A 46,587-nucleotide genomic window follows, 5' to 3' on the forward strand; every position below is an offset into this window, starting at 1 on the left:
TCCCACTTGCCCTCGCTCGCGGTCGCGAAGACCTCGGCGCCCAGATGGTTCGCCACCTGGATCGCCGCCATGCCGACACCACCCGCACCGGCGTGGATCAGCACCTTCTCCCCGTGCCGCAGCCCGCCCAGCTCCACCAGCGCGTAGTAGGCCGTCAGGAACACCAGCGGCATCGAGGCCGCCGTCTCCCACGACCAGCCGTCGGGCAGCCGGGTGAGCAGCCGCGCGTCGCCGACCACCAGCGAGCCGAAGCCGCCGGACACCAGGCCGGTGACCGGGTCGCCGGGCCGCAGGCCGGTCACGTCGGGACCCACTTCGGTCACCACGCCCGCGGCCTCGCGCCCCATGCGTCCGGCGTCGCCGGGGTACATGTCGAGGGCCTTGAGGACATCGCGGAAGTTGACACCGGCGGCCCGTACGTCGATACGGACCTCGCTGCCGGTCAGCGGAGCGAGAACCTCCGGGAACGGGGCCAGGGTCAGCCCGTCCAGACTGCCCTGCGTCTCACTGTCGAGCCGCCACGGCACTCCGGCCGGCGGCACCAGCCCCGTACCCGACTCCAGCCGCGCGAGCCGGCCCGCCAGGATCGCGCCGTCACGGATCGCCACCTGGGGCTCGTCCGTGCTGAGGGACCGCGCGAGTGGCGCGGCGCCGTCGTCCGTGAGGCCGAGGTCCACCAGGCCGAAGCAGCCGGGGTTCTCCGTCTGCGCGGAGCGCACCAGGCCCCATACCGAGGCCGCCGCGATATCGGTGGCCTCCTCGTCACCGGCCGCCATCGCGCCCCTGGTGACGAACACCAGCCGCGAGCCGGCGAACCGCTCCTCGGCCGCCCACCCCTGCGCGAGCGCCAGTACGTCGGTGGTCAGTACGTGGGCGGACTCCGCCACCCCGTCCCGGTCCCCGGACACGGCGACCAGCACCACGTCCGGCACCGGGGACTCCCCCGCCGCCAGCGAGGCGAGATCGGCGTACGTCTCGACGCGCGCCCCGGAGGCCGCCAGTCCGTCGGCGAGCCCGAACGCGTCGGGCCCCACCAGCGCGACCGCCTCGGGCACATCCGTACCGGACTCCACCGGCACCGGAACCCAGTCGAGGCCGAACAGCGCGTCCCTGGCCAGCGCGGTGTCTTCGCTCAGCTCCTCGCTCGACACCGCCCGTACGAGAAGCGAATCGACCGAGGCGACCGGCGCTCCGGAGAGATCGGCGACCGCGATCGACACCGCGTCCCGGCCGTTGTCGGCCTGGGCGATGCGGACCCGCAGCGCGGAGGCGCCCGTCGCGTGGAGCGACACGCCCTCCCATGAGAACGGCAGTCCTCCGTTGCCCTGCTCGCCGTCGCCCGCGAGGAGCGAGGCGTGCAGCGCGGAATCGAGCAGCGCGGGGTGCAGACCGAACGCGGCGGCGTCGCTCTCCGCGCTCTCGGGAAGGCTCACCTCGGCGAAGATCTCACCGTCACGCCGCCAGGCGGCGCGCAGGCCCTGGAACACCGGGCCGTAGGCGAAGCCCAGCTCGGCGAACCGCTCGTAGCAGCCCTCGGCTTCCAGCGCCTCGGCACCCTCCGGCGGCCATACCGTCGCGTCGAGCCCGTCGGCCGGCGTCCGGCCTCCGACCGTCAGCACACCCATGGCGTGCTGTGTCCACGACCGCTCGTCGGCACCGTCGAGCCGCGAGTGCACCGTGATCGAGCGCCGGTCCGCGTCGTCCGCGACCCCGACACGCACCTGCACCTGGACCGCGCCGCCCTCCGGCAGCACCAGCGGCGCCGCGAGCGTCAGCTCCTCGACCCGGTCGCAGCCGACCTCGTCACCGGCGCGGAACGCCAGCTCAAGCAGGGCGGTTCCCGGCAGCAGGATCCGGCCCATGACCGCGTGGTCCGCGAGCCAGGGATGGGACTGGACGGACAGCCGACCGGTGAACAACGCGCCTTCACCCTCGGCGAGTTCGACCGCCGCGCCCAGCAACGGGTGTTCGGCGGAGCCGAGTCCGGCGGCGCGCACATCACCGGCGGCACCGGCCTGTGAGCCGGCCGGCCAGATCCACTGATGCTGGAAGGGGTACGTGGGCACATCGACCCACGCCGCGCCGGTTCCGGCGAACACCGCCGCCCAGTCCACGGGAACGCCCCGTACGTACAGCTGTGCCAGAGCGGTCAGCGCGGCGGGCTCGCCCGCCCGGTTCTTACGGAGCAGGGGTACGGTCACGGCGCCGTCCGGTACGGACTCCTGGGCCATAGCCGACAGCACACCGTCCGGGCCCAGCTCCAGGAACGTGCTCACGCCCTGCTCACCGAGCGTCCGTACGCCATCCGCGAAGCGGACCGCCTCGCGGACATGCCGTACCCAGTACTCGGCCGAGCACAGCTCCTCCGCCGACGCCAGACCACCCGTCAGGTTCGACACCACCGGGATACGCGGCGCCAATCACCACGGACGTCGGGCCGTTGACGGCCGCGATGGACACTTCGCCGGACAGCAGCGGCAGGACCTCGTCCTCCATCGCCTGCACCGCGACCATCGCACCACCGGTCGGCAGCGCCCCCATCAGCCGCGCCCGCGCCACCACCAATGTGCAGGCATCCTCCAGTGAGAACACGCCCGCCACATGTGCCGCCGCGATCTCACCGATCGAATGACCGGCGACGAAGTCCGGGACCACACCCCACGACTCCACCAACCGGAACAGCGCCACCTCGACGGCGAACAACGCCGGCTGGGTGAACCCCGTGTCGTTCAGCAGCTCCGCGTCCTCGCCCCACATCACCCCACGCAGCGAACGCCCCAACTCGGCGTCCAGCGCGGTCAGTACGGAGTCCAGCGCCTCCGCGAAGACCGGGAACCGGCCGTACGGACAGCAGCCGCCGCGCCTGATCCGCCAGCGCCTCGGGCGTCCGGCCCGAGAGCACCCACGGCACCACGCCCGGCTCGACAGCCGGGACTTCGGACCCGGCGAGCACCGTTCCCCGGATGACGGTGGGCGGCTGCTCCAGGATGACGTGGGCGTTCGTACCGCTGATGCCGAACGACGAGACACCCGCCCGACGCGGGCGACCGGCCTCGGGCCATTCCACCGGCTCCGTCAGCAGCTCCACCGCGCCCGCCGACCAGTCGACATGGGTCGACGGCTCGGTCACATGGAGCGTCCGCGGCAGCACCCCGTGCCGCATCGCCATCACCATCTTGATCACACCGGCGACACCGGCCGCGGCCTGCGTGTGACCGATGTTCGACTTCACCGAACCGAGCAGCAGCGGACGCTCGGGGTCGCGGTCGCGCCCGTACGTGGCCAGCAGCGCCTGCGCCTCGATCGGGTCGCCGAGCGTCGTCCCCGTACCGTGCGCCTCCACCACGTCGACATCGTCGGCCGAGAGCCCGCCGCTGGCGAGCGCCTGGCGGATCACGCGTTGCTGTGAAGGCCCGTTCGGGGCGGTGAGGCCGTTCGACGCGCCGTCCTGGTTGATCGCGCTGCCGCGCAGCAGGGCGAGCACCTGATGGCCGTTGCGCCGCGCGTCCGAGAGGCGTTCAAGCACGAGCATGCCGACGCCCTCGGACCAGGCGACGCCGTCGGCCGACTCGGAGAACGCCTTGGACCGGCCGTCGGGGGCCAGGCCGCGCGCCCGGGAGAACTCGACGAAGGTGCTCGGGGTGGACATGACGGTGACACCGCCGGCCAGCGCCAGCGAGCACTCACCGCCACGCAGCGCCTGCGCGGCGAGATGCATGCCGACCAGGGAGGAGGAGCAGGCGGTGTCCACGGTCACCGCCGGGCCTTCGAGCCCCAGAGTGTAGGAGACACGGCCGGAGGCCACGCTCGGCGCGCTGCCGTTGCCGCGGAAGGCCTCGTACTCCTCGCCCGTGAGCAGCGGGCCGTAGTCGTTGTACATGACACCGGCGAAGACACCGGTCCGGCTGTCGCGCAGTGAGACGGGGTCGATGCCGGCCCGCTCGACGGCTTCCCACGAGAGTTCGAGCAGCAGGCGCTGCTGGGAGTCGGTGGCCATCGCCTCGCGGGGCGACATCCCGAAGAAGTCCGGGTCGAACTCGCCGGCCGTGTGCAGGAATCCGCCCTCGCGGACATGGGTCCTGCCGGGGTGGTCGGGGTCCGGGTCGTAGAGCCCGTCGAGGTCCCAGCCGCGGTTGGTGGGGAAGCCTGAGATGGCGTCGCCGTCCTCCGTGACGAGCCGCCAGAGGTCTTCCGGCGAGGTCACCCCGCCCGGGTAACGGCAGGCCATGCCGACGATCGCGATGGGGTCGTCGGCGACCGGCGGCAGCGCGGCCACGGGCGCGGCGGGTGCTTCGGCCTCGGTGCCGAGCAGTTCGTCGCGCATGTGGTCGGCGAGGGCGCTCGGGGTCGGGTAGTCGAAGACCATGGTCGCGGGCAGCCGCAGGCCGGTCACGGTGTTGAGTCCGTTGCGCAGCTCGACCGCCGTCAGCGAGTCGAAGCCGAGGTCCTGGAACTGGCGGGATGCCTCGACCTCCGCGGCGTCGGCATGGCCGAGCACCTGCGCGACCTGGCCGCGTACGAGGTCGAGGAGGATCTCACGGCGTTCGGCGGCGTTCAGTCCGGTGAGCCGCTGGGCGAGGCCGCCCGCCGTCTCCGAGACCTGTGCGGCGGCGCGCCGGCCGGGGGTGCGGATGAGGCCGCGCAGCAGGGGCGGGATCTCGCCCTGGGTACGGAGGACGGGCAGGTCGAGGCGTACGGGCGCGACGGCCGGCGCGTCGGTGGCGAGGGCGGCGTCGAAGAGCGCCACGCCCTGGTCGACGGAGAGCGGCGGCATACCCGAGCGCGCGATGCGCTCCACGTCGATGTCGGTGAGTGTGCTGGTCATGCCGACGCTCTGGGTCCAGGGGCCCCAGGCGAGGGCGAGGCCGGGCAGTCCGCCGGCGCGCCGGTGGGTGGCGAGCGCGTCCAGGAAGGCGTTTCCGGCCGCATAGTTGGCCTGGCCGGGGCTGCCGAGGGTGGCGGCGACGGAGGAGAAGAGCACGAACGCGGCCAGGTCGAGTCCGCGGGTCAGTTCATGGAGGTTCCAGGCGGCGTCGGCCTTGGGGCGCAGCACGCTGTCGAGCCGCGCCGGGGTGAGTGAGCCGATCACGCCGTCGTCGACGACACCGGCGGTGTGGATGACGGCGGTGAGCGGGTGTGCGGCGGGGACGGCCGCCAGCAGTTCCGCGAGGGCGGTCCGGTCGGTGACATCGCAGGGGGCGACGGTCACCTGGGCGCCCTGTGCGGTGAGTTCGGCCTTGAGCGTCTCGGCGCCGTCGGCGGCGAGGCCGCGGCGGCTGACGAGCAGCAGGTGCCGTACGCCGCGCTCGGCGACCAGGTGCCGGGCGAGGACGCCGCCGAGTCCGCCCGTACCGCCGGTGATGAGGACGGTTCCCTCGGCGTCCCAGGCGGCCCGCTCCTCGGGGACGGGGACGCGGGTCAGACGGGCGGCGAGCAGTTCCCCGCCGCGCACCGCGAGGTCGGGCTCGTCGGCCGCGGCCGCGAGGGCGGAGACGAGGATGGCCGGCACGGCCTCCGGGGGGAGTGAGGCCGTGCCGGGGTCGATGTCCAGGAGGCCGAGGCGTCCCGGATTCTCGGTCCTGGCCGTGCGTACGAGGCCGTGGACCGAGGCGGCGGCGAGGTCGTCGCCCGTCAGCGCGCCGTGGGTGACGAACACCAGGCGCGCGTCGGCGAACCGGTCCTCGTCCAGCCACCGCTGTACGTCTCCGAGGACGCGGGCGCCGAGGGCGTGGGTCGCCGCCACGACGCCCTCGTCCGCGTCGGCGGGTGCGCCGACGGCGGCGATCAGGACCACGCCGGGGGCCGGGCCGTCCGCGGCCGCGAGCGCGGTCAGGTCGGGGTGGACCGTCACCGGGGCGCCCGCCGTACGCAGCGCGCCGGCCAGGCCGAGCGGGTCGGCGCCGATCACGGCCACCGCGTCGGGTCCGGCCGGGGCCGGGCCCTTCACCGCGGTCCACTCCACGCGGAACAGCGAGTCCCGGTGCACCGCGCCGGCCTCGTCGAGGCTCTCTGTGGGGACCGTGCGCGAGACGAGGGAGTCCACGGAGAGGACCGGGCCGCCCGCCGCGTCGTACACCGCGATGGAGACGGTGTCGTCGCCCGCCGGGGACAGCCGGGCGCGTACCGCCGTGGCGCCGGAGGCGATCAGTGACACGCCCTCCCAGGCGAACGGCAGTCCGCCCCGGCTGATGGCGCCGAGGTCGGTGAAGGCCGCCGCGTGCTGGGCCGCGTCGAGCAGCGCCGGGTGGAGACCGAAGGCGCTCGCGTCGGTGTCCGCGCCCTCCGGGAGGGTGACGTCGGCGTACACCTCGTCGCCGCGCCGCCAGGCGGCGCGCAGGCCCTGGAAGACGGGGCCGTAGTCGAAGCCGAGTCCGGCGAGCCGTTCGTAGCAGCCGTCGAGGTCGACGGGTTCGGCGCCGGCGGGCGGCCATACGGTGGCGTCGAAGCCGGGGTCGGGGGCGCCTGTGCCGGGGGCGACGAATCCGGTGGCGTGCTGCGACCAGGGGAGGTCGAAGCCGTCCTCGACGCGCGAGTAGATGCCCAGCGGGCGGCGTCCCGAGGCGTCGGCGGCGCCGACGCGCACCTGAAGCTGTACGGCGCCGTGCTCGGGCAGTGCGAGCGGCGCGGCGAGGGCCAGTTCCTCGACGCGGCCGCAGTCGACCTCGTCACCGGCGCGGATGGCGAGCTCGACGAAGGCCGTCCCGGGCAGCAGGGCACGGCCGCGTACGCCGTGGTCGGCGAGCCAGGGGTGGGACTGCGTGGACAGCCGGCTGGTGAACAGCGCGCCCTCGCCGTCGGCGAGTTCGACGGCCGCGCCGAGCAGCGGGTGCCCGGCGGAGCCGAGTCCGGCGGCGCGCATGTCGCCGGCCTTGTTGAGGGTGACGGCGGGCCAGAAGCGCTGGCGCTGGAACGGGTAGGTGGGCAGGTCGACGCGGCGGGCGCCGGTGCCGTCGTAGAGCCCGGCCCAGCGCACGGTGGCGCCGCGGACGTGCACCCGCGCGAGGGCGGTGACGGCGGCCAGTTCCTCCGGGCGGTCCTTGCGCAGCAGCGGCACCATCGCCGCCCGCTCCGTCAGCGAGTCCTGGGCCATGGCGGAGAGCACGCCGTCGGGGCCCAGCTCCAGCAGGGTGGTGACGCCGCGTCCGGTGAGGGTGCGGACGCCGTCGGCGAACCGTACGGCTTCGCGTACGTGCCGTACCCAGTAGGCGGCGGAGCACAGCTCCGCGACGTCGGCGATCCGGCCGGTCACGTTCGACACGACGGGGATCGTGGGTTCCTCGTACGTCAGGCTCTCCGCGACGGCGCGGAACTCCGTCAGCATCGGTTCCATGAGCGGCGAGTGGAAGGCGTGCGAGACGCGCAGCCGGCTGGTCTTGCGGTCCCGTGCCTCGAAGTGCGCGGCGATGTCCTGTACGGCGCTCTCGTCACCGGCGATGACGACGGACGTGGGTCCGTTGACGGCGGCGATCGACACCCGTTCGGTGAGCCCGGTGAGCAGCGGGGCGACCTCGTCCTCGGTGGCCCGTACGGCGACCATGACGCCGCCGGCGGGCAGGGCCGCCATCAGCGAGGCGCGGGCGGCGACGAGGCGGCAGGCGTCCTCCAGCGAGAACACGCCCGCCACATGGGCGGCCGCTATTTCACCGATGGAGTGGCCGCCGACGAAGTCGGGGGTGACGCCGAGCGAGGCGACGAGGCGGTAGAGCGCGACCTCGACGGCGAAGAGGGCGGGCTGTGTCCAGCGGGTCTCGTTGAGCGGATCGGGGTCGGTGCCCCAGACGATGTCGCGCAGCGGGCGGTCGAGGTGGGTGTCGAGCGCGTCGGCGACGGCGTCGAAGGCTTGCGCGAACACCGGGAATCCGGCGTGGAGTTCGCGTCCCATGCCGAGGCGCTGGGAGCCCTGGCCGGAGAAGAGTACGGCGAGCAGGCCCTCGTCGGCGACGCCGTCGGCGAGCACGGTGGGTTCTGTGTCGGCGGTGGCGCCGGCGAGCAGGACCGACCGGTACTCGAAGACCGAGCGGCCCGCGGCGAGGGAGTGGCCGATATCGGCGGGCCGGGTCCCGGGGTTGCGCTCGATGAAGGAGAGCAGCCGGGCGCGCTGGTCGGCCAGGGCGGCGGCGGACCGGCCGGAGAGGGCCCAGGGGATGACACCGGGCAGCGCGGAGTCCTCGGCGGGGGCGTCCTCGGTGGCCGCCGGGGCCTGTTCGAGGATCACATGCGCGTTGGTGCCGCTGACACCGAAGGAGGAGACGGCGGCGCGCCGGGCGCGGCCCGTCTCGGGCCAGGCGAGGGGCTGGTCGAGCAGTTCGATGGAGCCGGTGGTCCAGTCCACGTCGTGGGAGGGCTCGCCCACGTGCAGGCTGCGCGGCATCAGTCCGTGCCGCATCGCCATGATCATCTTGATGACACCGGCGGCGCCCGAGGCCGCCTGGGTGTGCCCGATGTTCGACTTCACCGACCCGAGCCGCAGCGGCTGTTCGCGGTCCTGGCCGTAGGTGGCCAGCAGCGCCTGCGCCTCGATCGGGTCGCCGAGGGTCGTGCCCGTACCGTGCGCCTCGACGATGTCCACCTCGGCGGGTGCCAGCCGGGCGTTCTCCAGGGCGGCGCGGATGACGCGCCGCTGTGAGGGGCCGTGGGGCGCGGACAGGCCGTTGGAGGCGCCGTCCTGGTTGATCGCGCTGCCGCGCAGGACGGCCAGGACCGGGTGGCCGGCCCGCTGGGCGTCCGAGAGGCGTTCCAGTACGAGGACGGCGGCGCCCTCGCCCCAGCCGGTGCCGTCGGCGTCCTGGGAGAACGACTTGCAGCGGCCGTCGGCGGCCATACCGCTCTGGGCGGTGAAGGAGACGAAGGGTCCGGGCGTCGCCATCACGGACGCGCCGCCCGCAAGGGCCATGTGGCACTCGCCGTTGCGCAGGGACTGCGCGGCCCAGTGCAGCGCCACCAGTGAGGAGGAGCAGGCGGTGTCGACGGTGACGGCGGGGCCCTCGGCGCCGAGCGTGTAGGAGAGCCGGCCCGAGATGACGCTCGCGGCGTGCCCGGTGGTCGAGTACAGCTCGGCGTCCTCGTCGGACGCCTTGATGACCGTGGCGTAGTCCTGCCCGGCCGTGCCGACGAACACCCCGGCCCGGCTGCCGCGCAGTGTGGCCGGGTCGATACCGGCGCGCTCCAGGGCCTCCCAGGCGACTTCCAGCAGCAGCCGCTGCTGGGGGTCCATGGCGACGGCCTCACGGGGGGAGATCCCGAAGAACCCGGGGTCGAAATCCGCCATGTCGTAGAGGAACCCGCCCTCTTGGGCGAGGCTGCGGCCGGGGCCGTCCCCGGCGAGGCGCTCCAGGTCCCAGCCGCGGTCGGCGGGGAAGCCCGCCATGACGTCGCGGCCTTCGGTGACCAGCTCCCACAGGTCCTCGGGGGAGGTGACCCCGCCGGGGTAGCGGCAGCCGATGCCGACGACGGCGATGGGCTCCTCGGCAGCCGCCACCAGCTGCTGGTTCTGCTGACGGAGCCGCTCGATCTCCTTCAGGGAGGACCGCAGCGCCTCGACGTACTTGTTGGTGGACGTGCTCATCGGACTCTCCAGATCTCTTTCAGTTCGCAGGTGCCGCGGCGACCGGCGACGTCTGCCCGGCGCGACGGGGCGGACGTCGCCGGTTGGGAGCTAGGGCGTGTTGCGGAAGTAGCGCCGTCCGCCCTCAGGGCGTCGCGGGCCAGGCGGGACTTTCGCGACACGCCCTACATCTCGGTGGCGAGCCGCAAGAGGCTTTCGGCGTCCATGTCGTCGAGTGAGTCCTCGCCTTCGGCGGCCGGGGCGGTCGCCTCGGCGGCGTCGGCGGTGGCGAGTTTGAGCACCATGTCGAGAAGTCCCGCTTTACGGAGTCGGCTGATGGGAACGGAGGCGAGGGCGTCGCGGATCTCCGCGTCGGGATCGTCGGCGCGGTGCTCGTCGGTCCGCCCGGGGGCGGTGCCGAAGAGCAGCGAGCCGATGTGCTGGGCGAGGGCGGCCGGGGTCGGGTGATCGAAGACCAGGGCCGCCGGCAGCGGCAGGCCCAGGGCCGTCCGCAGCCGGTTGCGCAGTTCGACCGCGGTGACGGAGTCGAAGCCGACGTCGCGGAAGGCGCGGGTGGCGGGGATGGCGTCGGCCGCGTCGTGGCCGAGCGTCGCGGACGCCTCCGCGCGTACCGCTTCGAGCAGCGCGCGGTCGCGTTCGGCCGTCGGCAGGGTGTCGAGCCGCTGCCTGAGCGGCGGGACGGCCGGTCCGCCGTCGCCGGCGGGCAGTTCGTCGGAGGCCAGCGCCCTGCCCGCCTCCGGGATCCCGGAGAGCAGCGGGCTGGGCCGGGTCGCGGTGAAGCTGGGCGTGAACCGCTCCCAGTCCATCAGCGTCACGGTGAGCGCCGTGTCGTCGTCCTCCAGCATCCGCTGGAGCGCGGCGAGCGCGAGCGGCGGTTCCATGGGCATGACGCCCTGGCGGCGCAGCCGCTCGTGGACCTCGTCGACCGTGGCCATGCCGACCTCGGCCCAGGTGCCCCAGGCGACGGACGCGGCGGTCAGGCCCTCGGCCCTGCGGTGCTCGGCGAGGGCGTCGAGGAACGCGTTGGCCGCCGCGTAGCCGGGCTGGCCGCCGCTGCCCCAGGTCGCCGCGCCCGAGGAGAACAGGACGAAGGCGTCCAGGTCGAGGCCGCGGGTCAGTTCGTGCAGATGCAGGGCGGCGGTCAGCTTGGACCGCATCAGCGCGTCGAGCTGGTCCAGCGTCAGCGACTCCACGGTGGCGTCGCCGTCGGCCACGCCCGCCGCGTGGAACACGGAGGCGAGCGGGAACTCGTCGGGGATCGCGGCCAGTACGCCGGCCAGCGCGTCGCGGTCGGCGGCGTCGCAGGCGGCGATGGTGACGCGGGCGCCCAGGTCCTCCAGCTCGGCGCGGAGGGCTGCCGCGCCGGGCGCGTCCTCGCCGCGACGGCTGGTCAGCACCACATGCCCGGCGCCGCGTTCGACCATCCAGCGGGCGACCCGGCCGCCGATGCCGCCGGTGCCGCCGGTGATCAGTGCCGTACCCCGGCCGCGCCAGCGGCGCTCGGGGTTGTCGGCGGTGGGCGCCGCGTGCGTCATGCGGCGGCCGTAGACCCCGGACGGGCGGATCGCGATCTGGTCCTCCCCGTCCAGGCCGGCCAGGACGGCGGTCAGCCGGGCCGTGGCGCGCGCGTCCGGCGTCTCGGGGAGGTCGACGAGACCTCCCCAGCGGTCCGGGTGCTCCAGCGCGACCACCCGGCCGAGGCCCCACAGGGCGCCCTGCACGGGCCGGGTGAGCCGGTCGTCCCGGCCCACCGACACGGCGCCCCGGGTGGCGCACCACAGCGGGGCGCGCAGCCCGGCGTCGCCCAGTGCCTGGACGAGGGTGAGTGTCAGAGCCAGCCCCGCGGGTACGGAGGCGTGGTCCGGGTGGCGCTCCTCGACGGGCGCAAGCAGGGACAGTACGCCGGTGAACTCCGGTCCCTCGGCGGTCAGTTCGGCGAGCCGCTTGGCCCAGGCCGCGCGGTCGGTGCCGCTCCCGGCCCCGCCCTCCGCCTCGAACCGGACCGTGTCCGGGCCGAGCGCGGCCAGTACGGCGGAGATCCAGGCGTCGTCGGCGTGGCCGGCCGGGACCACCGCGAGCCAGCGGCCCGTGGGGGCGGTGGCGCCCGGTTCGTTCAGCCGGGTCCAGTCGACGCGGTAGCGCCAGGCGTTGACGGCGGAGCGCTCACGCGACTTGGCCCGCCACGCCGACAGCGTGGGCAGTACGGCGCCGAGCGAGGAGCGCGCGCCGTTGGCGCCGACGCCGAGTTCGTCGGCCAGCGACTCCAGGTCCTCGCTCTCGACGAGATCCCAGAACGCCGCGTCCGCGTCCGTGCCACCGCCGCCGATGCCGGTCCCGACGACGGGCCGGGGCTCCGGCCAGTACCGGCGGCGCTGGAAGGCGTACGTGGGCAGCTCGACCGGGACGGCCCCGTCGGCGGGGAACGCCGCGCGCCAGTCCACCGCCGTACCGTGCGTGTGCGCCTCGGCGAGGGAGGCCAGGAAGCGCCTGAGGTCGCCCTCGTCCCGGCGCAGGGTGCCGAGCACCACCGCGGAGTCGGCGACGGCCTCCGCCACGGTCTCCTGGGTCTCCTGGATGGGGGCGGCCAGCACCGGGTGCGGGCTCATCTCGATGAAGACGCGGTGCCCGTCGGCCAGCAGCGCCCGGGTCGCCTCCTCCATCCGTACGGTCCTGCGCAGGTTCGTGTACCAGTACTCGCCGTCGAACGCGGCTTCCGTCAGCCGGGCGCCGGTCACCGTCGAGTAGAACGGCACGCGCGGGGCCTCGGAGCGGACCGGTGCGAGCACGCGGGACAGCTCGTCGCGTACGGCCTCGACGTGCGCGCCGTGCGAGGCGTAGTCCACCGACACCTTGCGGGCGCGCACGCCCTGCTCTTCGCAGGCGGCGAGCAGTTCGTCCAGCGCCCCGGCGTCGCCGGAGACGATGACCGAGGAGGGGCCGTTGACGGCCGCGACCGAGAGCTGTTCGCCCCACGGTTCCAGCAGCGCGGTCACCCGCTCGACGGGCGCGGCCACCGACATCATGCCGCCGAGGCCGGAGAGCCGGGGCAGCGCCTGGCTGCGCAGGGCCACGACGGCGGCGGCGTCCTCCAGGGTCAGCGCGCCCGCCACATGGGCGGCGGCGATCTCGCCCTGCGAGTGGCCGACGACCGCCGAGGGCTCGACTCCGTACGAGCGCCAGAGCGCGGTGAGGGCGACCATCATCGAGAACAGCGCGGGCTGGACGACATCCACGCGTTCGAGCAGCGCGGGGTCTCCGTCACCGGCCAGGACGTCGTGCAGTGACCAGTCGATGTACGGGGCGAGCGCGTCGGCGCAGGCGTCCACGGCCTCCCGGAACACCTCGGAGTGCGTGAGCAGTTCACGGCCCATGCCCCACCACTGGGAGCCCTGGCCCGGGAAGACGAACACGGGTCCGGTCGAGCCCTCGCCCACGGTGCCGTGGACGACGCCCGCCGCGCTCCGCTCGGTGGACAGCGCTTCGAGGGAGCGCAGGAAGTCGCTCCGGGTGCGGCCGAGCAGCACCGCGCGGTGGGTGAAGGCGGAGCGGGTGGTCGCCAGCGACCAGCCCACCCGGGTGGGCGAGAGGCCGGGGTCGGCGTCGGCGAGGGCGAGCAGCCGGGCGGCCTGGTCGCGCAGCGCCGCCTCGGACTTGGCCGAGACGAGCCAGGGCACGACGCGCTCGTCCTCGGCTCCGGTCGAATCGCCGGACGCCGAAGCCTCGTCAGCCGTTACGGCCTCGGCCGGCGGCGCCTGTTCCAGGATCAGATGCGCGTTGGTGCCGCTGATCCCGAAGGACGACACGCCCGCGCGCCGCGGCCGGTCGGCGTCCGGCCACGCGGTCTGCTCGGTCAGCAGCTCCACAGCGCCGGAGGACCAGTCGACATGCGACGACGGGATGTCGGCGTGCAGCGTCCCGGGGAGGACGCCCTCGCGCATGGCCATCACCATCTTGAGGACACCGGCGACTCCGGCGGCGGCCTGCGTGTGACCGATGTTCGACTTGAGCGAGCCGAGCCACAGCGGACGCTCGGGGTCGCGCTCCTGGCCGTAGGTGGCCAGCAGCGCCTGCGCCTCGATCGGGTCACCGAGCTTCGTCCCCGTACCGTGCGCCTCCACCGCGTCGACCTCGGCGCCGGTCAGTCCGGCGTTGGCGAGTGCCTGGCGGATGACGCGCTGCTGGGAGGGGCCGTTGGGGGCGGTGAGCCCGTTGGAGGCGCCGTCCTGGTTGATCGCGGAGCCGCGTACGACCGCGAGGACACGGTGGCCGTTGCGCCGGGCATCCGACAGCCGCTCCATCAGGACGACACCGACGCCCTCCGCCAGGGTCATACCGTCGGCGGCCTCGGAGAACGGCTTGCAGCGGCCGTCGAGCGCGAGCGCCCGCTGCCTGCTGAAGCCCACGAAGGCGTGGGGGGTGGCCATCACGGCCGCGCCGCCGGCCAGCGCGAGGGAGCTCTCGCCGCTGCGCAGCGACTGGCAGGCCAGATGGATCGCGACGAGCGAGGACGAGCAGGCGGTGTCGACGGTGACGGCCGGGCCCTCGAACCCGTACAGATAGGACACCCGGCCGGACAGCACGCTGGCCGCCGTGCCGGTGACCATGTGTACCTCGGAGCCCTCGGTGCCGTTCTGCACGCTGGTCGAGTAGTCCTGGTAGCTGGCGCCGATGAAGGTGCCGGCGGCGCTGCCGCGCAGCGACTCCAGGTCGATCCCGGCGCGCTCGAAGGCCTCCCAGGAGGTCTCCAGCAGCAGGCGCTGCTGGGGGTCCATCGACACGGCCTCACGCGGGGAGATGCCGAAGAAGCCGGGGTCGAACTCCGCCGCCTCGTGCAGGAATCCGCCCTGGGTGGAGTAGGTCCTGCCCTGCCGGTCGGGGTCGGGGTCGTAGAGCCCCTGGGCGTCCCAGCCGCGGTCGGCGGGGAACTCGGAGATCACGTCCGCGCCGTCCAGCGCGAGCCGGATCAGCTCCTCCGGCGATCCCGCGCCGCCGGGGTAGCGGCAGCTCATGCCGATGATGGCGATGGGGTCGTCGTCCGTGCCGGCTCCCCCGGCTCCGGCGGAGGCGGTGCGCGCCGCCACGGCCGTCTCCTGGCCGCCGCCGAGGGCGGAGGACTTCAGGAAGCCCGCGAGCGCGACCGCGTTCGGGTAGTCGAAGACCATGGTCGACGGCAGGGTGAGTCCGGTGGCCGCGACGATGCGGTTGCGCAGATCCACGGCGGTGACCGAGTCGAAGCCGATGTCGCGGAAGGCGCGCCGCTCGGGGAAGGACTCGGCGGAGGCGTGGCCCAGGACGGCGGCGGCTTCCGCACGGACCAGGGTGAGCAGCAGTCGTTCCTGCTCGGGGCCCGGCAGATCGTGCAGCCGCGCCGCGAGATCGCTCATCTCCGGCCGTCCGCCGGTCTGTTCGGCGTTCCGGGTGAGCTGACGGGCGACCTCGGGCACCTCGTCGAAGAGACGGGTGGGACGGCCGGCGGTGAAGACCGGGTAGTACGTGTCCCAGTCGATGTCCGTGAGCCCGATGACGGTCTCGTCGTCGTCCAGGACCGTGCCCAGCCCGCTCAGCGCCAACTGCGGGTCCAGATATTCGAGACCGCTGCGGCGGATGTGGTGCGGGTCGGCCAGCTCGCGCTCGATGTCGTCGGGCCACTTGCCCCAGTGCACCGAGGTGGTACGCAGACCACGGGCGCGGCGGCTGACGGCGAGCGCGGAGAGATAGGCGTTGCCCGCGACATAGGCCGCGTGGTGCCCGCTCCCCCACATGCCGGCGGTGGACGAGTAGAGGACGAAGTCGTCGAGTTCCTCGTCGTCGAGCAGTTCGTCCAGGTGCTGGGCGCCGGTGACCTTGGCGTGCACGACATCGGAGAAGGACTCCATCGTCGTCTCGGCCAGGGTGTACAGCTCGATGACGGCGGCGGTGTGGATGACCGTGCGTACGGTACGGCCCTCGGCCTTGAGGTCCGCGAGCAGCGCGGCGACGGCGTCGCGGTCGGTCACATCGCAGGCGACGGCGGCGGCTTCGGTGCCCGACGCGGCCAGTTCCGCGACCAGTTCGGCCGCGCCGGGGGCGTCGATGCCCCGGCGGCTGGCGAGCACCACATGCTCCGCGCCCCGGTCCGCGAGCCAGCGGGCGAGATCGGGGGCGAGGGTGCCCGAGCCGCCGGTGACCAGTGTCGTACCGCGTGGCGTCCAGGTGCGGGACGGGCCCTGTCCGCCGGCCCCGGCGCGGACGATACGGCGGGTGAAGACACCGGAGGGGCGGACGGCGAGCTGGTCCTCGTCGCCCAGCGCGCCCGCGAGGGCGGAGACCACACGCCCGGCCGCGCGCTGGTCCAGAATCGGCGGCAGATCGATGACGCCGCCCCACCGCCGGGGGTGTTCCAGTGCGGCGGTCCAGCCGACACCGGCGACCTGGGCCTGCACCGGGTGCGTGAGCGCGTCGGAGCGGCCGGTGGAGACCGCGCCCCGGGTGAGGAACCAGAGGGGGGCGTTCACCTCGGCGTCGCCGAGTGCCTGGACGAGCGAGACGGTCAGCGCGAGTCCGAGGGTGAGGCCCGGGTAGCGCTCGCCGCGCTCCTCGGCGGCGGCGAGCGTGGAGACGATCCCGGTGAACTCGCCGATTCCGGCCAGCCGTTCGGCGAGTACGGCGCGGTCCACGTACGACTCGTCCAGGACCAGCCGGGTCACCTCGGCGCCCGCGCCCTCCAGCAGGCCGACGGTCTCGCTGTCGTCGGTGCCGGCGGCTGAGACGACGAGCCAGCTGCCCGTCAGCGATCGCTGCGGGGCGGTACTCACCGGCGACCAGGTCACCCGGTAGCGCCAGGAGTCGACGGTGGAGCGGTCGTTGCGGGACCTGCGCCAGGAGGAGAGCGCCGGCAGCACGGCGGCCACGGAGTTCTCGTCCGTACGCAGCGCCGAGGTCAGCGCGGAGAGGTCTTCCCGCTCCACGGCCGCCCAGAACTCCGCGTCCAGCGGGTCGATGGCGTCGACGCGGTCGAGCACGGCGGGGATGTTCCAGAAGCGCTCGTGCTGGAAGGCGTAGGTGGGCAGATCGACCCGGCGGACGTCCGTGCCCGCGAAGAGTCCGGCCCAGTCGACCTCGACCCCGCGGACGAAGACCTCGGAGGCGGAGAGCAGGAAGCGCGAGAGCCCGCCCCGGTCGCGTCGCAACGTGCCGGTGGCGACGGCCGGTTCGCCGTACGCCTCGGTCATGTCCTGTACGGACATGGTCAGTACGGGGTGCGAGCTGACCTCGATGAAGACGCGGTGTTCGTCGGCCAGCAGATCGCCGACCGCTTCCGCGAACCGCACTCTCTGCCGCAGATTGCGGAACCAGTACCCCGCGTCCATCCGCTCGGTGTCCAGCCAGTCACCGGTCACCGTGGAGAAGAAGGGGACGTCGGAGACGCGCGGGGTGACCGGCGCCAGGACTTCCAGGAGTTCGTCGTGCAGATTCTCCACCTGCGCGGAGTGCGAGGCGTAGTCCACGGCGACCCGGCGGACCCGTACCTCCTGGGCCGTCAGCTCGGCCGACAGCTCGTCCAGCGCCTCCGGCTCACCCGAAACGACCACCGAGCGCGGCCCGTTGACGGCGGCCACCGACACCCGGCCCGACCAGGCCTCCAGCCGGCTCTCCACCTCGTCGGGCGGCAGCGGGACGGACATCATCCCGCCATGGCCGGCCAGCGTGCGGCCGATCGCCTGGCTGCGCAGCGCGACCACCCGCGCGCCGTCCTCCAGCGAGAGCGCACCGGCGACCACGGCCGCCGCGATCTCGCCCTGCGAGTGGCCCACGACCGCCGCGGGCTCCACACCGTGGGAGCGCCAGAGGGCGGCGAGGGAGACCATCACGGCGAAGGACGCGGGCTGCACCACATCGACCCGCTCCAGCGACGGGGCGTCCGGCGCCCCGCGCAGCACGTCCTCCAGCGACCAGTCCACGAACTCGCCCAGAGCGGCGGCGCATTCCGCGACGCGCTCGGCGAATACCCGTGACTCCGCGAGCAGTTGGGCGCCCATCCCGGCCCATTGCGAACCCTGCCCGGGGAAGACGAAGACCGTCTTGCCCTCGACATCGGCCATGCCCGTGACGAGATCCGTCCAGGACTGGCCGGTCCCCAGCGCCCGTGCTCCGGCGAGGAGTTCGTCGCGGTCCGCGCCGACGACGACCGCGCGGTTCTCGAAGACCGAGCGCGACGAGAGAAGGGAGTGGCCGACATCGGCGGGCCGCACCGACGGGTCGGTCTCCAGCCGGGCCACGAGCGCGCTCGCCTGGTCACGTACCGCCGCCTCACCGCGCCCGGACACGACCCAGGGCACAGCGGGGCCCGCGAACGGCGCCGGGGCGTCCGCTTCGTCCTCGGCCTCCGCCGGGACCGGAGCCTGCTCCAGCAAGGCGTGCGCGTTGGTGCCGCTGATACCGAACGACGACACCGCGCACCGGCGCGGCCGTCCCGTCTCCGGCCACTCCACGGCCTCCGTCAGCAGCCGTACCGCGCCGGAGGACCAGTCGACATGCGACGAGGGGGTCTCGGCGTGGAGTGTTCTGGGCAGCACGCCGTTGCGCAGCGCCATCACCATCTTGATGACGCCCGCGACCCCGGCGGCGGCCTGCGTGTGACCGATGTTCGACTTGAGCGAGCCGAGCCACAGCGGACGCTCGGGGTCCCGGTCCTGGCCGTAGGTGGCCAGCAGCGCCTGCGCCTCGATCGGGTCACCGAGCCTAGTACCCGTGCCGTGCGCCTCCACCGCGTCCACGTCGGACGGGGACAGCCCCGCACTGGTGAGGACCTGACGGACCACCCGTTCCTGGGAGGGGCCGTTGGGGGCGGTCAGCCCGTTGGACGCGCCGTCCTGGTTGACCGCGGAGCCGCGCAGCACGGCGAGGACCTGGTGCCCGTTGCGCAGGGCGTCCGAGAGGCGTTCCGCGACGAGTACGCCGACGCCCTCGCCCCAGCCCGTCCCGTCCGCGCCGTCGGAGAATGCCTTGCACCGTCCGTCGGGGGCCAGTCCGCCCTGCTTGCTGAACTCCACGAAGACCGAGGGCTCCGTGAGTACGGTGACGCCGCCGATGACGGCGAGCGAGGACTCTCCGTTGCGCAGCGACTGCGCCGCCACGTGCAGGGCGACGAGCGAGGACGAGCAGGCGGTGTCGACCGTGATGGCGGGACCTTCGAGGCCCAGGGTGTAGGCGAGCCGTCCCGACAGCACACTGGCGGCGGTGCCGGTCAGCGCGTGTCCCTGGAGTTCACCGGCCGCGGCGGCCGAGGGCGCTCCCCAGTGGTAGGCGCCCACGAACACGCCTGCCTGGCTGCCGCGCAGCGCGGTCGGGGCGATCCCGGCCCGCTCCAGGGCCTCCCAGGTCACCTCCAGCAGCAGCCGCTGCTGGGGGTCCATGGCGATCGCCTCGCGCGGGGAGATACCGAAGAAGCCCGCGTCGAATTCGGCCGCCTCGTAGAGAAAGCCGCCTTCGTGGGTGGCACTGCTTCCTTCGCCGGTCCCGGTGAGCTGGTCGATATTCCAGCCGCGGTCGGCGGGGAATCCCGATATGGCGTCGCCACCGGACTCGACGAGTTCCCACAGGGCTTCCGGGGAACGTACGCCTCCCGGCAGCCGGCAGCTCATTCCGACAAGGGCGATGGGCTCGTTGTTCTTGAGCTCCAGTTCGCCGATGCGCTGCCGCGCGCGGCGGAGATCGGAAGTAACCCGCCTCAAGTAGTCGACGACTTTGTCCTGCTGATCTTCTGGCACCGGTCCGTCCTCATCATCGGGTCGCGAACGAAAGCAACAATTCTCTATGTGGTTTCGAACTCTTCATCGATGATGTCGAGCAGTCTGTCGACCGACACCGTCTCGATGTCCTCGCCGGGAGTGCGCAGTGCGGAGGGCGTGGATTGTCGAAGGGTGGAGATGATTTTCTCCAGGCGGTCAGCGATCACCTGGCGTTCAAAACCGTCCGACGACACCGAGTGGATGACGGCCTCGAACCTGGTGAGTTCGTCGTCCGCCGATCCCGTCGCCGGGGCGGCGGGTGCGGTGAGGATCGCCGCGAGATGGTCGGCGATCCGTACGGGCGTCGGGAAGTTGAAGACGAGCGTGCTGGGCAGCGCCCGGCCGGTGAGTACGCCGAGCCGGTCGCAGAGTTCGACGCCCGCGAGCGAGTCGAAGCCCATTTCCTTGAAGGCGTGCCGGGCGCCGATGGCGTCCGCGCTGCCGTGGCCGAGCACCGCGGCGGCCTCGGTCCGTACGAGGTCGAGCAGATACCGCGTCCGCTTGGCCTCGGGCATCTCTTCCAGCTGCTTGACCAGCGTGGGGACGTCTCCGTCCCGTACGCCCGGCTTGGCGGCCGGCGGCCGGGTGGTGCGGGCTCCGGCGGACTCCGTACGGGCGCCGTTCCGGGGCGCCGCCGGGGCGGGCAGCAACTCCTGTGCGGTCAGCGGGCGTACGCGCAGCGCCTCGACCGTGAGCACCGGGGTCCCGGAGAAGTCGGCGGCCGTCAGCTCCATCACACGGCCGTCGCTCTTGTCACCGCCGTCACCGGCGTCACCGCACGGGGCGAGCCGTACGCGCAGCGCGGAGGCTCCGAAGGCGTGCAGGGACACGCCTCGCCAGCGGTCGGGCAGGCTGCCGTCGTCCGTCATGGCGGCGTGCCGCGCCGCGTCCAGCAGGGCGGGGTGGAGTCCGTACGCCTCCGCGTCGGCCACCTCGGCGGGCAGGGCGATCTCGGCGAAGGTCTCGGCGCCGCGCCGCCATAGCGCCCGCAGGCCCTGGAAGACCGGGCCGTAGTCGAAGCCGTGGTCGGCGAGGCGTTCGTAGTGGTCTTCCAGGTCCACCTGTTCGGCGCCCTCCGGCGGCCAGACGCCCGTGCCGAAGCCGAGGTCCGCGGCGGTGCGCGGCTCGCCGGGGACCGGGGTCAGGACGCCGGCCGCGTGCTGGGTCCAGAGCTCGTGGACGGCGCCTTCCGGCCGGGAGTGGACGGTGACGGTGCGCCAGCCGATGCCGTCCGCCGTGCTGAGGCGTACTTGCAGCCGTACGGAGCCGTGCTCGGGCAGGACGAGCGGTTCGGTGAGGGTCAGTTCCTCTATCCGGTCGCAGCCCGCCTCGTCGCCGGCCCGGATCGCCAGCTCCAGCAGGGCGGTTCCCGGCAGGGTGATCCGTCCGGCGATCGCGTGCTGGGCCAGCCAGGGGTGGGTGCGGGTGGAGAGCCGGCCGGTGAACACCAGGCCCTCGCCGCCGGCGAGTTCCAGGGTGACGCCGAGCAGGGGGTGTCCGGTGGCGCCCGCGCCACCGTTGCCCGCGCCGGCCGACGGCGGGGCGGGCCAGAAGCGCTCGTGCTGGAAGGCGTAGGTCGGCAGATCGACGCGCCGGGCGGCCGTGTCCGCGTAGAAGGCCCGCCAGTCGACCGGGACTCCCGCGGTGTGCAGCTGGCCCAGCGTGGCGACCAGGGCTGCTTCCTCCGTACGGTCCTTGCGCAGCGCGGGTACGACGGTCATGCGCCGGGCGGCCTCGCCGAGGCTGTCCTTGGCCATCGCGGAGAGCACGCTTCCGGGGCCCAGTTCGAGCAGGACGTCCACGTTCTCGTCGCGCAGTGCCGTGACGCCGTCGGAGAAGCGCACGGCCTGGCGTACGTGCCGCACCCAGTAGTCGGGGGTGGCCGGCCGCGCGCCGGCCAGGTCGCCGGTGAGGTTCGAGACGACGGGCACGGCCGGCTCATGGAAGGTGAGCGATTCCACGACGCGCCGGAAGTCCGCGAGCATCGGGTCCATCAGCGGGGAGTGGAAAGCGTGCGACACCGACAGGCGGTTCGTCTTGCGGCCCTGTCCGGTGAAGTGCGCGGCGATCTCCAGGACCGCGCTCTCCTCGCCCGCGACGACCACGGACGCGGGCCCGTTGACGGCGGCGATGGAGACCTGGTCCGCGCGGCCCGCGAGCAGCGGAAGGATCTCGTCCTCGGCGGCCTGTACGGCGACCATCGCGCCGCCCGTGGGCAGCTCCTGCATCAGGGCGGCGCGCGCGGCGACCAGCCGGCAGGCGTCGGCCAGCGAGAACACGCCCGCGACATGGGCCGCCGCGATCTCGCCGATCGAGTGGCCGCCGACCACGGCGGGGCGTACCCCCAGGGACTCCACCAGCCGGAACAGCGCCGTCTCGATGGCGAACAGCGCGGGCTGGGTCCAGCCGGTGAGGTTCAGCGTCTCCGGGTCGCCGCCCCACATCACCTCACGCAGCGGCCGGCCGAGATGTCCGTCCAGCTCGGTCAGCACCTCGTCGAGGGCGCGGGCGAAGACCGGGAAGCGCGCGTACAGTTCGCGCCCCATGCCCAGGCGCTGGCTGCCCTGGCCGGGGAAGAGGATCGCGGTGGTGCCGTCGCCCGCCTCGCCGCGGGCGGCTTCGGTGATGTCCCGGCCGTTCGCGAGCAGTACGGCGCGGTGCCGCAGCGCGGCCCGGCCGGTCGCCAGGGAGTAGCCGATGTCGACCGGCGCGAGGCCGGGGGCGCCGGCCACGAAGTCCGTGAGCCGGGCCAGTTGGTCCTGCAGCGCGGCTTCGGTCCTGGCCGAGACGGGCCAGGGCACCACGGCGGGCGTGGTGGCCGGTACGGGAGCGGCCGGGGCCGGTTCGCCCGTGTCCGGGGCCTGTTCGACGATCAGATGCGCGTTGGTGCCGCTGATACCGAAGGACGACACGCCCGCGCGCCGGGGCCGGCCGTCGGCGTGCCACGGGACCGGCTCGGTCAGCAGCTCGATGGCGCCGCCCGACCAGTCCACATGGGAGGTCCGCTTGTTCACATGCAGGGTGCGCGGCATCAGCCCGTGCCGCAGGGCCATCACGGTCTTGATGAAGCCCGCGACCCCGGCCGCCGCCTGGGCGTGCCCGATGTTCGACTTGAGGGAGCCGAGCCGCAGCGGGCTCCCGGAGGTACGGTCGCGTCCGTAGGTGGCGAGCAGCGCCTGCGCCTCGATCGGGTCACCCAGCTTCGTACCGGTGCCGTGTGCCTCGACCAGATCGATATCGGCTCCGGTGAGGCCCGCGTCGGCCAGCGCCTGACGGATCACGTTCTCCTGCGCCCGGCCGCTCGGGGAGGTCAGACCGTTGGAGGCGCCGTCCTGGTTGGTGGCGCTGCCGCGGATGACGGCGAGTACGGAGTGGCCATGGGCGCGGGCGTCGGAGAGGCGTTCCAGTACGACGATGCCGACGCCCTCGGCCCAGGCGGTGCCGTCGGCGTCGTCGGAGAACACCTTGCAGCGCCCGTCGGGGGCCAGCCCGCCCTGGCGGGAGTAGCCGACGAACCCCACGGGGGTGGACATCACGGTGACGCCCCCGGCCAGCGCCATCGAGCACTCCCCCGCGCGCAGCGAGCGCGCCGCCCAGTGCAGGGCGACCAGCGAGGAGGACGACGCGGTGTCGACGGTGACCGCCGGTCCTTCGAGACCGAGGGTGTAGGCGAGCCGGCCGGACGCGACGCTGGGCGAGAGTCCGGTCATGGCGTGGCCCGCCAGGTCTTCCCCGGACTGCTGGGTGACGGTGGCGTAGTCCTGCCCGTTGGTGCCGACGAACACGCCGGTGCGGCTGCCGTTCAGCGCGTAGGGGTCGATCCCGGCCCGTTCGACGGCCTCCCAGGAGGTTTCGAGCACCAGCCGCTGCTGCGGGTCCGTGGACACCGCCTCGCGGGGTGACATGCCGAAGAATCCGGCGTCGAAGTCCGCCGCGTCGTGCAGGAATCCGCCGTGGCGGGTCACACTGCGGCCCGGTCCTTCACCGGCCAGCGCGTCCAGGTCCCAGCCGCGGTCCGCCGGGAAGCCGGAGATCGCGTCACGGCCCGTCAGGACCAGCTCCCACAGCTCCTCGGGGGAGCGCACTCCTCCCGGATAGCGGCATGCCATCCCGACGACCACTACCGGGTCTTCGTCGGCTCCGATCGTCATGACGTTGCACACCCCTAGGGAAAGTCGGGCCTCGGACACCTCTCCGTGCCGGATCGTATGGGCGCCAACGCTGTACTTTTCCCTAAGGAATTCAGCGGCCCCCGGCGGAAGACTAGGGATTCTCCGGAGCGTGGTGTGAGACCAAGTAACTGTTCCGCTTCATCGCGCGGCGCGGCCACCCGGCGACCGGCCGTGTGGGTACCTGTGGCACCGATCGCTCCGGCTGCCACTTCCGAAGGGTGTTGTCCATGGGCTCGATTCGGCGGCCGATCCTGTTCGTCAGTTATGCCGAAAGCGGTCTTCTCAACCCGCTGCTCGTACTGGCGGAGGAATTGTCCCGTCGCGGGGTGGAGGATCTGTGGTTCGCGACCGACGAAAAGGGGCGCTCCGATATCGGGGCGGCCAAAGTGGGAACGCCCGTGGAGTTCGCGTCACTGGGTGATGTGGTGTCGCAGATGTCGGCCGTCACCTGGGACGACGAGACCTATCGGGAGGTGACCCAGCGTTCGCGGTTCAAGGCGCATCGCGCGGTCATCAAGCATTCCTTCGCGCCGGAGTCGCGGGTGGAGAAATACAAGCGCCTCGAAGCCATTGTCGACGAGGTGAAGCCGGCGCTGATGGTGATCGAGTCGATGTGCCAGCACGGGTACGAGGTGGCCATCACGAAGAAGATTCCGTTCGTGCTGGGCGTGCCGTTCGTGCCCAGCAATGTGCTCACCTCGCATGTGCCGTTCGCCAAGTCGTACACCCCGGGCGGCTTCCCGGTGCCGCACTCCGGGCTGCCGCTGGACATGACGTTCGCGCAGCGGGTGCAGAACCAGCTCTTCCGGCTGCGGACGCTGGGGATGTTCATGACGTCCTCGATGCGCAAGGTGGTCGAGGAGGACAACCGGATCCGCACGGAGCTGGGGATCGCGCCCGAGGCGCGCCAGATGATGGCCAGGATCGACCATGCCGAGATGGTGCTCTGCTACTCGGTGCCCGAGTTGGACTATCCGTTCCCGATGCCGGAGAAGATGCGGCTGGTCGGCGCGATGGTGCCGCCGCTGCCGCAGGCCCCGGACGACGACGGGCTCTCCGAGTGGCTCGACGCCCAGGAGTCCGTGGTCTACATGGGGTTCGGCACGATCACCCGGCTGACCCGGGAACAGGTCGGCGCGCTGGTGGATGTGACACGGCGACTGGCGGGCAAGCACGCGGTCCTGTGGAAACTCCCCAAGGAGCAGCAGGAGTTGCTGCCTCCCCAGAACGAACTGCCGGACAATCTGCGGATCGAGAACTGGGTCCCGTCCCAGCTCGATGTGCTGGCCCATCCGAACGTCAAGGTGTTCTTCACCCACGCCGGCGGCAACGGCTACCACGAGGGGCTGTACTTCGGTAAGCCGCTGGTGGTGCGTCCGCTCTGGGTCGACTGCGACGACCAGGCCATCCGCGGCCAGGACTTCGGGGTCAGCCTGACCCTCGACCGTCCGGAGACCGTCGATCCGGACGACGTGTTCGACAAGCTCACCAGGGTGCTTGAGGACAGCGCGTTCCGTGAGCGCGCCGAGCACTTCGCGGAGCTGCTGCGCGCCGCGGGCGGGCGCGCCGCCGCCGCGGATCTGCTTCTGGGCCTTCCGGCCCTCACCGACCCGGCTTCCGCCACCGACTGATCGAGGCCTTCCATGTCATACACCCATCCTGTGTCCAAGCCCTGGCTCGGCGGGCGTGAGCTCGAATATGTGACGGAGGCCGTCAGCGACGGCTGGATCTCCTCGCAGGGGCCGTACGTCCGCAAGTTCGAGAGCGAGTTCGCCGACTACAACGGGATCGCGCACGGCGTCGCCTGCTCGTCCGGTACGACGGCGCTCACGCTGGCCCTGCGCGCCCTCGGTGTCGGCCCCGGCGACGAGGTGATCGTCCCCGAGTTCACGATGATCGCGTCGGCGTGGGCGGTGACGTACACCGGTGCCACGCCCGTCTTCGTGGACTGCGGGGACGATCTCAATATCGATGTCTCGCTCATCGAGGAGAAGATCACCCCCCGCACCAAGGTGATCATGCCGGTGCATATCTACGGCCGCCGCTGCGACATGACCGCGATCATGGATCTGGCCCATGAGTACAACCTGCGGGTCGTGGAGGACTCCGCCGAGGCCCACGGCGTGCGGCCGGTGGCCGACATCGCCTGCTTCTCGCTCTTCGCCAACAAGATCATCACCGCCGGTGAGGGCGGTATCTGTCTCACCAATGACCAGCACCTCGCCGATCAGATGGCGCATCTGCGGGCGATGGCCTTCACCAAGGACCACAGCTTCCTGCACAAGAAGCTGGCCTACAACTTCCGTATGACGAGCATGCAGGCGGCCGTCGCCCTGGCGCAGACCGAGCAGCTCGACACGATCCTGGAGACCCGCCGGGAGATCGAGCGGCGGTACGACGAGGGTCTGAGCGGGATCGACGGGATCACGCTGATGCCGCCGCGCGATGTGCTGTGGATGTACGACCTGCGTGCCGAACGCCGGGAGGAGCTGCGGGACTTCCTCGCCGACGAGGGCATCGAGACCCGGCTCTTCTTCAAGCCGATGAGCCGGCAGCCCGGTTACCTCCACCCCGACTGGCCCTCGCTGAAGGCCAGCCGCTTCAGCGAGGACGGCTTCTACCTCCCGACCCACACCGGGCTGACCGCGGAGGACCAGGAGTTCATCACGGGCAAGGTCCGCAAGTTCTACGGCGCCTAAGGGCTGTCCCGGCAATGTTTGCCCGGTCGCGGCACTAGACGTAGGACCTCGTGAGTTCCGATCCCCAGGGGAATTGAGAAGATGACAACTACCGACAGGTGCCCGGTCGCCTTCCCGCTGCGGCGGCCCGGCCAGTCCTTTCCGCCGCCGGAGTACCAGGACTTCCGCAAGCAGGACGGACTGGTGCGCACGACGCTGCCGTCCGGGGTCCATGTGTGGCTCGTGACCCGGCACGAAGACGTACGTACGGTCCTCACCGATCCGCGGATCAGCTCCAACCCCTCGCACCCGGGCTTCCCCCGGGCGGCGAAGACCGGCGGTGTCCCGTCCCAGGACGAGGTGCCCGGCTGGTTCGTGGCGCTGGACCCGCCGGAGCACGGGCGGTTCCGCAAGACGCTGATTCCCGAGTTCACGGTCCGCAAGGTCAGGGAGATGCGGCCGGCCATCCAGCAGATCGTCGACGAGCGGATCGACGCGATGCTCGCGGCGGGCAACACAGCCGATCTGATCGCGGACTTCGCGCTGTCCGTACCGTCCCTGGTGATCTCCAGTCTGCTCGGCGTGCCCAACGCCGACCGGGACTTCTTCGAGACCAAGACCCGGGTGCTGGTGACGCTCACCTCCACGGACGAGCAGCGGCAGGCGGCGTCCATGGCGCTGCTGCGCTATCTCAACCGGCTGATCACCATCAAGCAGAAGCGGCCGGGCGACGATCTGATCAGTCAGCTGCTGGCCGAGGGAACGCTGAGCAAGCAGGAACTGTCCGGCGTCTCGATGCTGCTGCTGATCGCCGGCCACGAGACGACGGCGAACAACATCGGGCTCGGTGTGGTCACACTGCTGTCCAACCCGCGGTGGATCGGCGACGAGCGGGCGGTGGAGGAGCTGCTGCGCTACTACTCGGTCGCCGACCTGGTCGCCTTCCGGGTGGCCGTCGAGGACGTGGAGATCGGCGGCCAGCTCATCAAGGCGGGCGAGGGCATCATCCCGTTGGTCGCCGCGGCCAACCACGACGGGACCGTCTTCGACCGCCCCGACGAGTTCGACCCGAGCAGGTCCGCCCGTTCGCATGTGGCGTTCGGGTACGGCGTGCACCAGTGCCTCGGCCAGAACCTGGTCAGGGTCGAGATGGACATCGCCTACCGGACGCTGTTCGAGCGGATCCCGACACTGGAACTGGCCGTGCCGGTCGAGGAGTTGCCGCTCAAGTACGACGGAGTGCTGTACGGGCTGCACGCCCTGCCCGTCCGGTGGTAGACCGGGCGCAGGTGAGGGAAGACGCACGACCGCAGGTAACCGACGGAGGAATGATGGTTCACATCAGCGTGGACACCGAACGCTGTGTGGGAGCGGGGCAGTGCGTGCTGTCGGCTCCCGATGTCTTCGACCAGGACGACTCCGGGATCGTCCTGGTCCTGGAGGAGCCGGCGGACGAGCCGGGGCGGGAGGCAGCGCGGCAGGCGGGGCTGATCTGCCCGTCCCAGGCGATCACCGTGAAGGAGAGCTGAGCGGCGGCCTCGTCGCTCTCACAACGGGCTCTGCCCCCACCGGTGGTGGGGGCAGAGCCCGTCGCGCCGTCCCGCCGGGACCGGGGCCGTACTACCAGGTGACCGGCAGTTCGGTGAGACCGGCCGAGAGCTGGCCGCCCAGCACCTGAAGCTCCTCGACCGGGAGGCCGAGGCGCAGTCCGGGCAGGCGTGTGAAGAGCAGGGTGTACGCCGTCTTCAGCTGCATCCGGGCCAGCGGGGCGCCGATGCAGTGCCACATCCCGTGACCGAACGTCAGATGCGGGTTGGGCGAGCGGGTGATGTCGAACAGCTCGGGGTCGTCGAAGACCTGGGTGTCGAAGTTGGAGAGGGTGAAGTCGAGCAGGACCAGGTCGCCGAAACCTATGGTGGCCCCGCCGATCTCGACGTCCTCGGTGGCGTACCGCGGCAGCACCGACCCGCCCGCCTTCGCCGCGCGCAGGATCTCCTCCACGGCGCCCGACATCAGCTTCGGGTCCCCCAGCGCCGCGTCGCGCTGCTCAGGGTAGAGGGTGAACAGCACGACGCCGAGGTCGATATGGCTGGCGACGGCCTCCAGGCCGGCGAAGAGCACGCCGGCGGCTATCGGCCCGATGCGCTCGTCCGAGGGCTCGTTCACGCACAGCCGGGAGATCACGTCGTCGCCGGGGTCGGCCCTCTTGCGGCCGGCCAGCTCCACCAGATAGCCGAAGAGGTTCTGCTGTCCGTCCTGCACGGTGTTCGGGTCGTCCAGACCGCCCATACGGGACAGCAGGGTGACGAGCAGACCCCGGTCCTCGGCGGGCACCCCGATGAGTTCACCGAGCACGGACAGTGAGAACGGCAGGGAGAACCCGCCGTGCAGATCGGCGGGCGGCCCCTGGGCGATGAAGCTCTCCAGCAGACCTTCCGCGATGGCCTCGACCTTCGGCATCAGATTGAGCACGCGCCGGGCCGAGAAGTTCGGGGTGAGCATCGCGCGGGTCTCGGTGTGCAGCTTCCGCGCCAGCTCGGCGTCGTCGGTGACGAGCATGTCCAGGAAGGGGTTCTGGACATAGCGCGGGGCGTTCGCCGGGTCGGGGTGCGCGCGGGCCAGCCGCTCGTCACGGAGCAGTTCCTTGAGTTCGGCGTGGCGGGTCACCAGCCATCCCTCGTCGCCGGCGGGGGTGCGCACCTTGCAGACGGGGCTCCGGGTCTGGAGATCGCGCAGCAGCGGGCTCAGCCGCAGCACGGTGGGCGGCACGCCCCTGAGCGACGGCAGCTCGTGGGATGTGGTCATGGGGGGTCTCTCCTCTGGACGGTCGGACGGTAATGGGGCCGGGCGGGGCGGCGTCGTACGATCGCCGCCCCGCCCGGCCCGGGGGTTACGCCTCGCCGGCGGGCAGGCCGCCGAGCCACTCCTCGATCGTCCGCGCCGTCAGCGCGGAGTGCTCCTTGGCGAGGGACAGATGGTTGGCCCGGATCTCACGGATGTCGTCCGCGGGAACGCCCGCGGTGTCGAACAGGAAGCCGTCCAGCGACTCCACGCACCGCACGAGCATCGTCGGCGCGGTGGTGGGCACCGTCTCGATGTCGGTCATCGCCATGAACCAGTGCGCCATCGCGGAGAGCCTGGCGCTGTTGAGCGTCACCGACGGCGAGTCGATGTCGGCGAGGTAGTACCGGGTGGTCCTGTCGAGGTCCTTGCCCTCGCCCGGCTGGTACCGGATGCTCGCGGTGTCCAGCAGGATCACCGCTTCGGGGCGGATGCCCCAGGTCTCCTCCAGCACGCCCGCGGCCAGATAGGCGAGCGAGCCGCCGGTCGAGTGGCCCACCAGCACGAAGGGTTCGCCGTCGCTGGCGTGCAGGGCGCTCTCCGCGACGATACGGGCCGCGGCCTCGCTCGTGGCCGGCAGCAGCTCACCGGGGGCGAACCCCATGAGCGGCAGCGCCGAGACATGCCGCTTGCCGCGGAAGTGCGCCGCGATACGGGCGTACTGATGCACGCCGCCGGTGGCGCCGGGGGCGCTGACGAAGACCAGCCGGGGGCTGCTCGGACCGTCCGCCAGGACGACGGGCGCCGACAGCTCCTCCAGGTCGGCGGGGGTCTCGAAGGTCGGCCGGGTGTTGGCCACGGCCTTCAGCATGCGCATGCCCTCGACCATCTTTCCGGCCTGCACCGCCGCGTAGAACAGACCCTCCAGCGTCTCGTCCGGGTTCTGGGTGCCGCGCGCGACGGCGGGGGCCCCGGCGGTGGTGCTCGGGGTGCCGGGAGCCAACTGCCCGGCCAGCTCCCCGTGGAGCCAGCGGGCGAGCTTCACGGGGGTCGCGTTGTCGAAGACCACCGAGCTCGGCAGCCGCAGCCCCAGCGCCTCGGCGAGCTGGTTGCGCAGCCCGACGGAGACCAGCGAGTCGAACCCCAGCTCCAGGAAGCCGCGTTCGGGGTCGACATCGCTCGGGTCGGGGTGGCCGAGGAGCGCGGCGGAGTAGCCCACCACCAGCTCGATGAGCAGGCTCTCCTGCTCGGCCGGCGCCAGGTGCCGCAGCCGCTCGCGCAGGGTGACCGGCGAGCGGTCGGCCGCGGCGGCGGAGCGGCGGATACGGGGTACCAGCTCGCGCCACAGCGCCGGCAGGGCCTGCTGCTCCTGGAGCCCGGCGACATTGATCCGGGTCGGGACCACCGTGGCCCGGTCCCGGACGAGCGCGGCGTCGAAGAGCGCCAGGCCCTGGTCGATGGCCAGCGGCGGCATGCCGCCCCGGGCCATCCGCTCCAGGTCGGCGGCGCTGACATGGCTGGTCATACCGCTGCCCCGGCCCCAGGGACCCCAGGCGAGGGAGACCGCGGGCAGATCCTGGCTCCTGCGGTGCTGGGCCAGGGCGTCCAGGTAGGCGTTGGCCGCGGCGTAGTTGCCCTGGCCGGGGCCGCCCAGCACACCGGAGACGGAGGAGTACAGCACGAAGGCGGCCAGATCGAGAGCGCGGGTCGCCTCGTGCAGATACCAGGCGGCGTCCACCTTCGGCCGCAGTACGCGCTCCAGCAGCTCCGGCGTCAGCGAGCCGGTGAGCGCGTCGCCCAGCACACCGGCGGTGTGGATGACGGCGGTCAGCGGGCGTTCCTCGGGCACACCGGCGATCAGCGCGGTCACCGACTCCCGGTCGCCCAGGTCGCAGGAGACCACGGAGGCTTCGGCGCCCCGCTCGGCCAGGGCGGCGAGCAGTTCCGGCACGCCCGGGGCGTCCTGGCCGCTCCTGCTGGCCAGCAGGAGATGCCGTACGCCGTGCTCGGCGACCAGATGGCGCGCCAGTTCCTTGCCGAGGCCACCGGTTCCGCCGGTGATCAGTACGGTGCCCTCGGGGTCCCAGGGGCGCGCGGCGCCGCCGGCCGAGGGGGTCTCGTCGTTCTCGGGCAGCCGGGTGAGGCGTCCGGCCCTGACCGTGTGGGAGCGCACGACCAGCTGCTGTTCGTCCAGGCCGAGCAGACCGGGCAGGACCCCCGCGGACAGGAACGCGTCGTCCATGTCGACCAGCAGGAAGCTGCCGGGGTTCTCGGTCTGCGCGGACCGTACCAGGCCCCAGACCGCGGCGGCGGCCACGTCCCTGACCTCCTCGCCGTCGACCGCGATGGCGCCGCGGGTGACGAAGACCAGCCGTGAGCGCGCCAGGACCGGTTCGTTCAGCCACTCCTGGAGCAGGCCGAGCGCGAAGGTGGTGAGGGTGCGCACCGACTCGGGTCCGGCCGCCGCCGGGTCGCCGACCACGGGCACCAGGAAGACATCGGGGGCGACACCGCTGTCGCCGACCGCGCCGGTCAGGGACTCCGCGTACGCGCTGACGGTCTCGTCGGCGCGGTGCATCGCGTATCCCAGGTCGAGTTCGTCGACGCCGACGACCGCCCAGCGGGTGCCGGTGGCGGGCACCGGCTCGGGGACGGGCACCCAGTCGAGCGTGAGGAACGAGCCCTGCTCGGTGCCGCCGGCCGTGGGCGTGGCCCGCCGGGGCTCACCGGAGGGCGGGCCCAGGACCAGCGAATCGACCGAGAGCACCGGAGCGCCGGTCGTGTCGACCGCGCTCAGCGCGACCTCGTCCGGGCCGGTCGCGGAGATCCGTACGCGCAGGGCGGAGGCCGCCGCGGCGTGCAGGGTCAGTCCGTTCCAGGACACCGGGACGGCGGCGGGCGCGCCGTCGGGGTCGAGGCAGCCGGCCGCGCGGGCGGCGGCGTCCAGCAGCGCCGGGTGGATGCCGAACGCGGCGGCGTCCTCGGCCGCCGGGGGCAGCGCCACCTCGGCGTAGACCTCGCCCTCGTGCCGCCAGACGCCCGACAGCCCCTGGAACACGGGCCCGTAGGCGAGCCCGGCGTCGGTGAGCCGTTCGTACAGTCCGTCCAGGGCGACCGGCTTGGCGTCGCGCGGCGGCCATACGGCGGTGTCGAACCCGCCGGTCTCCTCGGCCTGTCCGGCCGGCGCCAGCACACCTCGGGCGTGCGGCGTCCAGCCGTCCGTGTCGCGGTCGGCGGGGCGGGAGTGCACCGTCACGGGCCGGTTTCCCGACTCGTCCGGCGCGCCCACCCGTACCTGCACGGTGACCGCGTCGCGACCGGCCAGTACGAGGGGGGCGGACAGGGTCAGTTCCGCGACGCGGTCGTGGCCCGTCTGGTCACCGGCCCGGATCGCCAGTTCCGCGAAGGCCGCGCCGGGCAGCACGATCCGGCCGGAGATCCGGTGGTCGGCGAGCCAGGGATGCGACTGCGCCGACAGCCTGCCGGTCAGTAGGGTCTCGTCCGACTCGGCGATCGTGACGGCGGCGCCGAGCAGCGGATGCCCGGCGGCCACCAGACCGAGACCCGAGGCGTCGCCGCTGACCGCGCGGACCGTGGGCCAGTACCGCTCGTTCTGGAACGCGTACGTCGGCAGCTCCACCTGGCGCGCGCCCGTGCCGGCGAACAGCCCGTTCCAGTCCACCGCGACACCGCGCGCGTACAGCCCGGCGAGCGCCGTCACGGCCGCGGTCTCCTCGGGCCGGTCCTTGCGCAGGACGGGCAGCGCCGTCACGGCCGGGTCCTGGACGGTTTCCGGTACGAGGGCGGAGAGCACCGCGTCCGGGCCCAGTTCCAGGAAGGTCCGTACGCCTCGCCCGGCGAGCGTGCGCACACCGTCGCCGAACCGCACGGCCTCGCGGACATGGCGCACCCAGTAGCCGGGGTCGGTGAGTTCACCGGCGGTGGCCACCTCGCCGGTCAGGTTCGAGACGACCGGCACGGCCGGCTCCTGGGGGGCCAGGCCCTCCACCACGGCGCGGAACGCGTCGAGCATGGGCTCCATGAGCGGCGAGTGGAACGCGTGACTGACCGCGAGCCGGCTGGTCTTGCGGCCCTCGGCCGCCAGCCGGGCCGCGAGGTCGAGCACCGCGGTCTCGTCGCCCGAGACGACCACCGCGTCGGGCCCGTTGACCGCGGCGACCGAGACCCGGTCGGTGAGCAGCGGCGTGATCTCGTCCTCGGTGGCCCGTACGGCGACCATCGCGCCCCCGGCGGGCAGCTCCCGCATCAGCCGGGCGCGCGCCGCGACCAGCCGGCAGGCGTCCTCCAGCGAGAACACCCCGGCCACGTGCGCGGCCGTGATCTCACCGACGGAGTGCCCCGCCAGGAAGTCCGGCTTGACGCCCCAGGACCGGACCAGCCGGTACAGCGCCACCTCGACGGCGAACAGCGCGGGCTGGGTGAAGCCCGTGTCGTTCAGCGCGTCCGCGTCGTCGCCCCAGATGACCTCGCGCAGCGGACGGTCCAACTCCCCGTCCAGCTGGGCCAGTACGGAGTCCAGGGCCTCGGCGAAGACGGGGAACCGCGCGTACAGCTCCCGGCCCGTCCCGATGCGCTGCGAGCCCTGGCCGGAGAAGAGCACGGCCAGCGCGCCCTTGCCGGAGGCCCCGCGCGCCACCTCGACGGGTGCCCCGTCCTCGGTGTCCGTCGTGGCCAGCAGCACCGCGCGGTGCTCGAACGCGGAGCGGGTCGTGGCGAGCGAGAAGCCGAGGTCGAGCGGGTCGGCGCCGCGCGCGTCCGCGAAGGCGCGAATACGGTCCAGCTGCGCGTCGAGCGCGGCCCCGCCGCGGCCCGACACCGGCCACGGCACGGCCTTCGGCGTGACGACCGGCGCCGGCGCGGGCTCCTCCGCCGCCTCGGCGGGCGGCGCCTGCTCGATGAGCACATGCGCGTTGGTGCCGCTGATACCGAACGACGACACACCGGCGCGGCGTACCCGGTCGCCCTCCGGCCACTCCACCGGCTCGGTCAGCAGCCGTACGTCACCGGCCGTCCAGTCCACGTGCGAGGAGGGCTCGTCCACATGCAGCGTGCGGGGCAGCACGCCATTGCGGAGCGCGAGCACGACCTTCATGACACCCGCGACACCCGCCGCCGCCTGTGTGTGTCCGATGTTCGACTTGACCGTGCCGAGCCACAGCGGGTGCTCGGGCTCGCGGTCCTGGCCGTACGTGGCGAGTAGGGCGCCCGCCTCGATCGGATCGCCCAGGGTGGTTCCCGTACCGTGCGCCTCGACCGCGTCCACCTCGGACGGGGAGAGTCCGGCGCCGGCCAGTGCCTGGCGGATCACCCGTTGCTGGGAAGGGCCGTTGGGCGCGCTCAGACCGTTGGACGCGCCGTCCTGGTTGACCGCGCTGCCGCGCAGCACCGCGAGGACGGGGTGTCCGTTGCGCCGGGCGTCGGACAGCCGTTCCACGACCAGCAGACCGGCGCCCTCGGACCAGGCGGTGCCGTCCGCCGCGTCGGAGAAGGCCTTGCAGCGCCCGTCGGCGGCCAGTCCGCCCTGGACGCTGAACCCGGCGAAGCTGGAGGAGGTCGCCATCACGGTCACCCCGCCGGCCAGCGCCAGCGAGCATTCGCCGTTGCGTACGGCCTGCGCGGCGAGGTGCAGGGTCACCAGCGAGGACGAGCAGGCGGTGTCGAGGGTGACCGCGGGGCCTTCGAGCCCGAGGACGAAGGAGAGCCGGCCCGACATGACGCTCGCCGCGAGGCCGTTGCCCGCGTAGCCGCCCATGTCGTCGCGCGAGGCGAGCACCAGGTGCGCGTAGTCCTGGGAGTTGGTGCCGACGAAGACACCGGTCCTGCTGCCGCGCAGGCCGGCCGGGTCGATGCCGGAGCGCTCGATGGCCTCCCAGGCCACCTCCAGGAGCAGTCGCTGCTGCGGGTCCATGGCCAGCGCCTCGCGCGGCGAGATGTCGAAGAACCCCGGGTCGAACCGCGGCGCGTCGTCGATGAATCCACCCTCCTGGGTGGCGCTGCGGCCCTGTCCGTCACCGGCGAGCACGTCCAGGTCCCAGCCGCGGTCGTCGGGGAATCCGGAGATGGCGCTGCGGCCGTCGGCGAGCAGCTCCCACAGGTCCTCGGGGGACCGGACCCCGCCGGGGAACCTGCATCCCATCCCGACGATCGCCACCGGTTCGTGACGGCCGGATTCGGCCTCTTCGAGTCGTTGGCGGGTCTGGTGCAGATCCGCCGTGACCCACTTCAGGTAATCGACGAGTTTCTTTTCGTCCGGCATCGTCCGTGAACCTTCCTCAGATGTATCGCGTGCGAAGGGAGTGGGCCCCTGTCAGGAATCCGTTGACCTGCCGAGCTCGTTGTCGATGAAGGCGAGGATCTCGTCGGCGCTGGCGGCCTCGATCCGTTCGGTGACCACGGCTTCGCCGGTCTCCGGGGCGGCTCCGTCCCACCGCGCGAGGAGCCGGCGCAGCCGGCCGGCGACCCCGGTCCTGGTGACCTCGTCGAGCGTGCCGTCGGTGAACGCGGCCTCCAGCTGGTCGAGCGCCGCCAGCGGCGAGCCGTCCGTCCCGGAGGTGTCCGCGCCGAACAGCGCCGGCAGCAGATGCCCGGCGACGGCGAGCGGGGTGGGGTGGTCGAACACGAGGGTGGCGGAGAGCCGTACCCCCGTGGCCGCGGTCAGCCGGGTGCGCAGCTCCACCGCCATCAGCGAGTCGAAGCCCAGCCGGCTGAAGTCCCGGTCGGCCGGGACGGCGTCCGGGGTGGCGTGTCCCAGTACGGCGGCGGTCTCGGTTCGCACCAGCTCCACCAGCGCCGCTTCCCGCTCCTCCGCGTTCAGCCCTTCCAGGCGCCCCGTCAGACCGGTGGCACGACTCCGGTTGGCGCCGGTGGCACGGCTCCGGTTGGCGGCCGTACGGCGCTTGGTCCGGACAAGTCCGCGCAGTATCCCGGGGATCTCGGCCGTCGAGGGAACCGTCGCCGGGCCCGCTCCGGCGGCGATCCGCACCGGCACGACCAGTGCCTCGTCACGGGCGTTCGCCGCGTCGAACAGCGCGAGTCCCTGTTCCACCGACAGCGGGGCGAGATCCGAGCGGGAAATGCGGCGCAGATCGGTGTCGCTCAGGGTGCCGGTCATCCCGGTGTCCGAGGTCCAGGGGCCCCAGGCGAGCGACACGGCGGGCAGACCGAGGGCGGCGCGGTGCGCGGCCAGCGCGTCCAGGAAGGTGTTGGCGGCGGCGTAGTTGCCCTGCCCCGGACCTCCCATGAGACCGGCGACCGAGGAGTACAGGACGAACCCGGCCAGACCGGGGGCGAGTTCGCGGGTCATCTCGTGCAACTGCCAGGCCGCGTCCGCCTTCGGACGCAGTATCCGGTCGATCAGGGCCGGGGTGAGCGAGCCGATGGTGGCGTCGCCGAGCACGCCGGCGGTGTGCACCACGGCGGTCAGCGGGTGTTCGGCGGGTACGGCGGCCAGCAGCGCGCCGAGCGCCGTACGGTCGGCGACATCGCAGGCGGCGACGGTCACCTCGACGCCGTGGGCGGTCAGTTCGGCCCGCAGTTCCTCGGCGCCGGGCGCGTCGGGTCCGCGCCGGCCGGCCAGCAGCAGATGCTTCATGCCGTGCGCGGTCACCAGATGCCTGGCGAGCGTGCTGCCGAGGCCGCCGGTGCCGCCGGTGATCAGCACCGTACCGTCGCGGTCCCAGGACCGGATCCGGTCCGGCGGCGGGGTGACTCCGCTCTCGGACAGCCGCGCGAGCCTGGCGACCTGTACGGCGCCGTCGCGCAGCGCCGCCTGGGACTCGGCGGCCTCCAGCAGCCCCGGCAGGGCGGTGAGAGCCTTGCCCAGGGCGTCGGTGTCGTCGAGGTCGAGCAGCAGGAAGGAGCCGGGCTCCTCCAACTGGGCGGAGCGGACCAGGCCCCATACGGGGGCGGCGGCCAGGTCCCGTACGTCCTCGGCGCCGACGGCGACCGCGCGCCGGGTGACGAACACCAGCCGCGATACGGCGGTCCGCCGGTCGGCGGACCAGGCGCGCAGCAGGTCGAGAGCGGCGGTCGTCATGGTCCGCGCGGCGCCGGGAACGTCCTCCGCGCCGGACGGGTCGCCGATGACCGGGGCCAGGACGACGTCCGGCAACAGCCCTTCACTGTCCAGGAGTTCGGCGAGCGACCCGGCGCGTACGGCGGGCACTCCGTCCGCCGGGCCCGCCGCGTCCAGCGCGGTCGCCAGGCCCGCCGGGTCCGCACCGACGACCGCCCAGCGAAGACCGGCGGACGCGGGTGCCTCCGGGGCGGGAGCCGCCTCCCAGACGACGCCGAACAGCGAGGCCCGCTCTCCGGTGGCTCCCGCCTCGGCGGGAGCCGCGTCGGCGGCCGGGCGAACGGCCAGCGAGCGTACGGAGATCACCGGCGCGCCGTCCGCGTCGACGGCCACCAGCGACACGGTGTCCTGGCCGGTGTCGGTCAGCCGTACCCGCAGCGCCGTGGCGGCGCCCGCGTGCAGGGTCAGTCCCCGCCAGGCGAACGCTTCGACGCCCTCGGCCGTGGCGTCGGTGTCCAGCAGTCCCGCCGCGCGGACGGCGGCGTCCAGCAGCGTCGGATGGATCGTGAACGCGCCGCCCCTGTCCGCCTCTTCGTCCAGCGCGACCTCCGCGAACACCACGCCGTCCCGCCGCCAGGCGGTGCGCGGGCCGGCGTCGTCCTCCTCGAACTCCACCACCTGGGCACCGGACGGCGGCCAGACGGAGGTGTCGAACTCCTCGTCCGGTGTCACCTCGCCGTCACCGGCGGCCAGTACTCCGGTGGCGTGCCGGGTCCACGGCAGATCCGACCCGGCCTCGGGGCGGGCGTGTACGTCCAGGCTGCGGCGGCCTGCCTCGTCGGCGGCGCCCACCCGCACCTGGATCCGTACCGCGCCCTCCTCGGGCACGAACAGCCCGCTCTCCACGGTCAGTTCCTCGATCAGCTCGCAGCCCACCTCGTCACCGGCGCGTACGGCCAGCTCGGCGAAGGCCGCCGCGGGCAGCGGCACGGGCCCGTCGGAGATCCGGTGCGCGGCCAGCCAGGGGTGCGCCGGGAGCGACAGCCTGCCGGTCAGCACCACATCGTCGGAGCCGGCCACCGTCATCGCCGCGCCCAGCAGCGGATGCCCGGCGGCCACCAGACCGAGGCCGGAGGCGTCGCCCGCGACGGCGGACGACACCGAGGGCCAGTAGCGCTCGCGCTGGAAGGCGTACGTCGGCAGTTCCACCCGGCGCGCGCCCGTACCGGCGAAGATCCCGGTCCAGTCGGTGGGGACACCGTGCGCGTGGAGCCGGGCGAGCGCGGTGACGGCGGTCAGTTCCTCGGGCCTGTCCTTGCGCAGGACGGGCACGACGACGGCCTCGTCCGGTACGGACGCGTGGACCAGGGCGGAGAGCACACCGTCCGGGCCCAGCTCCAGGAACGTACCGACTCCCTTGCCCGCGAGGGTCCGTACGCCGTCGGCGAAGCGGACCGCCTCGCGGACGTGCCGTACCCAGTAGCCGGCGGAGCACAGTTCACCGGCCGTGGCCGGCTCGCCGGTCAGGTTCGAGACGACCGGGATACGGGGCGCCTCGTAGGTGAGCTTCTCGGCGACCGTCCGGAAGCCTTCCAGCATCGGGTCCATCAGGGGCGAGTGGAACGCGTGGCTCACCGGGAGCCGGCTCGTCCTGCGTCCCCCGGCCGCCAGACGTTCCGCGGTCTTCAGGACCTGGTCCTCGGCGCCGGAGATGACCACCGCCGTGGGTCCGTTGACGGCGGCGATCGCCACCTCGCCGGAGAGCAGCGGCCGTACCTCGTCCTCGGTGGCCTCCACGGCGACCATGGCACCGCCCTCGGGCAGCGCCTCCATCAGCCGCGCGCGGGCCGCGACCAGCCTTGCCGCGTCCGCCAGCGAGAACACTCCGGCCACATGGGCGGCGGCGATCTCACCGATCGAGTGACCCGCCACGTAGTCCGGGGTCACCCCCCACGACTCCACCAGCCGGAACAGCGCGACCTCGATCGCGAACAGCGCGGGCTGGGTGTACGCGGTGCGGTTCAGCGTCCCGGCGTCGTCGCCCCAGATCACCTCGCGCAGCGGACGGGTCAACTCCCCGTCGAGATGGGCGAGTACGGAGTCGAGCGCGTCGGCGAAGACCGGGAAGCGCTCATAGAGCTCGCGGCCCATGCCCAGTCGCTGGCTGCCCTGGCCGGAGAAGAGGACCGCTGCCGGCCGCTCCACGGCCACTCCCCTGGCGACCTGCGACGCGTCCGAGCTGCCGCCCGGAGCCATGAGCACGGCCCGGTGCTCGAAGGCCGACCGGCTCTCGGCCAGCGAGCGGCCGAGGTCGAGCGGGGAGAGCCCGGGGCGGTCCGCCACGAAGGAGCGCAGCCGGTCCAGCTGTGCGTCCAGCGCGGCTTCGCTCTTGGCCGAGACGAGCCACGGCACGGCGGCCGGGGCCACCTCGGGGGCCGGGGCCGGGGCCACCGGCTCGGCCCGCGGGGCCTGTTCCAGGACCACATGCGCGTTGGTGCCGCTGATCCCGAAGGACGACACACCGGCCCTGCGGGCGTGCCCGGTCTCCGGCCACTCCCGCTGCTCGGTCAGCAACTCCACCGCGCCCGAGGACCAGTTGACCCGGGTCGAGGGCTCGCTGACATGCAGCGTCCTGGGCAGCCTGCCGTGCCGGAGCGCCAGCACCATCTTCAGCACACCCGCGACACCCGCGGCGGCCTGGGTGTGGCCGAGGTTCGACTTCACGGATCCGAGCAGCAGGGGCCGCTCGGGGTCGCGGTCACGTCCGTACGTGGCGAGGAGGGCCCCCGCCTCGATGGGGTCGCCCAGGGTGGTGCCGGTGCCATGGGCCTCGACGGCGTCCACGTCCGCGGGGGTCAGACCGCCGGAGGCGAGGGCCTGACGGATGACCCGTTGCTGGGAAGGGCCGTTGGGGGCGGTCAGTCCGTTGGAGGCGCCGTCCTGATTGACGGCGGAACCACGCAGCACGGCCAGGATCTCGTGGCCGTGGCGCCGGGCGTCCGACAGCCGCTCGACGACCACCAGACCCACGCCTTCCGACCAGCCGGTGCCGTCGGCCGAGTCGGAGAACGCCTTGCAGCGCCCGTCCGGGGCCAGACCGCCCTGGCGGGTGAACCCGGCGAAGCTGGTCGAGGTCGACATGACGGTGACACCGCCGACCAGCGCCATGGAGCACTCACCGGCGCGCAGCGCCTGGGCGGCCCAGTGCAGCGCGACCAAGGAGGAGGAGCAGGCGGTGTCGACGGTGACGGCGGGGCCCTCGAAGCCGAAGGCGTAGGAGAGCCGGCCGGAGATGACGCTGGCGGCCAGACCGGTGCCCGCGTGGCCCTCCACGTCCTCGTTCGCCCGGAGGATCAGATTGGCGTAGTCCTGCCCGTTGGTGCCGACGAACACCCCGGTCTGGCTGCCGCGCAGCGAGGCCGGATCGGTCCCGGTGCGCTCGAACGCCTCCCACGCGGTCTCCAGCAGCAGCCGCTGCTGCGGGTCCATGGCGAGGGCCTCACGCGGTGAGATGTCGAAGAAGCCCGGGTCGAAGTCGGCGGCCTCGTAGAGGAATCCGCCTTCGCGCGTGGCACTGCGGCCCTGGCCGTCGCCCGCGAGGACATCGAGGTTCCAGCCACGGTCGGTGGGGAACTCCGCGATGCCGTCCCGGCCTTCGGTGAGCAGCTGCCACAGGTCCTCGGGCGAGCGCACCCCGCCGGGGAAGCGGCAGGCCATGCCGACGATGACGACCGGGTCGTCGGTGACCCCGGCGAGGGCGGTGCCCGGGGCGCCGGGTCCGGTACGCGCCCCGGTCTTCTCCCCCGTCTCCTCGCCGAGCAGTTCGGTGAGGAGATGGCCGGCGAGCGCGTGCGGGTTCGGATAGTCGAAGACCAGGCCGGCGGGGAGCGCCAGACCGGTCGTCTCCGTGAGCCGGTTGCTCAGTTCGACGGCGGTCAGCGAGTCGAAGCCGAGATCGCGGAATGCCTTGTCGCCCCTGATCGCGTCGGCTCCGGTGTGTCCGAGGACGGCGGCGGCCTGGGTACGGACGAGGGTGAGCAGTACGGCGGTCCGGTCGGCCCCGGTCGCCACGCTCAGCCGCTCACGCAGCCCGGACGCGGCCGATTCGCTCTCCCGCCGCGCTTCCCGTACCGCTGTCAGCGCCTTGCGCGCCTCGGGCAGATCGGCGAGGAGCGGGCTGGGGCGCAGACTCAGCAGCGCGCTCAGCAGCTGCGGCTGCTGGAGGTCGGCGAGGACCACGGTCGGCTCGGGCTCCACCACCACGCGGAGCAGCGCGGAGACCGCGAGAGCGGGGTCGAGCGCGCTCGGTCCCGCCTGGTGAGCGGACGGACCTGCGGGGGCGGACTGGCCGGCCATGCCGCCGCCGTCCCACGCGCCCCAGGCGATCGAGGTCGCGGGCAGACCGAGGGACCGGCGCCGCTCGGCCAGTGCGTCGAGGACAGTGTTGGCGGCGGCGTAGTTGGCCTGGCCGGGGTTGCCCACGGCGCCCGCCACCGAGGAGAACAGCGCGAACACCGACAGATCGAGATCCCGGGTCAGTTCGTCGAGCAGCAGCGCCGAGGCGACCTTCGCGCGGAACACCGTCTCGAACCGCTCGGCCGTCAGCCCGGCCAGCACCCCGTCGTCCAGGACCCCCGCCGTATGCACCACACCCGTCAGCGGGGCGTCCTCGGGGACGGCGGCGAGGACGCGCCTCAGCTGGTCCCTGTCGGCGGCGTCACAGGCGGTGAGGGTGACCCGCGCGCCGAGAGCGGTCAGTTCCGCCCGCAGCTCCTCGGCGCCGGGCGCGTCCGGGCCCCGGCGGCTCAGCAGTACGAGATGCCCGACGCCCTCGCTCGCCAGCCGGCGTGCGACATGGGCGCCGAGCGCGCCCGTACCGCCGGTGATGAGCACTGTGCCGGACGGCTGCCACCGCTCCTCGGCGGCCCCCGCGCTCTCCGTGCTGGGCGCGGGCGTCATCCTGCGGCCGAACACGCCCGAGGCGCGGACCGCCACCTGGTCCTCGCCGTCGCGGCCGGCCAGGACGGCGATGAACCGCCGTACGGACCGCTCGTCCAGCTCCTCGGGCAGATCGGCCAGCCCGCCCCACTGGCGGGGGTGTTCGAGCGCCGCGACTCTGCCGAGGCCCCAGACGGCGGCCTGCGCCGGACTGGCCGGCGGCTCGGAGTGGACGGGTGAGACGGCGCCGCGCGTGACGGCCCAGAGGGGGGCCGTGATGCCCGCGTCGCCGAGCGCGCGGGTGAGTGCGGCGGTGGCGATCAGCCCGGCGGGCACACCGGCCGGGCCGGCCGACTCGTCCAGGGCCAGCAGCGACACCACACCCGCGATCTCCGCCGGGGCGTCCGAGGCGGCCTCGGTCAGCCGGGCGACCAGGCCGGTCGCGTCGAGTGCGCCGGTGTCGACCCGTACGGCGGCCGGGCCGAGCCCGTCGATCAGCGAGGCCACCCACGCGTCGGCGGTCCCCGGCGCGGGCGCCAGTACCAGCCAGGTCCCGGACAGCGTGGCCGCGGAGCCGCTGACGGTCAGCGGCTTCCAGCTCTGCCGGTAGCGCCACGCGTCCACGGCCGAGCGGGTCTTGCGCCGGGTGCGCCACGACGACAGCGCGGGCAGTACGGCCCCGAGCGAGTCGCCGTCCACGTCCAGTCCGGCGGCGAGGGACTCCAGATCCTCCCGCTCCACGGCGGCCCAGAACTCCGCGTCGACCGGGTCCGTACCGTCGGCGGGCGCGGCCCCGACCACCTCGGGCCAGAACCGTTCACGCTGGAAGGCGTAGGTCGGCAGATCAACCTGGCGCGCGCCGGTGCCCGCGAAGACCCCGGTCCAGTCGACGGCGGCACCCGCGACATGCAGCCGGGCCACCGCGGTGACCAGCGCGGCTTCCTCGTCACGGTCCTTGCGCAGCGCCGGGACCACCACGGCGGTGGCCGGCACGGACTCGCGGGCCATCGCGGAGAGCACCCCGTCCGGGCCCAGCTCCAGGAACGTACCGACGCCCCGGTCGGCGAGCGCGCGTACGCCGTCGGCGAAGCGGACGGCCTCGCGGACATGGCGTACCCAGTAGTCGGCGCTGGAGAGTTCGCCGGCCGTCGCGGGACCGCCCGTCAGGTTGGACACGACGGGAAGGGCCGGTTCGGCGTACGTCAGGCCCTCGGCGACGGTGCGGAACTCGTCCAGCATCGGGTCCATCAGCGGTGAGTGGAACGCGTGCGAGACGCGCAGCCGGCTCGTCTTGCGGCCCTGGGCCTCCAGTCGGGCCGCGACCTCCAGCACGGTGTTCTCGGCGCCCGAAATCACCACGGACGAGGGGCCGTTGACGGCGGCGATCGACACCTCGCCGGACAGCAACGGAAGGACCTCGTCCTCCGTCGCCTGCACCGCGACCATCGCACCACCGGCCGGCAGCGCCCCCATCAGCCGAGCACGGGCCGCCACCAGCCGGGCCGCGTCCTCCAGCGAGAACACCCCCGCCACATGTGCCGCCGCGATCTCACCGATCGAATGACCGGCGACGAAGTCCGGGACCACACCCCACGACTCCACCAACCGGAACAACGCCACCTCGACCGCGAACAACGCCGGCTGAGTGAAGCCCGTGTCGTTCAGCAGCTCGGCGTCGTCGCCCCACATCACCCCACGCAGCGAACGCCCCAACTCGGCGTCCAGCGCGGTCAGTACGGAGTCCAGCGCCTCCGCGAAGACCGGGAACCGGCCGTACATCTCGGTGTGCTCCCGCGCGAAGGCCCTGAGCCGGTCGAGCTGTCCGTCCAGCGCCGCTTCGCTCTTGGCCGAGACGAGCCACGGCACGGCGCGCGGGGCGACCCCGGGCGTGACCGGCCCGCCCTCGGCGGTGTCCCGCTCCGGGTCGGCCTGCTCCAGGACCACATGCGCGTTCGTGCCGCTGATCCCGAAGGACGAGACGCCCGCCCGGCGGGCGCGTCCGGTCTCCGGCCACGCGGTGGTGTCGGAGAGCAGTTCCACGGCCCCCGCCGACCAGTCGACATGGCTTGACGGCTCGGTCAGATGCAGCGTCTTCGGGAGCGTCCCGTGCCGCAGCGCCATCACCATCTTCACCAGGCCGGCGGCGCCCGCCGCGGCCTGGGTGTGGCCGATGTTGGACTTCACGGAGCCCAGCAGCAGCGGCAGGTCCTGGTCGCGGTCCTGGCCGTAGGTGGCCAGCAGCGCCTGGGCCTCGATCGGGTCACCGAGCGGTGTGCCGGTGCCGTGCGCCTCGACCGCGTCGACCTCGGCCGGGGAGAGCCCCGCGTTGGCGAGCGCCTGCCGGATCACGCGCTGCTGCGCGGGCCCGTTGGGGGCCGTCAGCCCGTTCGAGGCGCCGTCCTGATTGACGGCGGAGCCCCGTACGACCGCCAGCACCTGGTGTCCGTTGCGCCGCGCGTCCGAGAGCCGCTCCAGGACCAGCACGGCCGCGCCCTCGGACCAGCCGGTGCCGTCGGCGGAGTCGGAGAACGCCTTGCACCGGCCGTCGCCGGCCAGTCCGCCCATCCGGGAGAAGCCGGCGAAGTTCGCGGAGGTGGTCATCACCGTCACGCCGCCCGCGAGGGCGAGCGAGCACTCACCACTGCGCAGCGCCTGGGCGGCGAGATGCAGCGAGACGAGGGACGACGAGCAGGCGGTGTCGACCGACATCGCGGGGCCCTCCAGGCCCAGCGCGTAGGCCAGCCGGCCGGAGACGACGCTGACCGCGAGGCCGGTGGTGGCGTGGCCCGCCATGTCGTCCTTCGACCGCATGACGAGGCCGACGTAGTCCTGGCCGCTGACGCCGACGAAGACGCCGGTGCGGCTGCCGCGCAGGGTGGCCGGGTCGATGCCCGCGCGTTCCGCCGCCTCCCAGGAGACTTCGAGCAGGACGCGCTGCTGCGGGTCCATGGCGAGGGCCTCGCGCGGCGAGATGCCGAAGAATCCGGCGTCGAAGTCGGCGACGTCGCGCAGGAATCCGCCCTGGCCCTCGATCGCGCCGATGGAGGCGTCGGCCTCCCAGCCTCGGTCGTCGGGGAAGCCTGAGATGGCGTCGCCGCCCGAGAGCACCAGCTCCCAGAGCCCTTCGGGGGACTCCACGCCGCCGGGGAAGCGGCAGCTCATGCCGACGATCGCGATCGGGTCGTCGGTGGCGTCGGCGCTGTCGCGCGACTCGCGCGCGGTGACGGCCGCGACGTCGTCCTCGCCGACCAGTTCGTCGAGGAGATACGCGGCGAGCCTGGCCGGTGTCGGGTAGTCGAAGATGAGGGTGGCGGGCAGCGTCAGTCCGGTGGCGGACGCCAGCCGGTTGCGCAGTTCGACGGCGGTCAGCGAGTCGAAGCCGAGCTGCCTGAACTCCCGTTCCACGGCGATGGCCTCGGGCGAGGAGTGCGCGAGCACCACCGCCGCCTCAGCGCGGACGAGGTCGGTCAGCAGCCGGGGCCGCTCGTTCTCGCGCAGCGCGGCCAGCCGCTCGACGAGGCCCGCGCGGGACACTCCGGCGGCTCCGCTCTTCGCGGCGCGGCGGCCGGTCCGTACGAGCCCGCGCAGAAGGGCCGGGACACCGGCCGCGGAGGGGATCGCGCCGCCGCCGATGGAGAGCGGGACGACGAGCGCCTCGTCGCTCGCGGTGGCGGCGTCGAAGAGCGCCAGGCCCTGTTCGACCGAGAGCAGCGGCATTCCGGACCCGCTGCTGACCCGGCGTACGTCGTGGTCCTCCAGCGTGCTGGTCATGCCCACGCCCTGCTCCCAGGCGCCCCAGGCCAGCGAGAGCGCGGGCAGTCCCTGGGCGCGGCGGTGCGCGGCCAGCGCGTCGAGGAAGGTGTTGCCTCCCGCGTAGTTGGCCTGTCCGGGGCTGCCCATGACGCCGGCCGTCGACGAATACACCACGAACGCGGCCAGATCGAGATCGCGGGTCAGCTCATGCAGATTCCACGCCGCGTCGACCTTGGGACGCAGCACACCGGCCAGGCGCTCGGGGGTCAGTGAGCCGACGATGCCGTCGTCCAGCACACCCGCCGTGTGCACCACGGCCGTCAGCGGGTGCGCGGCGGGGACGGACGTCAGCAGCTCGGCCAGCGCCTCCCGGTCCGCCACGTCGCACGCGGCGACCGACACCTCCGCGCCCATGGTCCGCAGTTCCGCCGCCAGTTCGGCGGCTCCGGGGGCCTCCACTCCGCGCCGACTGGTGAGCACGAGGTGCCGTACGCCGCGCTCCGCGACGAGGTGGCGGGCCAGCACACCGCCCAGACCGCCCGTGCCGCCGGTGATCAGGACCGTGCCCTCGGGGTTCCATACGGGCGGCATGGTGAGCACGATCTTGCCGATGTGCTTGGCCATGCTCATGAACCGGAACGCGTCGCGCGCCCGCCGTACGTCCCACGACCGGACCGGCAGCGGCTCCAGTACGCCGCGGTCGAACAGCTCGCCCAACTCGACCAGCATCCGCTGGATGCCGTCGGGGCCGACCCAGCCGAGGTCGAAGGACTGGTAATGCACGCCCTCGGGCAGCTCGGCGGCCTCCCGGATGTCGGTCTTGCCCATCTCCAGGAACCGGCCGCCGGGGCCGACCAGCCGCAGCGACGCGTCCACGAACTCACCGGCCAGCGAG

The 46,587-nt window shown here is 73.1% G+C and carries 7 protein-coding genes and 3 pseudogenes; 4 read left to right on the top strand and 6 right to left on the bottom strand.

What is annotated here, in order from left to right:
- From IF11_RS37235 to IF11_RS0134140, 3 genes and pseudogenes are all read right to left on the bottom strand, one after another.
- Positions 1-9,595: pseudogene (locus tag IF11_RS37235) on the bottom strand (SDR family NAD(P)-dependent oxidoreductase); the annotation flags it as partial.
- Positions 9,596-9,729: 134 nt separating this feature from the next.
- Positions 9,730-19,314, bottom strand: coding sequence for a type I polyketide synthase (locus IF11_RS0134135; protein WP_037729285.1), 9,585 nt, complete (start codon positions 19,312-19,314; stop codon positions 9,730-9,732).
- A gap of 44 nt (positions 19,315-19,358) precedes the next feature.
- A pseudogene (locus tag IF11_RS0134140) lies at positions 19,359-23,474 on the bottom strand (type I polyketide synthase); the annotation flags it as partial.
- 260 nt (positions 23,475-23,734) lie between these two features.
- On the opposite strand from IF11_RS0134140, the gene IF11_RS0134145 reads away from it, so the two are divergent.
- The 4 genes from IF11_RS0134145 (at position 23,735) to IF11_RS0134160 (ending at position 27,714) form a co-directional block, all read left to right on the top strand.
- Positions 23,735-25,138, top strand: coding sequence for a glycosyltransferase (locus IF11_RS0134145; RefSeq protein ID WP_030355688.1), 1,404 nt, complete (start codon positions 23,735-23,737; stop codon positions 25,136-25,138).
- 12 nt (positions 25,139-25,150) lie between these two features.
- Positions 25,151-26,206 (top strand): DegT/DnrJ/EryC1/StrS family aminotransferase, encoded by a 1,056-nt coding sequence (locus IF11_RS0134150; RefSeq protein ID WP_030355689.1) that lies wholly within the window; start codon positions 25,151-25,153, stop codon positions 26,204-26,206.
- 81 nt (positions 26,207-26,287) lie between these two features.
- Positions 26,288-27,463, top strand: coding sequence for a cytochrome P450 (locus IF11_RS0134155; RefSeq protein WP_030355690.1), 1,176 nt, complete (start codon positions 26,288-26,290; stop codon positions 27,461-27,463).
- Positions 27,464-27,513: 50 nt separating this feature from the next.
- Positions 27,514-27,714 carry a ferredoxin gene (locus IF11_RS0134160; RefSeq protein WP_206300613.1) on the top strand — a complete coding sequence of 67 codons (201 nt, stop codon included), beginning with the start codon at positions 27,514-27,516 and terminating at the stop codon, positions 27,712-27,714.
- A 91-nt stretch (positions 27,715-27,805) separates the two neighbouring features.
- Here the strand turns inward: IF11_RS0134160 and IF11_RS0134165 are convergent, their stop codons facing one another.
- The 3 genes and pseudogenes from IF11_RS0134165 to IF11_RS0134175 form a co-directional block, all read right to left on the bottom strand.
- Positions 27,806-28,990, bottom strand: a complete 1,185-nt coding sequence (locus IF11_RS0134165) for a cytochrome P450 (RefSeq protein ID WP_030355692.1) — start codon at positions 28,988-28,990, stop codon at positions 27,806-27,808.
- 85 nt (positions 28,991-29,075) lie between these two features.
- Positions 29,076-35,234 (bottom strand): annotated as a pseudogene (locus IF11_RS0134170) (type I polyketide synthase); the annotation flags it as partial.
- A gap of 60 nt (positions 35,235-35,294) precedes the next feature.
- On the bottom strand, positions 35,295-46,587 hold an 11,293-nt coding region (locus IF11_RS0134175; RefSeq protein ID WP_157848470.1), incomplete at its 5' end, for a type I polyketide synthase.

Origin of the sequence: Streptomyces scopuliridis RB72, assembly GCF_000718095.1 — a bacterium.
Lineage (GTDB): Bacteria > Actinomycetota > Actinomycetes > Streptomycetales > Streptomycetaceae > Streptomyces > Streptomyces scopuliridis.

Excerpts from the sequence above, each read along its gene's own strand:
- IF11_RS0134160 (WP_206300613.1), top strand. The coding sequence starts at position 27,514 with ATGATGGTTCACATCAGCGTGGACACCGAACGCTGTGTGGGAGCGGGG.
- IF11_RS0134155 (WP_030355690.1), top strand. The coding sequence starts at position 26,288 with ATGACAACTACCGACAGGTGCCCGGTCGCCTTCCCGCTGCGGCGGCCC.
- IF11_RS0134150 (WP_030355689.1), top strand. The coding sequence starts at position 25,151 with ATGTCATACACCCATCCTGTGTCCAAGCCCTGGCTCGGCGGGCGTGAG.
- IF11_RS0134145 (WP_030355688.1), top strand. The coding sequence starts at position 23,735 with ATGGGCTCGATTCGGCGGCCGATCCTGTTCGTCAGTTATGCCGAAAGC.
- IF11_RS0134165 (WP_030355692.1), bottom strand. The coding sequence starts at position 28,990 with ATGACCACATCCCACGAGCTGCCGTCGCTCAGGGGCGTGCCGCCCACC.